This window comes from Bacillus sp. FJAT-26390, assembly GCF_001682865.1.
Taxonomy (GTDB): Bacteria; Bacillota; Bacilli; order Paenibacillales; family Paenibacillaceae; genus Pristimantibacillus.
This window is the reverse complement of the sequence record NZ_MAQX01000011.1, coordinates 1-55586: the sequence shown is the minus strand read 5'-3', so window position 1 is coordinate 55586 and position 55586 is coordinate 1. Positions and strand designations below refer to the sequence as shown.

The window sequence follows — 55586 nt, the reverse complement described above, 5'->3', positions numbered from 1 at the left end:
TTTCATTCGCTGAAAGCAAAGGAGTGAGCGAATGATGGATTTACAATTCAAACCGTCGAAGCAGCCTGCAAAGAAATCACATTTGCCTACCATTATCATCATCGGTATTTGTGTCGTGCTCAATGTGTTCGTCTTGGTATATCTATTTTTGCCGCAGCTAACCAATGTTGCAACGAAACGAATCGTTCTTAATATGAAGATATCTGAATTCAAAGGCGCAGAGCAGCAATTTACGACGACCGAGCAGGTAACTGCCGAGCAAAAAGAAGCGTTATTGTCCGAGCTGCCTGCTGCGAGCTTAGGCTCCAAGGAATTAACGACCATCTATGAGCTTGCTAAGGATTCCAAGCTTGAATTCGTTTCTTTTTTGAAGAAAGAGCCGGAAACGGGCCAAACGAATCAAACAAAGGATCCCAATATACAGACTGATTCCTTTGATGTTAAAGTGGTTGGCCATCTGGATCATATGCTGTTTTATTTGAACAATTTGCAAAACCATAAGCCGATAATCGGAGCGCCAACATGGAAGCTGACATGGCTTGAGCCTGATAACGTAGCGTCAACTTATCCTTTTTTGTTCAACAATCCGAATATGGACAAAACCAAACCGGTGTACGAGTTGTCGATTACGTTCGAGCTTTATACGATGCCGCAATTAGCAGAAGCCTTTCAGCTAGAGAAACCTTCTAAAGTAGGCGACACGGATGCGATGAGCAAGCTTCGTGCGAAATACCCAAGTTTGAAATTAAGCGAAGCAAGATGAACGCAGCAGGTTGAATATGGTAAAATAACGAAGCGCTTGCTCCAGGCTGGATGCAGGACGCTTCTTTTTTTGTTCGGTCTGTGATCATGTTCATAGATCCTTCATGCAACCAAATGCCGATTGTCATACTATTGTCATAGGAAGTCGATTGGCGGCGGTTGTTAGGTTTGATGAAAAAGGGCATAATGGAAACATAGGAAAATACATAGAAATGGGGAACGGGAATGTCTTATAACGACCGTTTCATACGGGCTTGCCGGAAGGAACACGTAGATCAAATACCTGTATGGTACATGCGACAAGCAGGAAGATACGATCCTGATTACCGCAAAATAAAAGAAAAATATTCATTGCTTGAAATCTGCAAGCAGCCGGAATTGGCGGCGGAAGTTACGATGATGCCGATTCGTAAGCTGGGCGTGGACGCCGCTATTTTATATTCGGACATTATGAATCCTGTCGCTTCGATCGGCATCGATTTTGATATCGTTGCGAATATCGGCCCGGTTATCGCGAATCCGATCCGTACTGCTGCTGACGTTGAACGTCTGAAGCCTATTGACGTGGAAGGCGATCTTGGCCATGTTATCGAAACGATTCGTATACTAGACCGTGAGCTAGAGGTTCCGCTTATTACGTTTGCGGGTGCGCCATTCACGATTGCGAGCTATTTAATTGAAGGAAGACCTTCAAAAAACTATTTGCGGACGAAAGAAATGATGTACAGCGAGCCTGAGCTATGGCATGAGCTGATGCGCAAGCTTGGCGATATGGTCATTACTTATTTGCGTGCGCATATGGCTGCTGGCGGCAAGGCATTTCAATTGTTTGACAGCTGGGTGGGCGCATTGACGCCTGCCGATTTCCGTAAATTCGTGCTGCCTACAATCGAGCGGATTTTTGCGGAGCTTTCGGATTTGCCGCAGCCGAAAATCTATTTTCCAGGCGTAAGCTCCGGTGAACTGCTGCCTGAGCTGCATCAAGTGAAAGCGAATGTGATCGGTCTTGATTGGCGTGTATCGATCGCGGAAGGCCGCCGCAGACTGGATAACGGATTTGGCGTGCAAGGCAATCTGGACCCTACGATTTTGACAGCGCCGATTAGCGTTATTGAAGAGTATGCGAAAGAAATTATCGATAGCGGCATTGAGGAGCCAGGCTTTATTTTCAACCTGGGCCATGGCTTGTTCCCAGAAGCATCAATAGAGAAGCTGGCTGAGTTGACCACATTTGTTCAATCTTACTCAAGGAAAGCAATCGCGGCACGCAGCCAAAAGGAGGCAAGTCATGTCTGAGCATAAAGCGAAACAAATCGGCGTACTCGTTATGTCCTATGGAACGCCGGAGTCCATGGATGACGTGGAAACGTATTACACGCATATCAGACGCGGCAACGCTCCAACGCCTGAGCTGCTTGCCGAGCTCAAAGGCCGTTATGAAGCGATCGTGGGCGGGGTTTTCCCGCTGCGTGAAAATACGAACGGACAAGTAGCCGGTCTTCAGGACAAGCTGGAGCAGCTCGCACCAGGCGTGTTCGCTTGTTACCAGGGCTTAAAGCATGCAAAGCCGTATATTGAAGACGGCGTGGAGCAAATGGCGAAAGACGGCATTACACGGGCAGTAGGCATCGTGCTGGCGCCACATTTCTCGACGATGAGCGTAGGCAGCTACATGAAGCGTGCAGAAGAGAAAGCGAAGGAGCTAGGCATTGCGATGACTTTCGTCAAGCAGTACCATATGCATCCGAAGCTGCTTCAAGCGCTAACGGACCGTGTAGCTGCTGGGCTAGACAGACTTGCCGCCGCTACGGATGGGGAAGAAAAGGTGAAGGTGCTATTCAGCGCCCACAGCTTGCCCGTGAAGATTCGTGAGCTTGGCGATCCTTACGAGCAGCAATTGCTTGAAACTTCAGCAGCGGTAGCGAAAGCGGCTAATGTGAAGGATTGGCAGTTTACTTGGCAAAGCGCGGGCCGGACAAGGGAGCCTTGGCTCGGACCGGATATTTTGGAAACATTGCCGGTGCTTGCAGAGGAAGGCGTCAAAGCGGTACTCGTAGCTCCAGTGGGCTTCGTGTCCGATCACTTAGAAGTATTGTATGACCTTGATATTGAAGCGCAGGCCGCTGCAAAGCAGCTTGACATGACTCTAGATCGAATTGCGATGCTTAATCGCGATCCATTATATATGGAAACATTGGCAGAATCGGTCATCGAGGCTTTGGACAGCCAAGGGAAGGAATGAATGAGATGCGGAGAATCGGAAACCCTGATCGAATTGTCATTATTGGCGGAGGGATCAGCGGACTGAGCTCCGCTTTTTATTTGCAGCGGGAAGCGGAGCGGCAAGGCAAGGAGATAGAAATAACCATCGTAGACGGTGCTCCTGCCTTTGGCGGAAAAATTAATACGCTGCAGCGTGACGGGTTCGTCATCGAGAAAGGGCCGGATTCTTTTTTGGCGCGCAAGCTGGCCATTATTGATCTGGCAACGGAGTTAGGGCTTGAGGACGAGCTGACGGCTACTAATCCGGGAGCGAAAAAAACGTATATTTTGCATGAGCGCAAGCTGTTCCCGATGCCGCAAGGCCTCGTACTCGGTATCCCTACAGAGATCGGGCCTTTCGTCAAGACGGGCTTATTGTCATGGGGCGGCAAGCTGCGCGCATTGCAGGATTTGGTGCTGCCAGTTCGCAAAGAACAGAGCGACGAGTCGCTTGGCGGTTTCCTGGAGAGACGGGTTGGCAATCAAGTGATGCGCCGAATCGCCGAGCCGCTGCTTGCGGGCATTTATGCAGGTGATTTGAAAAAGCTGAGCTTGCAGGCAACCTTTCCGCAGTTTGCGGCAGCGGAGCGCAAGCACGGCAGCCTTATTCGCGGCATGATGTTTAACCGCAAGGCTGGTGCGGCTGCGGGCGCACTGCCTGCCGCAGCGAAGGGAGGCACTTTCCTGACGTTTAAAGGCGGCTTGTCCACGCTCATTAAGGCACTAGACAAAGCGTTAAGCGGCGCGCAAAGACGACTGGGCACGAAGGTGACGGAAATAAGACGAAATGACGGATACCGCTCATCCGAGCAGAGTGAAGAGGCTCGTTATGAGGTTGTGCTGGATAGCGGAGAGAGGCTGCCGGCTGATCGAATAGTGATGACCGCCCCTGCCTATGACGCAGCGGAGCTGCTTGAGCCGTTGACGGATTGCCGCGAGCTGCGGGCGATTAATTATGTATCGGTAGCCAATGTGGTGCTGGCGTTCAATAAATCGACGTTCGGCCTTGATTTTGACGGATCAGGATTCGTGGTGCCTCGCTCGGAGGGGCTTCATATAACGGCATGCACCTGGACATCGAACAAATGGCTGCACACAAGCCCAAGCGATAAAGTGCTGCTGCGCTGCTATGTTGGCCGGTCTGGACAAGAGGAAAGCGTGAAATTGCCAGATGCTCAGCTGATAAAAGCGGTACGGCGCGATATCGAAGAAACGATGGGCATTAAAGCGGAGCCTGAGTTTGTGGAAATTACGAGACTTCCGCGCTCGATGCCGCAATATCCGGTGGGACATCTATCGAATATGAAGCAGCTTCGGGAACGTTTTGAACGAGATTTGCCTGGCGTTTGGATTACGGGCGCTGCATTTGACGGCGTGGGACTTCCGGATTGCATACGGCAAGGCAAGGAAGCTGCGCAAGCTATTTTAAAATAAGATACGCGATTTTGTTTCCCCATGGAAGGTGGAACCTTGCTATAATGGAAGAGTCTGACGATTGACGGACTACTAACTTTATCGTAGAGGAGCCATCTTCCATGCACGTATCACGGTCCGAAACGCATCAGCAGGACAAGCTTAAACGAAAAAAAAGGCTTAGAAGACTCTTAATCGTTAATTTCACGCTTCTTGGTGTCATCATAGTTGTGCTAGGCGCATGGCTTGCCGCAGCGAATTCAGATAAGCTTTCAAATCTGTTCGATTTTGCCGGGAGTGGCAAGAAGGAGCAAGTTGAGGCGGCGAAGCCTAGCTCGGATGGAGCCGACAAGGGTGGTAAACCCGCCGATGAGGCGGTAACTCCAGCGGATGAAACGAATGACGGAAGCGATGATGGCAGTACCAATGCAGCGCCTGATAATGAAAATGACGAAACCGCTGTTTTACCGGAATCATCCCCAGCAAGTGATGAGGAACGAATCAGCCTCTCCTTCGTCGGTGACCTCTTGATCGCTGATTATGTGAGCGCGATCACGGCACGCGAGGGTTATGATTTTTTGTATAAGCCTGCTCTACTATACTTAAGCGAGCCGGATCTTACGGCTGGCAATTTAGAATTTCCTGTCACAACTAGAGGCATTCCGGTCGAAGGCACGCCTTATGTGTTCAAAGGCTCGCCGGATGTGCTGCCGTCGATACGCGATGCGGGCTTCGATGTGATGAGCCTTGCCAATAATCATGCGCTTGACCAAGGTATTGAGGGCATGCAAGATACGATGAAGCATTTGGATGATGCAGGAATATCGCATATGGGTGCGGGCAATAACGATACAGAGGCGTATGCTCCCGTTATCAAAGAGGTGCGGGGCATTAAGGTAGCTTATGTCGGCATTAGTAAAGTGATACCTTTTGGTTCATGGAAAGCGGATAAAAACACGCCTGGTTTAGCCGAGAGCTACGATATTAACCGTGCAACTGCCGCTATTAAGAAAGCGAAGGAGCAGGCGGATATCGTTGTCGTGATGGTACACTGGGGCAAAGAGCGCGTGGATCAGCCGGAGCCATATCAGAAGGATTATGGGAGGCAATATATTGATGCAGGAGCGGATCTTGTCATCGGAAGCCATCCGCATGTGCTGCAAGGCTTTGAAATGTATAAAGGCAAATGGATTGCATACAGTTTAGGAAACTTTATTTTTAGTTCGTATCCAAAGGAAACGGCGGGTGAGACTGGGGTACTGGATGCGCTGTGCACAAAAAGCGGCGATTGCGAGATGACCTTCCATCCGATGTTTACGGTGAATGCGCAGCCGACACCGCTTGAAGCGGAAGCTGGGAAAGCGCTGCTCGATCGTTTATCTTCCATTTCTTTTGGCGTGAAGCTTGAAGCGGATGGCAGGATTGTTTCTAAATAAATGGATACTCGTTGAAAGGATGACCGCTTAATGAGAAATCCGTGCGTAGCGCACCGAGGCTGGTCTAGCCGCGCGCCGGAAAATACGATGGCTGCTATTAGGCTTGCGATTGCTGATCCCGATGTAGAATGGATAGAGATTGACGTTCATCTGTCGAAGGACCATATCCCCGTAGTCATCCATGATTACACGCTTCGCAGAACGACGAACGGCAAAGGCGATGTAAAAAGCAAAACCGCTGCAGAGATTACATCTCTGGATGCGGGCAATTGGTTTTCGCAAAAGTATCAAGGGGAACGGGTTCCAACGCTCGATCAGGTGCTTAAGGAAGCGGTCGGTTATTGCAAGCTTAATATTGAACTGAAGACGGATGGCGTCCGGTATCCGTTGATTGAGGAAAAGGTGCTGGAATGCATACAAGCCTACAATGCGGAGAAGGAAGTTGTCATCACCTCTTTTCATGAAGGGGCGTTGTACCGCATCCGCAAGCTCTCCAGCCAAATACGTACCGGACTTATAATTGACGGCTGGCGCAATACGCTGCCGAAGGAGCTTAAGGAGCTAGGCTCAGATTTTCTTTCCATCGGTTATTCGCGTTTAAACAAGGAACGTATAGCCATGCTGAAGAGCGCTGGCATTCAGGTAATGGCTTGGACGATCAACGAGAAGCGGGCCATTCGGAAGGCTGCTGAACTTGATCCTGATTTGATGATTTGCACCAACTATCCGGAGCGCTGGCACGAGGCACGTTTGAAGAGTGTGAATAGATAGAGGGATAGCTCATACTTCGGTTGATGCAAAAGCAGGAGGTTGCTCGTTAGATGGTTGGATTGTTGGACGAATGGTGGTTAAGACTGCTTGCCGGTTTAATCGGAAGCGGTCTTATTGCTGCAGCTGCTTACCGTGCGCGCTCATTGTCCGCTTCGGGCGCTTGGTCGGCGATCATAATGGGAACCGGCTTCGTCACGCTGGGCGAGCCGGTTTGGTTCGGTTTATTGATCGGTTTTTTTGTGTCTTCGACGTTATGGTCGAAGTGGAAGCGGAAGCATCGTGCCAAGGCATCGGCAGAAGCGAAATACGAGAAGACCGGCCGCCGCGATGCGGGGCAAGTATGGGCTAACGGCGGCGTGGGCTTGCTCCTATGCGCCGCCAATGCGCTGTGGCCGGATCAAGGCTGGCTATTCGCGTACATCGGCGTGATGGCTGCCGTGAACGCGGATACTTGGGCCACCGAGATCGGGGCCTTAAGCAAGACGGCGCCGCGATCGGTGACGAGCGGCAAGCCGGTAGTTGCTGGAACGAGCGGCGGAGTCACGCCGCTCGGCAGCGCAGCAGCGCTCGCAGGCGCCGTGTTCATCGGCGCCGTTGCCGCGCTGCTGCTGGCGGCCCCGCAGCCTGCAGAGGCTGCTGCGGGTACGCCTGGCGGCGGGCTGGCGGCGGCATACATCGCCGCCGCGGCCGCCGCCGGCCTGGCCGGTGCCTTCGCCGACTCCTTGCTCGGCGCAACGGGCCAGGCCATGTATCGCTGCCGGGTATGCGGCAGCGAAACCGAGCGCGCCGTGCATTGCGGCAGCGCGGCGGAGAAAGTGCGCGGCTTCGCCTGGCTGAACAACGACAGGGTGAACCTGCTGTCGTCGCTGTTTGCAGGCGCGCTTGCATGGGCCATCGGTCAACTGCTTCTATGACCGTGGCGAATAACCTTTCATTCTAAGACTGCCCGAGATGATGTCTCATCCGAGGCAGTCTTTTTTTATGCTACAGCAATTGCTCCAATTGAACTTGCAGCTCCTCGGTAATCGAAACCATCGGCAGGCGCAGCGTATCAGACGAGATGATCCCTTGCCTTGCAAGCATCCATTTTAAAGGCGACGGATTGGATTCTTGGAATAGTTTTTGGATTAAGGGAGTCAGGGAATCAAATAGCTGTTTAGCTCTAAGGTAATTCGCGCTGCTGCCGCTGCTCGCAAGCCGAATGACTTCGATAAACGCGTCCGTCTGCACATTCGCTGAAGCGAGGATTCCGCCAGAGGCACCAAGCGCCAGCATTTCAAGCAAATAAATATCCTCCCCGCACAGAATAGGTTTCGCAACGCGGCTTTTCAATTCCGTAATGAGCTGAGTCCCGCCGGAGCTGTCTTTTAAACCGATTACCCCTTCTATATCCAAAATTTTTCGCATCGTATCAGCGGTTAGCCGAATTCCGGTACGGGCAGGCACCTCATAAGCAATGACGGGCACGCCGACTTGCGCAACCCTCCGAAAGTGTTCAACGATCCCTTCCTGCGATGGGCGGCTGTAATAGGGCGTCACGACGAGAACGGCATCAGCGCCTAGTTGTCCTGCCGCTTCTGTCCGTTTGACGGTAGAGAGAGTATGATTCGTGCCTGTACCGATGATAAGCGGCATCTGTTTGTTGGCGCCATTCAGGCTTTCTTTTGTGACATATGCGAGCGATTCCACCTCCTCCCATGAGACGGCAGGCGATTCTCCTGTAGTCCCGTTAATGATTAACCCTTGGATTTCATGTGCGCATAACATTTGTAAATATCGGCGATACGAATCCAAGTCCAGCTCCTCGTTCGTGTTGAATGGTGTAATAACCGGCACAAAAATACCTTTTAAATCTGCTTCCTTTAACATCGTCTTACCTCCTAGTGATCGTTGTGACTTTACTTTAGCATGGCATTTCGTATCAATGTTATCTATAATAATTGATGTGGAGTATCAATAATAATGATGAGGCGGCGAAAAATATGGAGTTGGTTTATTTTCAAACGTTCCGCGAGGTCGCCTTGCGCCAAAGCTTTACAAGGGCGGCCGAGGAGCTTGGTTATGCGCAGTCAAGCGTTACGACGCAGATCCAAAAGCTGGAGCGGGCATATGGTGTCCAGCTGTTTGAACGGTTTGGCAGAGGCCTTCGGCTTACCTCGGCGGGTGAAGAGCTGCTGAAGATAGCCGTTCAAATGCTCGAACTCTATCAGCAATCCAAAGAAAGGTTGACGGAGCAAGGCGGGGGAGCCATCTCGATCGGGACGATTGATTCCTTGGCTTCTTATTATCTGCCGCCTTTAATCCAGCAAATTCGGCATAAATATGCCGATCTTGCCATTCGGCTTCAACCCGACCGAGAGTCCGTTATCGTCAATAAAGTGAAGGAAGGCGAAATGGACATCGGGCTCCTATTGGAAAACAAACCTTCCGATCCAGCGCTCACCTGGATTACGATTAAAGAAGAGCCTCTCGTTCTGATTGCTAGTCCAAATCACCCTTTGACGAAGCTAGGAGAAGTAGCGCTTGCCCATTTAAATGGGGCGGAGTGGATTATGGCGGAAGCGAGCTGTAATTATCGCATGATGCTGGAGAAGGTACTGCGGGCAAATGGGATAACGTATCGAATCGGCTTGGAGCTCGGTAACCCGGAAGCGATAAAAAGATGCGTGATGGCTGGCTCAGGAATCGCTCTTTTGCCTAAAATGGCCGTTGAAGAAGAGATTAGGCGGGGAGAACTGGCAGATCTTTTTTTCCGACATGCGGACATCCGTTTGGATTTGCAGTTAGTATTTCACCCTAAGAAGTGGATGTCTCATTCGCTGCTTGCGTTTATTGAGATGTTGAAGATGACGGCGGGGTAATGCAAGCGGTCGGCTAGCCTTCTAAAACCTATTGATCGTACAAAGCATATGCATATCTTTTCAACTGTGAAAATTTTGATGGCATAAGGATAGACCGGTATATGGCCAATAAGCCACCTAAACGCTAAAAGCCTTGTAGGTCGAATTTACTTACAAATTTTTCATATTGAGCCTTTTTTACTATTTTTAAATTTACAATATTAGTATATTATTGAAAATGAAGTATACTTCAAAAACTTATTGGGAGGTAGTTTACTTAATGTTAAGTCGTTTCAAAAAGAAAATGATTGCTTCAGTATTAGCCTTTTCGTTATTGATAGGTGCACTAATTGCACCTGCTGCTGCTTTTGCAGCAAATTCAAAAACCGGACCAGTTGTGGCTACTCAGGTCACAGTTGTGTCTGGATCTAATGCTGCAGGAGGATATCAAACAAATAATCTCATCTCGAATGTTATTAAAAAGGCAATTACTGCTGCATTACGTTATGGAGGCTCCTACCTTGGAAAGATACTTGAAAAATTAAGCCCCTCAGCAGGAAAATTCGTAACTAAATATTCTACAAAAATTGCAGATTTTCTTGACTCTATTACGAACTGGCAGGAAAATATTATTGCAACAGGACTCGTTGCGATTGGAATACCTCCTGCAGAAGCATACGAAATTGCTAAAGTCGTTGTTTGGCTTGCTGGAATATAAGCCCTTATAGTGTTTCTAAATCTTAACCTTGACCTGTTATAACTAAAACCAGTGATTTGTATTATTTTTTATATCGCTTAACATATGATGTAAAATAGTGGTATTATTAATGATGAATTACAAGGCGCTGGTTTTAGTTAGGTCATTGATTTATATCATAATAACTTTCACGAATGCTTGATAACCCTATTACTTCTTTATATCAGGTGGTAAAACGATATGAATCCAAACTACTTACTATTACTTTCGTTACTACTTCTATTATTCATGAGTATGAACATTCTCATAAGATATATTGCACGTAGAGATCAAGAAGAAATACCTCCATTAAGCGTAAGAATATGGTTGGTTCCAACCCTCTCAATATTTATTGTTTTCCCAATTATAGGATTTGCGTATTTGTATGGATTGTTTTTTAAGTACTTTGCAGAAACAGGCGGATTGCTTGAATTCAGCAAAACAGGAGGAGTTTTTACTTTTTCTTTAGTTGTTATGCTAGGGTTCATTTTTTTTGAAACTTTAGTGCATCCCATTATTTTTGCTTTTTTTAGGTATAAGCTGAAAAAAGAAATGTCGATATATACAAAGCAAGTGGTTAGTATTGTGATTGACAGTCTAATCATTTATTTTTTTGCCAACACCGTTTTTGGTGTTTATATTAAAGATTTTTATGCTGCTATTTCTATCTCTGTGTTCTACCATATTATTCAATGGATATTTATTGGGATCTATAAGTGTTACAAAAGATTTTATGGATCTAGACATTTATAATCCTGATTTTATTATAGTTCATAAGATTAACGATAATTGTGAGAACCAGTTGTTTTCTTATACAAATATTCAACAATTGAGAAGAGACTATAAAACGTCGCTGTGGGTGTAGCTCTTTTCACTTGTTTTATTTGTTCATCCAATAGATATTCAACATTCACGGCATCATAATAAGATAGAAACTATTCATTTAAAAGGAGAAATTCAAATGACAAAGGTAACCTACCAAAACGATGATATATCCGGTTCGCAATTTGTTGAGGTGAAAGCGGAGGCATTGCATTTTGACAATGTAAGCTTGGCAGGGACACAAATAAAAAATGCTAATCTAAGCGGCGTGGTTTTTCACGATGTGAACATGTCGGGAACGAGCATTTCAGATGCTAACCTAACGGAGACCAAAATCAAAGATGCGAATCTAAGTCATTTGAAGATTGATCATGTCCATTTATTTGGCGCTGAATTTCAAAATGTAGTGCTTCCCAAGCCAGGTGATGGGAATTACGATGCGGAAGAAAAGTATAAACCAATTAGCTTTCAAAATTCCGATCTCAGAAATATTCGGTTGCAAAATTGTAATTTAACGAATATGGAAATTAGTGATTGTGATATTACAGGCGTAACGATTAACGGATACTCTCTCGAGGAGTTAATCAAAAATATCAAAATTTAAACAACATAATAAAAAAGCCCGATCAACGGAGCGTATTTTATACGTATAATCATTCTCTACTATTGCCAATAGATTACCAAGAGCTTATGTTAATTAAATCATGGAATGAAAGCGAGTGATTATAGTGGGAGCCATTCAATCCGCGTACGAAGCAGTAATTTTCGAGGTACGCATTTAAAGGACCTTGCTCTGCCTGGAAAATATGAGGCAATTATTGTTCCGGCTGGATCATTTCTGCTAATCGAGAACCGTGAAGAAGCAATCGAGGTTTTAAAACGATTTTATGATCATCTGGAAGTTGGCGGCAGGCTTATTTTGGACTTGTTCTTGCCGGATAACGACTACAATAGCTCGGATCTAGGGAAGTGGAGCGCTTCTGCAATCAATCACTTGCCAAATGGCGTAACGGTGAGCTCGTTCAAACGGAATTGCAGCGTTTTGCATTGCGGTGGTATGGGGTGGAAGAATTTAAGTGCATGCTGGAAAACGTAGGTTTTGTATATGTATCGATTTCCGCTGATTTCGAGTATGGAAAACGACCAAGCCACGCCAAAGAGAAGTTCGTGTATGAGGCATCCAGAAAATAAATCGATCTAACGAGACAAATTGCGACTAAAGAAGTAGAGAATGGCTACTGCATTGTACGGACGCTCTCTTTAACAAAATCCTTTATGATAGGTAAATAAAGGATTGGAGGCGATAGCTGATGGAGATCAGAGAAACGGGTATTATTCTTTTTTGCGAGGATTATGAATCCGTATTGGCGTTTTATTCTGAAAAGCTGGGGATGAAGGTGCGTCAGCGCAGTAAGGAGTTAGCTATTCTTGATTTTGGAGGCAGTTATCTGATGCTTGAAGAAGAGGGATTTGCCTCCGATAAAGAAAAAAAAGATCGCAAAACCCGACGGTCATCCGGTTCAACGTAAACAACTTTGATTCATCCGTATCAGAGCTAATGGCACGTGGAGTGCAGGTTAAGGTAGAGAGCTTCGATTGGGGTACGATCGGCATCGTTATTGACCCCGAAGGAAACCGGATTGAATTAAAGGATTAGGCGGTAGGAAGGCAATATTGAAGGGGCAGCTGAAAGGCTTGCTCCTTTTTTTTGATGGTTAAAAGCGATCATGTTTAAACGATGCAATGTTCATTTTTAGCGGCATCCATGTGCTTGGACGGTGTGTTAATATAGGTGCAATTCAGTGTTTTCGGAGGTGGAAGATGGACGTAAGAGAGCTTATCCCTGAGCACAAAAGCGATTTTGAAAGAATAGAAAAATTAAAAAATAGGGACATAGAAAGCATTCGCCCGATCATTCCAGAATTGATGCAATGGCTTCAAGATAGTAACTGGCCAATAGCATTTGATGTAAGAGAAATCTTGCTGCCGTTTAATAAAGATCTGCTGCCGCATATTAGATACGTATTGAACACAAGCGATGGGGAATGGAAATACTTCCTGCTTACAGACTTTGTAAGTCAGCTGCCTAAAGAAACAATAGCAGAGTTAGAACATGAGTTAATCCAGATCACTAGTAATCCAAGCGAATCTGATAAATATAGCGAGGTAGATGAGGCTGCTCAACATATTTTGAATAGCCTGTATGGATGATTATAATCCTGGAGGGAGCCATAAAATGCCATACCCATTTGATCCCATAACGAAGTTCATATTTCTAGAAACCGAGATTGAACAGGCGGATCTTATTCTTGTGCCTGGGGGAAGCCAACCTCAATTAATGGAAAAAGCTGCGCAATTATATCACCAAGGGTTGGCGCCGCTAATCCTTCCATCGGGAGGGGCGACAAAAAACGTAGATACAACCGAATGGGATTTTTTAAACGAAATTGGATTGTCGCTAGGTGTACCGCAAGAAGCGATCATGAAAGAGGATAAAGCTACCAATACATTTGAGAACGCAAGGTACTCGTGGGAGCTTATACAAGCGAATGGCATTCCAGCAAACAGAGTGATTTTAGCTTGTAAGGCGGGGCACGCATGCCGGGCACTTCTTACCTATAAAACGGTTTTCCCAAAGGAAACGCAGTTTTTTATTGCCCCCGTTATTGATAAGACAGGCATCAGTAAGGATAATTGGTTTTTAACAGAAGAGGGCATAAGAAGGAACATGACGGAAGTCGAAAAGATAGGTAAATACTTTGCCCATCATATTCCGAATTGGGTGAACATTCATTAATGCGATATGAAATTGCAAAAAATGTAGCTAATCAATCTAATGCAATACGACTGAATGGAATGTTTGAGGTCAATACTCTTCAGGTAGAAGCCATGAGAGAGTTCTTTAAACAATTAAGAATCCAGACTAGTTAACATGTAGAAGCGGGAAAAGGTGAAACCAGCTAATATCGCGAAAGAAGTAAACGAGGAATAATATTTTAAGGAGGGCTACTGTGGGACACGATTTGAGTGGAATGAAAACAGCTAAAGGAATCAATATGCTGGAGCAGGTTCGCCTCATCTGCAAGGAGCTGCCTGAGGTCGTAGATTTAATAGATGGGCACGGACATAATACGTTTAAGGTGAAAGACAAGTCGTTTATCATGATGAGCGACTATGGGATTACCTTCAAGTCAGATTTAGAGACGCAGGAGATATTACTGCAGGAGGAGCGATTTTTTAAACCAGCTTATATCGGTCATCGCGGCTGGGTGTCCATAAGCGATCCGCAAGATTGGGAAGAGATGGGCGTCCTGCTTAAAGAAGCTTATTTGCGTGCCGCGCCTAAGCGTCTGGTGAAGCAATTTGTCGATGCTGAATGAGGCGGTTATATGAAAATAACGTTAAAACAAGTATCGATACTTCGATACTTCAAAAATCCATTCCGTCTTTTCTTATGGAGATATAAGCAAAGTAATTACAGATACACTTATTGATTCAGATTTTGAAGGACAAACGAAGCATTTTACCTCTAAAAATGATATAGCGAACGAGTGCCTTCGTATACTAGATAAGAACGATATCGTGTTAGTAAAAGGGTCACGTGGTTTGAAGCTGGAAGAGGTTTGCATGCTTTTGAATCAATGACCAACTTGGCAGCGCCAACAACCTAGCATTTCCCATTTCCAAATCCCATGCTATAATTAGGATGATATTGGAAGCAGCTTAGCTGAGAATAGTGGAGAAGAGAAAGGTGAGATGAGGAGCATGGCTCAAGTAAAGATGTATGGCTTAAAGGAAAGTCTGAATCCCATTAAACAAAAATTGTCGGAAGTCGTTCATTCCTGTGTAGTTGAAGCTTTTAAATTTCCAGCGGATAAGAAGTTTCATCGTTTTTTTCCTATGGACAAAGAAGATTTTCATTTCGCCCCGGGGCGGACGGATGCTTATACCATTATTGAAATAAGCATTTTTGAAGGTCGTTCGGCGGATTCGAAAAAACTGTTGATTCGGTTGCTTTTCGAGAGCCTGAATAACCATTTTCATATTTCACCGGAGGATTTAGAAATTACCATTTTTGAGACTCCCAAATCGAATTGGGGTATTCGCGGTTTGCCTGGAGATGAGTTGAAACTTAATTATAAGGTTAATGTATAGAGAGTTGTTTTTAAGGTGACCAACTTTGGTTGCCTTTTATTATGCGCTGAGGAAGAGGTGGCTAACGTGGCAACAGGTGTTTTGCTTTATCCGCTTTTTAGTGAGTATGAGTTAACGGTAGCGCTGTCTGTTTTAAAGCAAGGAAATCATCCGATCACGACAATCGGAATAACGGATCGCCCGATACAAGGAGAATCCGATTTAACCTGCGTAGCAGATAAGACGATTTACAATGTGGATGCTTCGACGATAGACAGTTTATTGCTGCCGGGCTGCATGGATATTTCAACGCTCTTTGAAAATGCGGATGTAATTCGATTTTTGCAAAAGTTTACGGAGAAGGATCTTGTCATCGCCTCGATTTCAAGCTCTCCCTATTTATTGGCGAAGGCCGGCCTATTAAAGGGCAAAAGGTATACGATAGGCATGCTCCCAGAGCATCGGGCCCAAACAGGAGTGTTTGACGAGGAGCTTTATAGCGAGGAGCTTGTTGTTCAAGACGGCAATCTCCTTACAGCAAGAGGAAGGGGCTTTATTGAGTTCGGGCTCAGGCTGGGTGACATGTTAAAGCTAACGTATGATCCTAGATGGTATGCGAGTGATAGTTGAGAGTCGTCTAGTATTCTATGAAAAAGGAATTCAGGAGGATTGAAAATGAGACAAGTCATACTCTCAAATGGAGATGAGTTAGAAGTCGAATGCTTAAGCTGCGCAGTTACTTCCGGCTTAGTTCAACCAGCAGGTGGCGTCATTTATGAGGATGAGTTATTTCATGCCCATCAGGATGTGGCTTATCCGATCCCTGGATTAGTTATTTTGGCATCAAAGCGGCATTTCTATTGTATGGATGAGCTAACGGAGGAGGAATCTAGTCGATATATTCAGCTGATAAGGAGGATACGTGAAGTTCAAAGAAATGAGCTAAAAATAGATCATGTGTATTACTTTTACAATGAAGACACTACGCATCATTTTCATTTGTGGATGGTTCCGCGTTATGAGTGGATGAAGCATTTTGGGCAATCGGTTGAATCATTAAGGCCTGCGCTTCGGCATGCGAGAACCGAGATGAACAATGAGGATAACAACAATTATGTGATCAAAAGCATAGAAAAGCTAAGAAAAGGATTGTTATGAGTTGACGATTGAAACGGCTGCCGCGGAGCAGCCGTTTTCATTTTATCGAGACTTGTTTTAGCGCAAAATATAGCCGCCGTCAGGAAATAAAGTGCTGCCCGTTGTATACCCGTTAGTCATCAGGTAGATGGTCGTATGCGCGGCCTCGCTGGCATGGCCGATTCTGCCTAGCAAATTTATTTTCGCATATTCGTCATAGGATTGATCCCGGACCTCCTGCTCTGCTCCTTCCCAGTTGAAGGAGGTATTTATGGTGCCAGGGGAGATGACGTTGACCCGGATTGGGGCGAGCTCTACGGCAAGCGCTTTGCCGAGACTTTCGATAGCCCCGTTGCAAGCGGCGTATGAGGCTCCATCCGCTAGAGGACGCTGGCCAAAAGCGCCTGACATGAGCACGATCGAGCCTTTGGCGTTTAGATAAGGAGCCGCGTACTTCACAGCATGATATTGCGGCCAAAATTTCGCGTTAAAGCAGCTATGCGCAACGTCTGCGCTGGATGTAATCGGCCCTCTGACATAGGAAGCGCCTGGCGTAAAGAGATGGTCAAAGTTCCCAACCCTTTCGAAAAAGGACTTGAGCGCAACCTCATCTTTGTTATCCAACGAATGGGTTTCTACGGAATCGTATCCTAAAATTTGTTTGGCTTTGTCTAATTTCTCTTCGGAGCGGCCGCCGAGGATGACATATGCTCCTTGTTCTACCGCTTGTTTAGCAGTCGCAAGCCCGATGCCTGAGCTTCCGCCGATGATAACGATACGTTGATTTTTTAAAGTTATAGACATAGTTAATGCTCTCCTTTTTTACGGGCCAGTGAATTTGAAAGTTCTGTTTTTTATTATTGGATAAAAAAATAGAACTGCCAAGTACGCACTTCATTCGTACTTGGTACGAAAATTCGTACTGATGGGCAGCTTAAGGGAAGGTTAGTTCGCACGATCGCTCGTGCAAAAGGAGACTGTCTCAGCTATGATGATAGGAGAGGTGAGAGAGGAAATGGATTGGAAAGAGAGAGAACCAAGGTTAAGAGGAGTCCTTACCACTCTACATATGATAGGCGGGAAGTGGAAGCCGCTTATTTTATTTATATTGTTAATAGACGGGACCAAACGTTTTGGCGAGCTTAAACGGTTGATCCCGGAAGTGTCACAGGGAACGCTTGCCAAGCAGCTGCGCGAGCTGGAGGATGACAAGCTGATTAACCGTGTTATTTATCAAGAAATTCCGCCCCGGGTGGAGTACAGCATTTCCGAGCATGGCAAAACGCTGACCGCTGTTCTCGACAGCATGTGCGGCTGGGGGAGAGGACATTTGGCGTATGTGGATACGAAGGATGACGAGCCTAAGCTTTAAACTTTGCGTTAAATTCCGCTTGGCTGCCTTTGAACACATTTATGTCTACATAAGCATCGATCCCCTCGACTCTACCGCGATTGCAATACTGCCAAAGCAACCAATCCCGTTTTTTTTTCAGGGCGGGGTATTTCAAAATATCGCGAATCCAAATTTCGTAATCTTCAAATCCGCTCGCAACATAGGTATTGTAAGTGTCATACGTGACATACAAAATCGGCTTTTTCTGATAGGCTGCTTCAAGCTTGCCACTCATTGCCTTCAATTCATGCTGAATGACAGCAACATCATGCGTCAGCGCGATTTCGATATCGATTACGGGAGGAAGGCTGGCAGCCTCTTGCGACACCATGCTTATAAAATGGTCCGCTTGCTGCTCCCCGGTGCTTCGCGCCGAGAAGAAGTGGTAAGCGCCGACTAACATTCCGTTTGTTTTGGCACGGTTCCAGTTTTGCTCGAACGTGTCATCCGTATAATCATTGCCTTCTGTTGCTTTCATGTAAACAAATTGATACTTGTCCTTTGCTGCAACGGTCTTCCAGTCGATATCGCCTTGATAATGGGACACATCGAGCCCTTTGACCTTATACTTCATCGCAAATATACTATTATGCCAAATGATGCCCTTGTACTCGAGCACGCCAATAATGAGCGCAAGCCCGATTAGAATAGCCATTACTTTTACTGCTTTCATATAGCCTCCTAGAGGGAAAATGTTTATGTTGGGTGCAGGCAAGTGTGTAAGCTGGCTCTGGCGGCGGAAGTCGCGTTTGTGGCTTTTGGCAGCAAGATTACCGGGAAAGAGCTCCTGTTCATTCCGTTCTATCCGCAAAGGGCACGAGGAAACGCACCTCCCACAACGCAAAACGAGCCTCAGAAGTGATTCTAGAGGCTCGTTTTCTATTGCATATAGGTTTGTTCAGCTGCATTTCATTGCATTACTTCGTCAGCTGCTCCATCTGGCCAATAAGCTCCTCGAACACGCTCATCGCTTGCTCGATCGGCTCAGGCGATGACATGTCAACGCCTGCTTTCTTCAGGATATTGATGGAGAAGTCGCTGCCTCCGCTCTTCAGGAAGCCGAGGTAACGCTCAACCGCAGGCTGGCCTTCCTCCAAAATTTGTTTGGAGAAGCTCGTTGCCGCCGAGAAGCCCGTTGCATATTTGTACACGTAGAAGCTGTTGTAAAAATGGGGGATACGTGCCCATTCCATTTCGATATCTTTATCGATGACCATGCCCGGCCCGTAATACTGGACGTTCAGGTCATAGTAGATTTTGCTGAGATCCTGCGGTGTCAGCGAATCGCCGGCCTCGGAGCGCTCATGGATGATCTTCTCGAACTCCGCAAACATCGTTTGGCGGAATACGGTCGTGCGGAACTGATCCGCGTAATAGGTGAGCAAATACATTTTTTCCTTCGCATCCGTCGATTTGCCAAGCAGGTAATCCATCAGCAAAGCTTCATTCAGCGTAGAAGCGACCTCAGCTAGGAAGATCGTATATTGCGCATCCCGGTAATTTTGGTTCGTGTCCGAGTAATGGGAATGAAGCGCATGGCCCATTTCGTGCGTCAAGGTGAACATGCTGTTCAAGTTGTCCTTGTGGTTAAGCAGCACATACGGATGCGTTCCAAAGGCTCCCCAGCTATAAGCGCCGCTGCGTTTGCCTTCATTTTCGTAAACGTCGATCCAGCCTTTGTCAAAGCCTTCTTGCAGCACTTGCAAATAATCCTCGCCAAGCGGCTTTAAGCTTTCGCTAACCGTTTTCTTAGCTTCCTCGTACGTAATGTCCATCTTGAACTCGTCGACGAGCGGTGCGAACAAGTCGTACATATGCAGCTCATCTAGGCCAAGAAGTTTCTTACGAAGGTCCATGTAGCGGTGCATGAGCGGGAGATGCTTATGGATCGTATTGATCAGGTTCGTGTAGACCTCCTGCGGAATGTTATCCCCATAGAGGGACATATCGAGCACGGAGTCGTATTTGCGAGCCTTCGCATAAAATATGTTTTTGGTTACGTTGGAGGTCAACGTAGAAGCGAGCGTGTTTTTCAGCTTGCCGTACGTATCGTATACCGCTTTGAACGCTTCGCGGCGCACATCTTGATTTTTGCTCTCCAGAAACTGTATGTAACGGCCATGCGTCAATTCAACTTCTTCGCCGTCTTCGTTTTTAACTTTAGGGAACTTTAAGTCCGCATTGTTAAGCATGTTGAAGATTGTACCTGGAGCGGAGCTCATATTGCCGACCTGAGCGAGCAGCGCTTCTTCGTTTTTCGTTAAAATATGTGCCTTTTGGCGGCGCATTTCTTCGAGCGTGTGGCGGAATTTAGCTACCGACTCATCCGCAATGATCGCTTCCAGCTTATCATCCGGCAAGCTCAGCACTTCAGGCGTAATGAAGGAGAGCGCCTCGCCGGATTCAACGCTAATTTTTTTCGATTTCTCGGACAAGGCTTGATAGGTTGGTTCTGCTGTATCTTCGTGATGCTTCATATTCGCATATACATAAAGCCGTTCCACATGCATCGAGAGCTCATCCTCAAGCTCAAAACACGCTTTAAGCTGAGCCACATCGGCAAGCTTGCCTTGGTATTCAGGGAGTTTTTTGATCAATGCCTTTGCTTCTGCAAATTCCTTGTCCCATGCCGCTTGGCTTTCAAATAAATCCTCTAGCTTCCAGCGAGTCTCAGGCGCGGATTCTGAACGTTTTGGTACGTGATTCATCGAATTCCTCCTTGGTATGGATAAGGTTGGTGAGGCATGCTTGCCAGGTGCTGCAGCATCATTGGAAGCTGCTGCGCCCGGCACAAGGCTTAAAGCCAGCAGCAGGGGGAGCCATTTCATCCAGTTATCACCTCAAGACACAGTTTGTGTTTACTATGTCCGTACGTGATTTTGAATATTCAGCACCCTGCAGGCTAAGCTGCACCCATCGTAAAAAAGGCATAAACAATTAGAAAAAACGCAAACGCAATGAACGCGATGGATACAAGCGCAAGTCCGCGTCGCAGACCGGCGGGCAAGGATTCACGTTTCATAATGACGATTGCTCCGAGCGAGAAGGCTGCAATAATAAAAATAATCGAAGCAGTTGGATCCATCTGTTGGTAAAGCCTCCTGACAAGAAGCTGGCATGAAGAGCAGCTTCATCATTTTACCTATGCAGCGATCAGTAACGATATGTTCGCCGCATAGGGTAAATTTTCCTGCCGCATTTCAATAATAGCGGGTGTTAAACTTCTTTCAAAGCTTGCATAATGGCAGCTAATTCTTCTTCGCGACCGACAAAGTCGGAAGCGCGGTACCGATTTTGCGCCCAATGCATCATTTCTGGCCTGCTGATGAAGGTATGAGTGTCTTCTCCCCATTGATCGGAAATTTCCCGAACGATAAGCGTTTTTCCTTGTACTTCAACCGTCAGCATATTGTATTTGTCGGTCTTGTAAATTTCGTGTTTTTTGAACATGCTTTTTTTCACCCTTTTTAGTAGTTAATTATGGTATTGTTATCATCATAGCCATTATGGAGGCTGTAATCAATACGACAGCGCAAGAAGAAAGCCCAGATGAGACGAGAATGGTTAAGATTTGATGAGGTTTTATGAGATGAGACGAGATGAGGAGAGCTGAGCGAATGAGTAAACAAGGCTACGAGCAAATTGGTGTCGCCATGACGTGCAGAAGCTTCGACGAGTATGTGAGAATGTTCGGCTTGCAGCAGTCAGACTTGGAGAGAGGACCGATTCTGGATGTTGCGGCAGGAGGCTCCTCGTATACGGCGGAGGCAAACGCAAGAGGGTATTCGGCATTTGCGGTAGATCCGCGTTATGGAACAGGAATTGAAGAGTGGATCAAAGAGGCTAAGCAGGAGATCGAAACGTCAACTGCCAAGCTTGCCAAAGCGCAGGATCATTTTGACTGGAGCTATTATGGCTCGCTTGAACAGCACCGTGCCGGCCGCGAGGCATCTATCCTGCGATTTGCCGCACATGTGAAGGACCCGCTTGCAGCCAGTCACTATAAATATGGCATGCTGCCTGAGCTGCCGTTTTCCGATGACCAATTCTCACTTGTGCTTTGCAGCCATTTTATGTTTTTGTATGCAGATCAATTCGGATATGAATTTCACATAAAAGCGATTTTAGAACTGATGCGCATATGCAAGCCGGGAGGCCAAATCCGCATTTATCCGCTGATTGCGCTTAATTGGGAGCCATATCCTAAGCTTGAGCAGCTTATGGGGCTCATTTCACAACATGGAGGCAGGGCAGAAATGCTTCCTTCTCAACTTCCTTTTATTCCCAAATCTAGTCATTACTTGAATATTTTCGCGTAATTGCTTTTTGTTTTTTGGATAGATATAATAATTTTACTCGCCATTACATAAAGGCGGTAATATTTAGGAGGTTGTTTGAATGAAAGGGACAGTTAAATGGTTTAATGCGGAGAAAGGCTACGGCTTTATCCAAACAGAAGGTGGCGAGGATGTATTCGTTCATTTCTCTGCGATTCAAAGCGACGGTTTCAAATCTTTAGATGAAGGGCAAGCGGTCGAATTCGACATTACTGAGGGCAACCGCGGGGCTCAAGCGGCCAACGTCACTAAACTATAGTAAAATGTGCGAATGAATGATTAAAGAAGGCTCCCTGGCAGCAGGGAGCCTTTTCCAGCGATATTTGATTAAAAGTTGCCAGTAAAATGATACTTGGCGGGCGGTGATAAGCGATGGATGATAACGTTATCGATGAAATTTTAAAGCAATATCCCATTCGCGTTACTTCAATCTCATTTATTCGGCATAACGAAAATATGACCTATAAAGTGACGGATGAGGCAGCTGGGATAACCTATTTATTGCGAATCCATAAAGCGATAACTTCCAGTATGAGCGGACTTCAGCATACCTGTGAGGGGCTGGACGCAGAGATGGCTTTTTTGCAAACATTGCACGAGAGCAAGGATGCGGTTGTTTTGACGCAGACTCCTGTTCGCAATAATTCAGGGGATTGGGTTACGTGCAAGACGGTTGACGGTGAAGTCGTTCATAGCACGCTTCTGCAATGGATTAACGGCAGGGACCTGCAGCAGGACGAATCGCTCTCGAGGCACCAGATTACTCATTTTGGGGAACAAGTCGGCAGTCTGCATCAATTCGCCAAAAGCACAAGCATGAGCTTGAACAAGGTTCGGCCGGCGTATGCCGGTATCACGCAAAATGAGTTGATGCTGAAGAGGCTTAAGCATGGCGTTTCAATGGGTATATTTTCGGAAATTGACTATGCAGCATTAAATCGATTTTTTGAGGTTTTTAATGCCAGTTTAGAGACGTATCCTCAGACCGCCAATTGTTGGGGTATCATTCATGCTGACATTAACAAAGGAAACCTGCTTTTAACTCCAAACGGGATCGCCCTTATTGATTTCTGCTTATTCGGCTACGGTTATTATCTCTATGATGTCGCTGGAAGCGTTCTGAGCCTAAAGCCGGAAGAGCGAGATTATTTTTTGGCAGGGTATTTGGGTCATACAGCAGCTTTATCGGCTCAGGATATGAAACGGCTGGAAGGATTTATGATGGTTGCTATCCTTGGTTATTACGCTTTTCATCTGGAAAATGAAGATAGGCATAGTTGGATGAGGGAGAGAATGCCGCTCTTTTGCCAAAAGTATTGCCTGCCCTTTGTAGGGAACCAAAGCATTTTTTATACCTTTTAAGGTGACGCCATTAAACCGATCTTAATCATTAGAGCTAACCGAGCTATTTTTACATCAAAAGTTGGCTTGGCGCTGCAGCCGTTTGCGCTTGCTTTCATTGACCAAGACCTACCTGCGGTGATAAACTGTTGCTTGGAAACTTTGTCAGGGGAGCGAGCATAATGAAATTTAAATTGTTCAAAGACCGTAAAGGTAAGGCCGATCAGGCTAAAAATAACAAGTTCGTTAAGCTCGGACGTGAAATCTACGTTCAAGCGCGCAGAGGCGGCCCAAACCCGGATGCTAACTTTGGTCTGAAAACGGCGATTGCCAACGCAAGGGCAGAGCAAATGCCGAACGATAATATCGAACGCGCAATCAAGAAGGCTGCTGGCGCTGGAGATGGCGTTGAGTACGAGGATATCATGTATGAAGGCTACGGTCCGGGCGGCGTAGCTATTATGGTTAAATGCTTGACGGATAATCGCAATCGTACCGCTGCTGACGTACGTTCCGCGTTCAACAAACGCGGCGGCAATATGGGCGAGAGCGGCTGCGTAGGCTATATGTTCGATCATAAAGGTTTGCTTGTTGTGGACCGCGAAGCTCACGAGACAGACGAGGATTCCATGATGATGATTGCGCTTGAAGCAGGCGCAGAGGATGTTGTCGTAAATGATGACAGCTTTGAAATTTTGACTCATCCGCATGAGTTCGAGCAGGTAAAAAACGCGCTGGAGAAGGATGGCTATACGTTCGTAAACGCCGGCGTTCGCTGGCTGCCGCAAAATATCGTCAAAGTAGAAGGCGAGAATGCGGACAAGCTGCTTAAGATGATGGATGCATTCGAGGACAATGACGATGTTCAGGACGTTTATTCTAACTTTGAAATTGCGGAATAAGATGGTTTTGAGCTAAATGCAACAGGGCTGCTCCCAGCGTGTTCAATACACGTCTTAAGGAAGCAGCCCTGTTTTGATCTATTTGGCGATTATCGTTCTGACCGGCTAAAATAATAACGGGCAAGAAAGGCCGCCGCTGCGACGATCGCGAAGCCTGCACCCATGCGGAAGAAGGTTTCGCGGCCAAAATGCTCGTAAACATAACCGCCGAACATCCCGCTGATCACGCCGGCTAACCCCGTCCAGACGACAGCGTATACCGCTTGCCCGGAAGCGCGGTACTCATCGGGAATAAGATGCGAGAGGTAACGAAGAGCGGTGGAGAAATAAATGCCGAACGAGATGCTGTGCATCGCTTGCGTAGCGATAACCCAGCGCGGATCTTGAATGTCGCTGAGCAGCCATAGCCTTACCGCATACATAATGGATGCGATCATCAGCAGCGGGAGCTCTTTAAACTTGTGCCCGTATTTGCCGAGCAGGAACAATATCGGAATCTCACTCAAAGCGGATACGAGCCATGCAAGCCCGACAAGCGAGTCGCTGGCGCCCATATGGCGCATCGTAACGGCAAGAAAACCTTCGTACATCCGGTGAGGAATGGATATCGTCAAAATAATTAAGAAGAAGAGCAGCACATCGCGCTGCCGCAGCAGCTTGAAGAAACCGGAGAAGTCGATCTTGCGGGCGCTGCCTTGATAATCCTTGATTCTAGTCGTTAAAATAAGCGTGATCGCTATCGTGCAAAGGGCAAGCGGAAGCGTCCACTTCGAGCCGATTTCCTTTAAAATGAGTCCGAATGTATAAGCGGTTACCGCAAAGCCTAACGATCCGAAAATCCGTATCAGCGCATATGGCGTCCCGGTGTATTGACTGGATAATAGCAGCAAGCTGTCGCTAAGCGGATTTATTGGTGTCTGAAAAAAATAAAAGCCCATCATAACCAGGCATACCAGCGCAAAATTTTCGATTGGAAATAGAAGCGATATCATAACAAGCTGGCCAAACAAGAGAAGCATGAGCAGCTTTTTGATCGTTCGGTACTTATCGCTTGCTAGGCCGAGAATGATGTTGGCGAAGATCGATATAAATGGTCCGGTCGAATAAATGATGCCGATTTGCTGCTCCGAAAAACCTCTATCCAGAAAATACAAAGGGATAAAGGAGACGACCATCGCTGCCGTAGAATAGGCGGAGAAGCTGTAGATGCGCAGCGATAAAGTCTCCTTGCGAGCTGTCGAAGATCGCTCTGTTTTGGCAATATCTGGTGTATCCATCGTTGAATGCTCACCCCATCTGTGTCTAAAACAATATGGTTATCAGTATAGCACGGATTACCAATCGTACCAATGAGATTTGAAGCTGGATTATTATGATTCGAAATGGTACATTTAGAGGTGGAGGTTCACAATGGATGCTTATCGTTTTGACTGGAATGAACGGCTTCGGATCCGTATTCCCGTGCTGGAAATGGAATGGGAGCAGTATGAAACTGCTGTGCAGCTTACGATCGTTGAGCAGTGGGAACTTATTCGCGGAATGATTCCTGATCGCGTCATGGAGTTTGAACAGCTCATTAACGTAAAGCAAGCTCAGCTGTTTGAAGAAGATAGCTTCGAGCGATCCTGTATACTAAACTATGAAATTGCCGATTATGCAAGTAGGATTAACGATCTTCATATTTGGTACCGCATCGATCAGCAATTAGAATCACGCCGACATTCATGAATATGTCTTGAGGAGGAGTGCGTCGTGAGATTGACGACTTTATCAGGCAAACGAGTGCCACAGAGTCCACTTAAGCTCATGCACCGTGTTTATAAGTATGTGCTGCCAGCTGTGGACCGAGAGCTCGCGCAGCTCCGTCTTCTCGCGCAGCGAATACCCGATTTGGAGCTTCGAACACAAGCTCTTAGCAGCATGGATAGCAAGAAGTTTCATTGCCAAGGCGGCGGCGTATATGCTGCTGCGAATTTAGAGCGCAGGGATGTGCTCATTCCGCTCATCGTTGCCTTGCAGACGATAAGCGACTACTTGGACAATCTTTGCGATCGCAGCACCTCACTTGATCCGGATGATTTTCGATTATTGCATCAATCGATGCTGGATGCCGTCAATCCCGAAGCGAAGCTTCAGGATTATTATGCATTTCGTAGTGAAAAAGACGATGGCGGTTATTTGCACCACCTTGTTCGCACCTGTCAGCTGCAAATATCGCAGCTGCCGTCTTATAGGAGCGTGCAGTCGCATGTGACCGAGCTGGTAGGCTTGTATGGAGATTTGCAGGTGTACAAGCACATTCATAAGGATTTGCGCGAGGGACATTTGCTCGCATGGTGGGAGCTGCATCGCAGCAGCTATCCGCATTTGCAATGGAATGAGTTCGCTGCGGCGACAGGCTCAACGCTCGGCATGTTCATGCTGTTTTTGGCGGCGAGTCAACATCAGCTATCCGAACAGGATGCTGCAGCAGTCAAGAAGATTTACTTTCCGCATGTATGCGGTCTCCATATTTTACTTGATTATTTAATCGATCAGGAAGAGGATCATGCAGGCGGAGATCTTAACTTTTGCAATTATTACGATAATGAAGGTCTGCTTGTTGAGCGCCTCGGAACCATCGTGAACCGCGCGCGTGAGGATGTGAAGCAGCTTCCTGCTTCCCGTTTTCATCGTTTGATTATTGAAGGGCTATTAGCTCTCTATTTATCAGACCCGAAGGTCCGTCATCAGGCGGATGTTAGAGATGTATCAAGGAGGCTAATGAAGAACAGTCCGTTAACGCGTCTGTTTTTCCTTATAAACAGCATCTGGATTCGGAAGCAACAGGCTTAACTATAAATGAAAAATGTGGAGGAATGGAACATGTCTGCAGTCAAATCAATCGCAGTACTGACAAGCGGAGGAGATTCGCAAGGAATGAACGCAGCCGTTCGTGCTGTCGTAAGAAGCGCACTATTTTACGGTTTGGATGTGTATGGGGTACAACGCGGTTATCAAGGGCTTATTAACGATGATTTGCGACCAATGGATTTGAGAAGCGTTGGCGATATTATCCAGCGCGGCGGCACGATTTTGCAAACGGCAAGATGCAAGGAGTTTGTCACGGCAGAAGGCCAGCAGCGCGGAGCTGAAGTGCTTCGTGCAAGAGGAATCGACGGCTTGGTCGTTATCGGCGGAGACGGCTCGTATCAAGGCGCTAACAAGCTTAGCAAGCTAGGCATCAAAACGATGGGTCTTCCCGGCACGATCGACAACGATATCCCGTTCACGGATATTACGATCGGCTTTGATACTGCTGTTAGCATCGTAGTGGATGCGATTAATAAAATCCGCGATACGATGTCCTCGCATGAGCGTTCATCAATCGTAGAGGTTATGGGCCGTCACTGCGGAGATATCGCGCTTCATGCGGGCCTTGCAAGCGGTGCGGAAACTATTCTTGTGCCAGAGGTTCCATTCGAGCTTACAGAGGTTGCTGAGCGCATGAAAACGAATTTTGCCAAAGGGAAGCGCCACAGTATTATCGTGGTCGCAGAAGGAGCAGGCAAAGGCGAGGATGTCGCACAGCAAATTACGTCTCACTGCGGAATCGAACCGCGTGTAACGGTGCTTGGTCACATTCAGCGCGGCGGCACGCCTACGGCAATCGATCGGATTTTGGCAAGCCGTCTTGGCGACTTTGCGGTTAGACAGCTAATGGCTGGCGATTCAGGCAAAGCTGTCGGCGTAGTGCGCGGTGAGCTTGTTACAACAGATATCGATACCGTGGTAAATACGAAGAAGCCTTTTGACATGACGATGTACGATTTGGCGCTTCGTTTATCCCAATAACACAAACGAGAGGTGCAGATGATCATTGCTTTGATCGCTCAACTCAACCATCATAAACATCAAAAAAAATCCACCAACGCTTTCAAAGCGCGGGTGGATTTTTTGGTATATAGGCGGCCGTTTTATTTGTACGTAACGCCCGGTGAATATTTATTGCCTGCATTCCAGAGGAGATACTCCTTAACGCCGTTATCCTGCAGCGCTTTGATCTGAGCTTCTACCTCGGCTTTGCCATATTTCATAAAGTGGCCGCTGCCGAGCCAGCTAGCCGTGAAATCTTGAATCCACGGACGAATGATCGGCTTTAAATCCTTGATCGGGTCCAGCTTCTTGTGCGTGTCGAGCATAGCGCCCTTAATGGTTTCGTATGGGCTTTTGTCAGGGTCCTTCTGTTTAAACCAACCGGTGCTGTAATGGCTTGGGTAAATCATCGGTGAAATAACATGCACGTCATTGGATATTTTCACAAAGTCCTGACCGATTCCTTCGGCGGCTGGGACGGATGCTGCATATCCGAAAATATCAACCGAGACGCGAACGCCAAGCGGTTCAAGCTGCTCGCGCGCGTATTTCACGAAGCCGGCAACCGCGTCAACCCGGCTTTGATCCGTTTTGCTAAAGGTGAATGAAGCCGCTTTATTCTCGAAGCCCTCGGGAAACCGCACATAATCAAACTGGATTTCCTTAAAGCCCAGCTTAGCCGCTTCCTTGGCTACGGCGATGTTATAATCCCAAACCTCCTTGCGGTAAGGATTGACGAAGCTTTCGCCGCGCCCGTTCTTCCATATCGTTCCGTCCTGGTGGAGGAAGGAGAGCTCAGGCTGCTTGCGGGCAAGCACGGTATCCTTGAACACGACTAATCGGGCAATCGGATAAATATTATGTTTTTTTAGGGTCAACATCAAATCGTTAATATCTCTGATATATTTCTTGGATGCGCCAATCTCTTGCAGCTCTGGTGTCGTTGTAGGATATGTAATGTATCCGTTATCGTCTTTAATATCGATGACCATACTGTTCAATTCGGTGTCGTCCAGCAGCTTTAATAAGGATTCCATACGTGCGCCGCCGGCGCTGTGGGCCGTAACATAAATACCTCTTATCGGCGGAGTAGATGGCTGCGGATCTTTTTTGATTGAGCCGGCTCCGGATGTCCCAGGGTTTTTGCTCCCAATCAACGTCGAATCCGGTTGAATAATGGTTTGACCAGCTGCGGAATTTAGATATGCAATTGCAAGCTGCTTGGCGGTAGAACTCTCTTCTCCGCTACCTGTGAGCAAGCTGTACAGCAGCAGTAAAGTTGAAATGATGATGTCCATTTTGCTCTCTCCCCGTTAGCTATTCTGTTCAAATTATAAAGCAGATGGCATGCTGGGTCATTAACTTTTTTGAAGGAATACCAAAGTATATGTGACAATTATGAAAGAAAGGTTAATTTTATTCGTGTAAATAAAGGGAGGGAATCTGATGTTTTTGCAGCGGATTTTAGCAGTTGAAAAACAAAAAGCCAGTCGATTAGATCTCGACTGGCGCATAAATAATCCGTGTGTCCCGCATTGTCATTGTAACAAAGCTTCTCTCTGCTGATTGCAAATGCTGTGCTGTACAATTTCCATTGCGTCCGCGGGTTCTAGCAGGGCTAGGCCGTCACGCAGCACGATGCTGATGTCCAATTCACGTGCAGTAAGAAAAGGACTAAGCTCTGGGGCAAGCTTCTCTACAATTTGAGACAATTTGACCGTTTCCATATCCATTGAGCATCACCCTTTCATATCGAATGTTTAGGGGAAATCATATGGCAAGAAACCAAAGCTACGGGATACAAACATTATATCAGGATCATTTTCAAAAACATAGGGATACGGCGTAAAATCCATTCCTGCGTATATGGACTAGTCCTTTGGCTTGGAGAAGTCCCCAAGCACGCCCACCGTTTCGACGATGTTAATGAAGGCATGCGGGTCGATCGTGGTAATGGTTTTGCTTAATTCAGCTATTTCGTATTTCGTTCTTACAGTCATCAGCATATCGCGTTCGGCCGAGGAATATGCGCCGCGTGTTTTTATAATCGTAATGCCGCGCGGGTGCAAGAGCAGCTTCGCAAGCAGCTCATCGGTTTTGGTCGTGATAATGAAGGCTGTTAATTTAATATGCCTCACATGAATGAGATCTACTAATTTTCCAGCGGAAAAAATCGCGACAAGCGAGTACAGGGCGGAGTCCCAGTTGCTTGTGAATAAAACGAGCAGGGCGATGACAACGCCATTTAGGATGAAAATAATCATCCCAACAGGCAAATCCCGCTTGCGCGTAACGATTGAGGCGACGATATCGAAGCCGCCGGAAGAGCCTCCATACCGGAGCGCCAGGCCGCTTCCGAACCCGATAATAATGCCTCCAAAGACAGCGCCAAGCACGATATCATCGACGATCTGGACAATAGGAAGAAGCTGGAGGAACAGGGTAGACGCAATAACGGTGTAGATGCTCCAAATAATAAACCGGTGGCCGACCACGAACCAGCCCCATAGCAGAACCGGTAAGTTAAGGATAAAATAAAGCCAGCCGATGTTACCGCCGGATATGTAGCCGATCATCATGGAAATGCCGGAGATGCCGCCGGCTAACAGCTGATGCGGGATAAGGAAAAGGTTGAAGCCAATCGCGATAAGGAAGGCTCCTGCCGTCATTACCGGCACGGTATAAAGGTAACGCAGGGAGTGCGGATTCAAGGCAATCGCTCCAATGCAACCAACGTATCTGATTGTTCAATTTTGACATGCTTAGTATGGCTTTAATTGCTTCGCTGGTATTCATGAATGATTGTGTGCTATAATGATTTGGATATTCTTAAGTAGGCTGCAGATAAAAGGAGTTTGAGAAAAGTTTGAAAACATTTGCTGAATTTGGCTTGGAACCAAAAGTGTTACAAGCAATTACCGAACTTGGATTCGAGGAATCTACCCCGATTCAAGACAAAGCGATCCCTATTGCTATGGCAGGGCAAGATCTTATTGGCCAAGCACAAACGGGTACAGGAAAGACAGCGGCATTCGGAATTCCGCTCATTAACAAAATTCCGACAAGCGAGGAACGCATTGTCGCATTAATAATGACGCCAACCCGTGAACTCGCTATTCAAGTGGCTGACGAGATCGGGAAGTTAACTCGATACAAAGGTCTTCGCTCGCTGCCGATTTATGGTGGACAAGAAATTGGTCGTCAAATCCGTGCATTGAAGAAGAAACCTCAAATTATTATCGGTACGCCTGGTCGTTTGCTTGACCACATCAACCGCAAGACGATCCGTCTTGAAGATGTGCAAACGGTCATCTTGGATGAAGCGGATGAAATGCTCGACATGGGCTTCATGGATGACATCCAATCCATCCTGAAGCAAGTGCCTGAAGAGCGTCACACGATGCTGTTCTCCGCTACTATGCCGGCTAACATTCAGAAGCTTGCACAGCAATTTCTGAAAAACCCAGAGCATGTTTCGGTTATCCCGAAACAAATCACTGCACCGCTTATCGAGCAATCTTACATTGAAGTGCATGAGCGCCAGAAGTTCGAAGCGCTTAGCCGTTTGCTTGATATGGAATCCCCTGAGCTTGCAATCATCTTCGGCCGTACAAAACGCCGGGTTGATGAGCTAAGCGAAGCGCTTCAAAAGCGTGGTTATACAGCTGATGGATTGCATGGCGATTTGTCACAAAACCAACGGGATAGCGTAATGCGCAAATTCCGTGACGGCAGCATCGATGTATTGGTAGCAACTGACGTTGCTGCACGTGGTCTTGATGTATCGGGCGTTACGCATGTTATCAACTTTGACCTTCCGCAAGATCCTGAAAGCTACGTTCACCGTATCGGTCGTACGGGCCGTGCAGGTAAAGAAGGTACAGCTTGGTCATTCGTAACACCGCGCGAGACAGATCATTTGCATTTCATCGAGAAAGTTACGCGCCAAAAAATGAACCGCAAGCCGCTTCCAAGCATTGCAGAAGCGATTGAAGGCAAACAACGCGTAACGGCTGAGCGCCTTCTTGAAGTCGTTCAAAACGAAGAGTTCTCGGAATACAAAGCGATTTCCATTCAATTGCTTGAGCAATATGATTCCGTACACCTTCTTTCCGCAGCAATCAAATTGCTGACAGGCGAGAAGAAAAACGTGGAAATCGAATTGACGCCTGAAGATCCGCTTCGCGCTAAGAAACGCAAACCGGATATTCGCTCTAACGGTCGTCCATTCAACCGCAGCGGTTCGTCTTCTTCATACGGCGGCAATCGCAGCGGCGGTACTGGCGGCAGCGGCGGAGGCTATCGCGGTCGCGATGACAGACGCAGCAGCGGTGGTAGCAGCAGCACTGGCGGCAGCTCGCGCGGTGGCTACGAGTCCCGTGGCGGCAGCAGCAGCGGCGGTTACGGCGGCAAGAGAAGCAGCGAAGGACGCACTGAGAACCGTCGTCCAAAAAGCTCTTCCGATGGCTACGTTAACAACTAATTAATCTTTACCCATGTATTTTCCAAAAAAAAACCGAGGAAGTCCGTGTCCCTAACGGGCATCCGGACGTCCTCGGTTCTTTTATTGTTAGTCTATTGTTTGGCTTAGTCAGCACTAATTAACTAAGAACAACATTTAGAATCAACATAACGAGATTGTTACCTGTAGAGGTGAATCAACCGTGCTTGCGATATACTCAGGCATCCTCTTTTTGAACTTCATATATAGCTCTGCTATATATCCTTGTGAATAGGTTTAAGCCGTTTAGACGCTAGCCTAGGAAGCGGAAATTGGGCGGTTACATGTCACTATGCAAGTCAGTCTGGTGGGAGTAATCTTACTTTTCTGGAGGCAGATCCGATGGAACCAAGAGGGCTAATGGGTGGGTTTTACCGAATTTCCGAATGGATTATGCGGTTATCGGTTATCAATGTATTATGGTTGGTCTGTTCAGTTCCATTCGTTTTCTTCGCGTGGGGATTGGTTTTGTCACAGGATGTCAATCAAGTGTATTCCGCTCTTATTGCAATGGCGGTCGTTGCGCCGTTTACCTTGTTTCCAGCTACTGCAGCCATGTTTGCGGTTGCCCGCAAATGGGTAATGGGTGAAGGCGATGTGCCGTTGTTCAAAACTTTTTTCCGCGGCTACAAAGAAAATTATAAGCAAAGTATGCTTGGCGGTATTATTTATACGATACTGCTGGCGATTATGATTGTTGATTTTATCGTATATCGTGAGCAATTGAATTTGCTTTCGTACATTTTTATTGCTTTTCTCGTTTTGCTAGTCGTATCGCTATTTAATTTTTTCTCCATGCTTGTCCATTATCATATGAAAACGTTTCAATTGTTGAAAAACGCTGTCCTCATTACGATCGGCAAACCTTTCCGTTCGCTTTCAACAGCGATAATGAGCGGGGCAGTTATGTATTTCAGCACGAAGTTCACGTTTCTTATTCCTTTCTTTATGGGCAGCATTATCGCTTATTTGGCATTCTGGAACTTCCACTTGATTTATCAGAAGCTGCAAGACCAAGCGGAGAAAGCGCGTCTTGCCGAGGAAGAAGAAGCGGAGAATGCTGCTGAGCTTGACCGGATCGATCTCGTTAAAGATGATTCGAACGGGTCCAGTAAATAACAGCCGAACAAAGTTTACTTTTTCTTTTGTAAGGTCTATAATAGCAATACCTCCTGCGATGCTCGTTACGGCTTTACGCTGTTTTGAACCAATGGCTGTTTCACGGGAGACCAATATCGAAGTGTAGCTGACATGCCCCCGAAAGGGGATCTCAAAAGCGGTTCTGCGGTCACCCACCTGCGTAAGCGGGTTCAGAAACATGTGAGTCGGACGGCATAGGCGGGTTCTCATTTTCAAATGAAGAGCATTTGCTGGTTAAATCCAGTGATAGCTCTTTTTTCATGGGACAAATCATGGTATCATATAGAGTAATGTACATAGATGCCGGAGGGGGAGATCGTTGTTGTTGAAGCGGACCTTGATCGGGCTGCTGCGCAGTCATGAACAGACTGGTGACAAAGCCAAGGATCCAATGCTCAAATCTCATTTCTACAAGCTGTCCAAAGATAAGGCTTGGGAAGAAGTGATATCGACTCTTAAGAAAATGCAAGGTTATAAAGTGCTGCACGAGGTGCAATCCGTTGGTGAGATTGTGCTGGAGAAGCGCACGGCATTTGGAAGAACGATGGACATTACGGTTTCCGTTATAAGCGTTAATCCGCTACAATCGGCAGTCGACATTTATTCAGCATCCCGCGGGTCACTTGGGGATCTAGGTTCTAATTACAGAGTCATTCTGGATTTGTACCGTACACTCGATAAGAAGCTTGCAGCCTTTAAAGTTAATAATTAATACATAAACAAAGCGAGGAAGGATATCCTTCACTCGCTTTGTTTGCAGTTTGAGTATTTGTGAGCTTTATTAAGTACGTATTATACGAGCGCTTTGACAGCGTTGATCGCTTGCTCATAGTTCGGGTGCTCTGTCATTTCTGGCAGGTATTCCACATATTGAATCGTGTCATTTGCATCGATAACGAAGATCGAACGTTGATCAAGGCCAAGCTCTTTAATGTATACGCCATACGATTCGCCAAAGCTGTGCGCTTTGTAGTCAGATAGCAATACGACTTTGTCGATGCCTGCAGCTCCGCACCAGCGTGCTTGTGCGAAAGGAAGGTCAACGGATACAGTAAGTACAACAACGTTGTCGCCTAGGGAGCCGGCTTCTTCATTGAAACGGCGGGTTTGCGCGTCGCATACGCCTGTGTCGATTGAAGGCACAACGCTGATTAATTTTACTTTGCCAGCGTAATCATTAAGAGAAACATTTTCTACGAGCGATTTGTTGAGGCTGAAATCAGGAGCTTTGTCCCCTACTTTCAATTCTGGTCCAACTAATGTGATCGGATTGCCTTTGAAAGTGGCAGCTCCATTGCGTTCTTGTGTCATGTGTGAATTTCCTCCTCTAAATTAAATGGTCAATACCAAATTTATTATAATCGTTATGAAACGACCTTGTCCAATTGTTGGAGAGAAAAGGGGTTGATGATGTTATGATCTTCTTGCGGTATGAGAGCTTTCGTTCTTATTTAAAGCTTTATCCCGTTACGTCTGCTTTGATTGCTTTAAATATCATTTATTTTATCGTGATTGCTGTGAGTGGCGATCCTAATAGTATTGTACACGCGTATAAATTTGGTGCTTTTGCGACCAATGTGGAGTTTGATCCGTATGGTACGGATGAGCCGTGGCGTTATGTAACGTCGATATTCATGCATTCAGGCATTGAGCACTTGCTCTATAATATGTTTGCGCTGCTTGTGTTCGCACCGCCGTTGGAGCGTCTTCTTAACAGTGTCAGGTATGCTTTTTATTATTTGCTTTGCGGCATTGCCGGCAATGCGATGAGTGCTGTCGTAAATGTGATTGAAGGTGACCCTAATAGCCACATAGGTGTGGGAGCTTCAGGCGCGATCTACGGCATTTACGGCGCGTTTCTGTATATTTCCTTGTTCCGCAAGTCGCAGCTTGATGAGAGCTCGCGTAAAACGGTATATACGATTTTGATTTTTGGCGTTATTTATTCCTTCCTTGTGCCGCGGGTTGATCTGTGGGCGCATGTCGGAGGTGCACTAGCCGGCTTCCTTCTTTACCGAGTATTTGATCGATTGAAAACGCGCAGAAGAAGCGCGTAGAAAGAAAATTATGTATATACGGGAGAGAATCTAACCGGTATGGAACTTCGTCAGCTTTATTACTTCGTGAAAGTAGCAAAAAAAGAGCATGTCACACAGGCAGCTGAAGAGCTGCATGTGGCGCAGTCGGCAGTCAGCCGGCAGATCCACCAGCTTGAGGAAGAGCTAGGTGTAAAGTTATTCGTTCAAAAAGGAAGAAATTTGCAGCTTACGCCAGTCGGCCAGCTTTTTTTAAAGCGAGCTGAAGTTATTTTAGCTGATTTGGAACGTGCTGTAATTGAAATACATGAATTTCTGGACCCCGAGAAGGGCGAGATTAGGCTAGGTTTTCCGCATAGTCTTGGAATCTCCTTAATTCCCCAGGTTGTTGCGGCTTTCCGCAAGCATCATCCGAACGTAAAGTTCCGATTCAAGCAGGGGATGTATCCATCGCTGATCCGGGACATGATCAAGGGTGAGATCGATCTTGCGTTTATATCACCGTTTCCGGATGAGCATGATTTCGTGTGCGGGGAAGTGCTACTTACGGAAGAGCTCTATGCGATATTGCCTCCTGGCCACCGGTTGTCAAATTCGGAATCGATTAAGCTGAAGGAGCTGGAGAATGAGACGTTCGTTTTGTTCAGCGAAGGTTATTCATTGAGGCCGATCGTTTGGGAAGCGTGCCAAGCGGCAGGATTTACGCCGCAGATTGGCTTTGAAGGCGAAGAGACGGATACGATTCGCGGTTTGGTCGCTGCGGGAATGGGCGTCAGCTTGCTTCCTGAGATGGCGCTGCACTACACAGGACCTTTGCAGCCAACGAAGGTTCGCGTCACAGAGCCTCAAGTGACCCGTACAATCGGTCTCATTCGCCGTTCGAATGAGAAGCTGCCGCTCGTGGCTAAAGTGTTTCACGGCTTTTTGCTTCGTTATTTTCATGATGAGCTCAAACAGCCGAAGGTTTAAATAGAAAGAGGAGCTGTTCCGATCAGTCGATGTTGACTGATGGAACAGCTCCTCTTTTTATTGCCGATCCTTATTCTTGCCGGCTGCCGCCTACAAAAATTAAGATGTATCGAACGAGCTCGAGCAAGGATAGGAGCGCTGCCGCTACATAGGTTAAAGCTGCTGCATTAAGCACCTTTGCAACCCCGCGTTCTTCCTCATTCGTGATGAAGCCTTCTGCTACCATGATATCTCTTGCCCGGTTGCTTGCATTAAATTCGACTGGCAACGTAATGACTTGAAAGGCTACCGCGACCGAGAAGAATATGATGCCAAGACCGATCAAATTCAAAGCCGAGAAAAGAATGCCGGCGATGAATAAGAAAGGCGCTACGCCGGAGGCGAAGTTAACGACCGGGAAGATACGGTGACGCAGTACTAGCATCGGGTAATGCTCCGCATGCTGGATAGCGTGACCGACCTCGTGGCAGGCGACGGAAATGGCTGAGATTGAATTTTCATAATAAACGGGCTCCGATAAACGCACGACGCGGTGAATCGGGTCGTAGTGGTCTGTGAGAACGCCTCGTACAGGTTCGATCGGCACGTCATGCAAACCGTTGGAATCGAGCATCCGTCTTGCTGCTTGGTAACCGGTCAATCCGCTGTTCGCTTGCACGCTAGTCCATTTCTTAAAGGTTCCTTTGACTCGGAATTGTGCCCAAATCGTTAATATAAAAGCGAGTACGATCAAAATGTAGATAAACGTCATTGAGTCATTCCTCCATTATATTGATGAAATATAATCGCTACATGAGGGAGCTTTTGTTGATAAGAAGCATTAGAGCCTCGATACAAGCGGCGGTCTGCGGCATGAGGCGAGTGTAGAGATGGTTGGCTTGGCGTGGCTTGAGCTTCTTAATGACAGGCTCCAGCTCCTTTACTTCCCGCTCCAACTGGCTTAGATGATGCTGCAGGTCTGTCAGCTTGCGAGAGACTTGCTCCTCGGGTGTAATTTTGCTCCAGCTTTCAATTGTCGCTTTAATCTCATCTAACGTATATTTATCTTTTTTCATCTGTTCAATACGTTCTAATCGCTCCAAGGTTTCATCGGCATAGAGGCGATAGTTCTTGGCGGATCGTTCCGCGGGTTCTATTAAACCGATTGAAGTATAGTAATCAATGGTTCGAGGGCTGATTTGAGAAAGTTTAGCTAGTTCTCCGATACGATACATTTTCATATCCTCCATTCGTACAAAATATAAGAAAGTAAAATTCCGTTCATGCGCTAAACTTATATTTTACCCGAAACATGGCTCCGTGTCGCCATCACAATATGTGGTTCCTCTGTTATCTCTAATGATAATAGTAAAGTAACCATACAGTCAAACGTGTTACATGACCGTGTAATCAGGAACGGTAGAATCTACGTTTTGAAAGCGCAGTTATTTTATTTCTTCTATATATAGCTTATTTTTTGTATCTAATTTGATGCATCGCCGTTCCTACTAGGAGATCATTATTTACACAAGTAGGAATCTATGCCTATAAAATGTGAAAATGCGAAGAATAAGCATGTGCGATAGTGGATTTTAATGCGGATTTGTTCAAAATCTTAACGTTCGTGTTAGATTTCATGCCGAATGTTTGATTTTTTTTGTAAATTTGCAGAAAACGTATTGTCAAATTGAGCACTACTGACTATAATGACATTAAGTCTTTCCTCTCATGTAAGGAAACATAACACTTAGGGAGTGGTCGTAATGATTAAGAAAACGATGTTAGCTTTAGGAATCTTCACCTTATTGTTTCCGGTAATGGCGTTCGCAGAGGATCCTTCCGCCGCAACGTTGAACATGGGTCTGAACTCGCTTTGGGTTATGCTCGCATTCATTCTTGTTCTACTCATGCAAGGCGGATTTATTCTTCTTGAAACAGGTTCTACTCGGATGAAAAACGCGGGTCACGTTGCCGGCAAAACGATTTTCACAACTGGCCTAGCTGCACTTATTTATTGGGCATTCGGTTACGGCATTGCATTCGGCGGAGATAGTGGCGTAAGCGCCTTGTTCGGATGGGGCAACTTCTTCTTCGATCCAGCTGTATCAGCTGGAGAAGGCGACAGCTTGCCAAGCACGGTATTCTTCTTGTTCCAACTCGCTTTTGCAGCTGTATCGCTTTCCATCGCATGGGGCGGTTTCGCAGAGAGAGCTAAGCTTTCCTCTTATATCGTATTTACCGTATTCTTTATCGCAATCATCTATCCGGTAGTTGCTCACTGGATCTGGGGCGGCGGCTGGCTTGCTGAAGACGGAGCGCAAGACTTTGCAGGCTCGACGGTCGTTCACTTAACGGGTGCACTTGCAGCATTCGCAGCAACTGTATTACTTAAACCGCGTATCGGTAAATTTAACAAAGACGGTTCCGCAAATGAAATTTTGGGACATAACCAAGTTTTCACTGCACTTTCCGTATTGCTTCTATGGGTTGGCTGGTTCGGATTTAACGCAGGCAGCACGGTAGCTATCGGCGACGGTTTCTTCGGATTTGTAGCCTTCAACACGATGCTTGGAGCAGGCGCAGGAGGCGTGGCGGCACTTCTTATTTCATGGGCAGTTACAGGCAAAGCGGATATTACTGCAATGCTTAACGGTACGCTTGCTGGTCTAGTTGCAATTACAGCATCATGCGCATTCGTTGACCCTTGGGCAGCCGTTGTTATTGGTCTGGTTGCAGGCGTGCTCGTATTCTACAGCGTGAAGTTTTTCGAAAAAATCAAAGTAGACGATCCGATTTACGCATTGTCCGTTCACGGCGCGGCTGGTGTATGGGGTACGCTTGCTAACGGTATCTTCGCTACACAAGCGCTTGCTGACAAAGTTGGCGTAGGTACAGGCGGTTTGATCGACACAGGCAGCTGGAAACAGCTTTGGGTACAATTTGAATCCGTTGTAGTCGTTGGCGCTTTCGTTCTTGCAGCTTCGTTCCTTATCCTTGGCGTGATGAAACTTATCATGGGCTTCCGCGTTACGGAAGAGCAAGAAATTATCGGTCTTGACCTCAGCGAGCATGGCGCTTATGGTTATCCTGAGCAAATGAAAAAAGCAGGTCAAAACATTCAAGGATAATGGATAGGTCATGATGGACTGACCGAAGGGAGAGGGCGTCGCATGAGTGATCCGGTGCGATTGCAGCTGCTCAAACAGATTGGTTCAGCCGATCATGTGGAAGGGCTGCGAAGCTTGCGGGATCAAGTACACGAGCAGATGGAAGCTCTTCTCCCTACGCGTCCGGTCGAACAATTTAATGAACAATTGAATGAGGTGCACGACGCGGTTATTCATCGCTCGGTTGTCCTCGCAGAAGCGGAAATGGCACGGTTGGGGAAGGGTTCTCCCCCCGTGCCTTACGCATATTTATTGTTCGGCAGCGGAGGCAGGAAAGAGCAGACATTGTCAAGCGATCAAGACAGCGGAGTTGTCTATCAAGATCCAGTGGCTGATCCGGCGGAAGTGAAAAACTATTTTAAAGAGCTTTGCGAGCTTGTCGTATTTCATCTGCAAAAGGTAGGGTATCCGCCATGCGAGGGGAATGTGTTAAGCAGCAACCCCGATTGGTGCTTATCCTTAACGGAATGGGGCGCTAAGCTGAATCATTGGTTTGAGGAGCCGGCTTGGGAAGCTGTTCGGTATTTGCTTATCATTGCGGATGGCAGATGCATTTATGGCGACAGCCGGCTGCTTGATGAATTAAAGGACTTATTTTTTACCGATATGCTGAACCATCAGATTATTATTCAGCGCATGCTGGATAATACGATGCGCCACAAGGTGCTGCTAGGTTTTTTTGGCCAATTGCTAAAGGAGCAGTACGGAGAAGACGCAGGCAGCCTCGATATTAAATATGGCGCTTATATTCCGATGGTAAATGCGATTAGGCTGTTGGCTGTTCAGGTTGGTATCCGGGAAACGTCGACGCTGGAGCGAATCAAAATGCTTGTCAAAGCGGGTAAGATGTCCAAAGAGGATGCTGCCGTGTATGACCAAGCGTTTCGGATTTTTCTGAGACTCCGGTTAATGACGACCGAACAGAATGACGATGGCTTATATGCCAATAACGGCAAGCTTTCGAGCCGTAAGCTGACGAAGGAAATGACGGATGAATTAAAAAGCGGCCTGCGATTAGGCAAGAAGCTGCAGCGTGCGGTATTCAAGCAAACAATGGGCAGGCTTACGTAAGGCGGTGGAGAAATGAAAGAGCAAAAAGGCGTCGGTCGCATGTGGAACCTATACAAAATGGGAGGATTTACGCCTGCCATCGCTTCTATGTTAGGCTCGCAAAATGCGCAGCAAATGGCGTTTATTCGCAACGTCAATAAAGAGCAGCGCAAGCAATCCATGTTCGACATGCCGCTGCGAGAGCTTGAGGTTGTCATATTTGATCTTGAAACAACGGGCTTCTATCCAACAAATGGGGACGAGATCATTTCTTTCGGAGCAGTGTTGCTGCGGAACGGCGAAATTGTGGAAAATGAATCGTTCTACAGCCTCGTAAATCCTAAGCGGAGAATTCCGAAGGCGATAATCGAATTAACCGGCATTACAAATGAAATGGTACAGGATGCGCCTGATTTGATGCAGGTGCTACATGATTTTATGGAGTTTGTCGGCAGGCGTCTGCTTATTGCACATGCTTCCGGTCATGACAAGCAATTTTTAAACGCTGCGCTTTGGCGAACATCGAAGGTGAATTTAAACCATAGGGTGCTGGATACGATGATGGTAGCAAAGTGGCTGGAGCCGAACCTTGAAGGATACAGTCTCGACGAGCTGCTTGAGAGCTGCTGTATCCCCATAACGGAACGGCATCATGCGCTGCAAGATTCAATTATGACCGCCAAGCTGTGGCAAAACTATTTGGCAAGAATTTTGGAGCGGAACATTACGACGCTTGGCGATCTTTATGCTTATCTAAGCAAACACTAGGTGCAGCGGTAGGAATGTCCCTTGTGAGAGGCGATAGGGCTTAACCTGAGGGGCTGCGCTGTTTTGCAAGGACACAATCCAATAGGAAAGCTCGGATGCGGGCAGGAAACCTTCAGAGTCGCTAGAAGACGGAATGGCTTCTGTTCGCGGATGCGAGTGAAATAAGCCGACAAGCGTTTGTCGGTTTTTTTGCATGTCATAAAAGGCCGCCGTCCACTCTGCCGGATCAAAGGCGAACGAGCGGGTAGGATCGATATGTATATTTTTTATCGGAATAATCGTATCAATCAATTGGAAGGTTGCATCATCAGGCCGATCAGCCAAGGGCGAGGCGTTTGATTCGCTGCTTACAACGATACCGCATGCTTCTAAAGGCTTGGCATCCAAACAAATTTGGATAAGCTGCTCATATGCCGATTTGGTAATATAACCCTTCGATTGTTGTGCTGTCATAATAACGCCTCCTTATTCGGAATGGATAAGGTAAGTATAACGGATTAAACAATGGTGCGCTAACATTTGTGGGCAAAGGCGCAGGCAGGCCAATATCTGGTTCGGGGTATGAACAGCACCGCGTTAACCGACAATAAGTTTAGTACTTGGATGAAACGATTTAGCTGTATAACTGGATAATCGTGACGAATTTATGGCTAATGTGCCCAGCGCCTTGAGCTTCCATACGGCGCATGATACCATGAAGCCATACCAAAAGAATGATATTGCGAGAGAAGGAAGGTTCTGCATGAAACGCGTTATAGCGCTTTTTACGATTGCATTCGTGTTTGCCGGTCTAGCTGTTTTTCAATATAAAAATGATGATTCAAAGTCGGTTACGATGGCGGCTCCGGCCGAAGGGTTTAAACCGAAGGCGGGATTTGAGGCGACAGCCTTCAAGCTTCCGGCGCTTGACGAGAAATCGTACGAGGTAGGCGGAAAGCAAGGCAAGCTATCGTTTGTCAACTTCTGGGCTTCCTGGTGCGGTCCTTGCGAGCTGGAAGCGCCGGATCTTCAGCGGCTTCATGAGCAGTATGGAGATGCAATTCAGCTAATTGGGGTAAATGCAACGAAGTACGATAAAGAACGCGCGGCTAGAGATTTTGTAAATGAGCATGAGTTTACGTTTCCGATATTAATGGACCGGGTTGGCGATGTGACGAAGCAGTATAAAGTGGATACGTTTCCGACAACGTTTCTAATCGATAGCGAAGGCGTCATAAGAGAGCGGATCAATGGCGTCATCCCTTACGAAGAATGGGAACGCTTGATCGAGAAGTGGATGTAATAAACAAATAGAAGGGCTGCCCGTTCGTCACTCAATGACGAGCTGGCAGCCCTTTTTGCTTAATGATTCACGAGTCCGATTCGATCTAGCGGATCAACATGCGCGCTATCTACTTTAACCATGCCAAGCAGGGCATAACGGATGCTGTCCACGAGCGCTTCCCAGCTTGCTTCGATAACGTTGCTGGACACGCCGACCGTGCTCCATGTGTTATCCAGTCCAGTCGATTCAATAAGAACGCGAACCTTAGCGGCTGTAGCGTCCTTCTCGTCGATTACACGGACTTTATAATCGGAGAGATGGATATTTTCAATCTTCGGATAAAACTGCACCAGCGCCTTGCGCAAGGCGTTATCGAGGGCGTTGACCGGACCGTTGCCTTCAGCAGCCGTATAAACCTGCTGTCCGCCGACGTTGATTTTGACGATGGCTTCGGAAATCATCTGGCCGTTCGTTTTTTCTACGAGCATCTTGAACGATTCGACCTTGAAAACTTCCTTGACCTCGCCGCCGAATGCTTCGCGAAGCAGAAGCTCCATTGAAGCGTCGGCACCTTCAAATTGATACCCTTGATGCTCAAGCTCTTTGATCTGATCCATGATGAGCTTCGTTTTATCGTTGTTCGCCGTAACATCAAGACCAAGTTCCTTAGCCTTAGAAATAATGTTGCTTTGGCCTGCAAGCTCGGAGACGAGAATGCGCTGTTTGTTTCCTACAAGCTCTGGCTGAATATGCTCGTAGGTTTTGGAATCCTTCATGATCGCGGACACATGGATGCCGCCTTTGTGAGCGAACGCGGCATTGCCGACATAAGCTTGGCCAACCGGCATGTGGACATTCGCGATTTCACTGACATAACGTGCCGTACCCGTAAGCGCGCGAAGCTTGTCTTCCGGCAGCACATCGTAGTTCATCTTAATTTGTAGGTTCGGAATGATTGAGCATAGGTTTGCGTTGCCGCACCGCTCGCCGTATCCGTTAATCGTTCCTTGCACCTGGCGTGCGCCAGCTCCGACAGCAGCGAGCGAGTTCGCAACGGCAAGCTCGCAATCGTTATGAGTATGGATGCCGATCGGCGTCGTTAGCACCTGCTTTACGCGGGTTACGATTTCATGGATTTCATTCGGAAGCGTACCGCCGTTCGTATCGCAAAGAACGAGCCAGTTCGCACCGGCGTCCTGCGCTTTCTTCAGAACGGAGATCGCGTATTCCGGGTTGTTCTTGTAGCCGTCAAAAAAGTGCTCCGCATCAAACAACGCTTCCATCTCGTTCTGTTTCAGAAATGCGATGGAATCATAAATCATCGACAGGTTTTCTTCAAGCGTCGTTTGCAGGGCGGTATGTACATGGAAGTCCCATGACTTTCCTACAAGCGTAGCCGCTGGCACGCCGGATTCAGCGATGCGGACAAGGCTCGCATCCTGCTCGGCTAGGCTGTTTTTACGGCGCGTGCTGCCGAAAGCGGTAATTTTGGCATTCAGATTAAATGCTTTGATCCGTTGGAAAAATTCAATATCCTTGCTGTTGCTTCCCGGATTGCCGCCTTCAATATAATGGACGCCCAACGCGTCGAGCTTCTGGGCAATTTTTAACTTGTCATCCGCCGACAGGCTGATCCCTTCACCTTGTGTACCGTCACGCAGCGTCGTATCAAATATGGAAATGTTTGTTGTCATTAACGGGACGCCTCCTTCACTGATAGCCTTTTCAAATCATAATTTAGTATTATAACACTTGTCGCAATGAAAGTAGAGAGGTTAGCACTATTTTTTGTCCGCTTTTCTATGGTTCGTTGACTTGACCCTATTGCAATTGTATGCTGATGATGATTAAGCTTATGTGGGCAATTTGCTTCGAATAGGCGGTGCTTTGCGTCATGATGAAAAATGTGAATGAGCATTATCCGGCTAAAGGCCGCGTGATCATTCATTTGGATATGAATGCCTTCTATTGCTCCGTGCATGAAGCCGAGGAGCCTGAGAAGTATAAGAACAAACCGACGGCGGTGTCTGGCAGCGTGGAACAGCGCAAGGGGATTCTCGTGACTGCCTCGTATGCGGCAAGGCGCAAAGGGATTAAGACGGGCATGACCGTTAGACAGGCACTTAAATTATGTCCCGAGCTTATATTAATAAAGCCGGATTTTAATTTATACCGCAAATACTCACACGGTTTTATGGCGATTGCCAGGCAATACACGCCGCTCGTTGAGGCAGTTTCCATCGATGAGTGCTACATGGATATTACGGGATCCAAGATGTTCGGCTCGCCTCTGGAAATCGCCGAGGCGCTTCAACAGCGGATTATGTCCGAGTGGTCGCTTCCATGCTCAATTGGTTTAGCTCCGAACAAGCTGCTGGCGAAGATGGCGTCAGACATGAAGAAGCCAAATGGGTTAACCGTGCTGCGCATACGAGATGTGAAAAGCGTGCTGTGGGATAAATCATGCGATACCTTGTTCGGAATCGGGAAGAAGACGGCCGAGAAGCTGGCGAAGCTGAACATCCGTACAATCGGTCAGCTGGCTGCAACGGATGAAATGATGCTGAATAAACATTTTGGCGTAGTCGGATCTTGGATGAAATCGGCTGCGCACGGACTGGACTACTCCGAGGTTAATCCGAATAGGGAGCGCAATAAATCAATTGGACACACGACGACGCTTCCAAGCGACATTACCGCTCGCGAGGACGTTTACCGGGTGATGCTGAATTTGGCCGATCAAACCGGACGCAGGCTGCGGAGGCAGAAGATGGTTGCGACTACCGTCCAGATTACGATCCGCAAGCCGGATATGACGACGATCGCCCGCTCCCATACGCTTGCCGCGCCTTCGCAAAACGCAGAGGATTTCTATAGAGAAGCGTGCAGGCTTTATGATCGGCATTGGAAGGCCGGCGAACCGATTCGCTTGCTTGGCATTACGCTCCAAAACCTGACGCTGCTTGATGAAACCGCCCTGCAGCTTGATTTATTCAGCTATAAGCAGCAGCCCCGCAAGGAGGCGCTAACGCAGGCGATGGATAGGCTCCGCGACAAGTACGGAGAGGATGCTGTTTTAACCGCCGGCATGCTTGGTGACGACCCGTCAACCTTAATTAGGAATAAACGAATTCGCGGTACATCCTTGCAAAAGGACGATAGTTTGTTATATATTGATGAGTGAAGCTTGACTGTATAGAGACGAGATTATACCGTATTATTTATTTGGGAGGGAATTTCCATGGGTAAGTTTACTTGGGTAGAAAAAGATACGTGCATCGCTTGTGGAGCTTGCGGAGCTACCGCTCCTGACATTTATGATTATGATGACGAAGGTCTTGCAGAAGTTATTTATAAAGCAGATGGAAACACTGGCAATACCGAGATTCCTGAAGATTTATTTGACGATTTGCAGGATGCAGCTGACGGCTGTCCTACAGATTCGATCAAAATTGCAGACGTACCGTTCAATTACTAATCTATAGGAATCAATGAAAAAAGCTCCTCTTCGCCGGCGCAAGCTGCGGAGAGGAGCTTTTTGTTTGCCGAGTGCAAACTAAAAAGCAAAGCGGGGATACAATTGGGCAAGCTTCCTGCCGATAAAGAGGGTAAACCATTTATTGGGGGGTTAGGGATGGAGTCTCCAGAGGATCTATTTTATTTGAAGCAATTTGTGAAGCAGCACCCTGACAACAAGATGGGGTGGTATCTATTAGGAAAGCAGTATTTGCTCGCGGGCAAGGAAGGCAAAGCAAACTACTGCTTTCTGCAGGCCGGCGAGGTTTACGATGCATTCGAGGATGAAAGCCATCCCCTATCGGAAAATCAACTGCTGCTGCTAAAAGCATGGGATAAGCGGCAAAAGAAAAAAAAGCTCGCAACGAGAGCGGCATTGTTAGCGGGTTTATTATTGCTTATCGCAGTGCTAGTGCCTGCCAACGGGGCTGTTTTTAAGGAGAACGCAGCAACGCCCGTATCCGGCGAGGAGGCGGAAGCGCATTCGGTAGGTGTCGTATTTGTGCCGCTGAAGGACCGGCAGCCTGCGGGCAGCGCCATGAATGCTCTTGTTAGCGCTGCGGATGAAGCGCCGAAGCTGACGATAGCGGCACGCCTGGAGGAAGAAGCTGGCTGGCGCAAATGGACAGGAAATACGAAGCTGCTAATGGCCATCCAGAAGGATAGCGAGAGCAGCAAGCTGCAGGTGTCGATGTTTGATCGTCAAACCTGCTTGTGTGAGCCATCCGAGGCGGCCGCAGCTGCTTCGCAGTACAAGGATTGGAGCAAGGAGCAGGAAACGCACTGGACGCTCTCCAGCGCGATTTACCACTATGAGCGCAAAAACAAAAGATGGCCGGAAAAGCTGGATGATCTGATTCGCCCTTATCCGAATAATGTGCTTGCAGGCGAGCGCGGAGGAATGAGAGCTATGTTCGCAGATGTGGTGACGAGACTGAACGCCGCGCAAGCGCGCAAAAATAGTCAACCTTCCGCGCAAGGCCAGGACGGAGAGCAGAAGGAATCCGATAACAAAGCGGAGCAGCAAGCTGCTGTTAGCCCGATTGTAGGCACAAACGGGATACTGGACAAGGCATGGAGCCAGCCGCTTGAAATTATAGTAGACAAGGCGTCGCATCGCCTTGCCGTCGTTCAAGGGGATATTATTGTACGGAGTTATAAAGTAGGGCTAGGCGGGGAAGAGACGCCCGAGGGCAGCTTCTACATAAGCGAAAAGGTGAAAAATCCGAATGGCCGCGACGATGGCAATTTTGGCAGCAGGGGCATGACGTTGTCGAACACGCTGTATGCCATTCATGGCACCGATGAGCCTAACAGCATCGGGAAGGACGAGTCGCTTGGCTGCGTTCGCATGGGCAAGGCGGACGTTGAGGAGCTGTTCGATATGGTGCCGCTCGGAACGGTCGTCAAAATAAAAAACGGGACGCTCCCGTCCAAGGTGCAGCAGCCAGCCGAACGCTTTAAGCTGGAGCCGCGCCAGAACGAAACCAATCCCGCGAAGGTGTATAAATGGTTGACGTAAGATGTCTTACGAAGTAAACACGAGAAGCAGTGCAACCGCAATGACGACAACGCCAACGATTGAGCTGATCCAGATTAGTGCTTTTTTATTTACTTCGTCTTTCGGTTTGGCTTTTATCGTAGCCGGCTTTCTTTTTGGTGAACTCATCGACAATCAACCTCTCTATTACATAATTAAAAAGAATATAAACTTATTGTAATCGTTTTCTAGACAAGCCGCAATATAACGGATGCTTGCACCTTGCGTGCAGGCTCTTTTCTTTTTGCCGTAAAAACGATAAACTGTCAGGTAGAACATACATCTGAGATCGGAGTGAGTAAGTTGCTTTATTCTTCAATTTTAAAGCCTATTTTCTTTCAAATGGACCCTGAGAAGGCCCATCATCTCGTCATTGACGGCTTAGCCGCAGGCGGAGTTGTGCCTGGTCTTAATGGGCTGATGCATGCCATGTACGGCGTAGCAGAGTCGCCGGAGCTTGCAACAGATTTATTCGGAATCCATTTCCCGCATCCGGTCGGACTGGCGGCTGGATTAGACAAAAACGGCAAAGCGGCTGACGGATTCTCAAGCATAGGCTTTGGATTTGCTGAGGTCGGGACCGTAACGCCAAAGGGACAAGCCGGCAATGAACAGCCGCGATTGTTTCGCCTCCCGCCAGACGAAGCGCTCATCAACCGGATGGGCTTCAATAATGACGGAACGGCCGCGATGGCAGAGAAGCTGTCACGACGCAAAATAAACCGGATTCCAATCGCGGTTAACATCGGCAAAAACAAAACGACTCCAAACGAGCTTGCTTATGAGGATTATCAGACCTGCATTCGCGATTTGTATACATATGGTGATTTCTTTGTCGTCAACATCAGCTCGCCGAACACGCCGGATTTGCGTGATTTGCAGCATGGGGAAGAGCTTAGAAACCTACTTAGCGCTGTGAAAAAGGAAATGAACACACAGGCGGCGAAACTAGGAAAGAAAGCTAAGCCCGTGCTTGTCAAAATTGCTCCGGACATGACGAATGAGCAGCTTGAGTTAACCGTTGCTACTATAATGGAAAGCGGCGTGTCGGGCATCATCGCTACCAACACAACATTGTCGCGGACAGGACTTCAGCATGCCAATGCGGGAGAGGCGGGCGGGCTTAGCGGCAAACCGCTGCGCGATCGTTCAACCGAGGTCATTCGCGCCGTTTATCGACAGACTGGCGGGCAGCTGCCGATTATTGGATCCGGCGGCATTTTTACCGCTCAAGATGCATACGATAAAATCCGCGCAGGAGCTTCCCTGGTAGAAATTTACACGGCTCTTATCTACAAAGGACCAGGCGTATTGCGAGAATTAACGAGCGGCTTGAAGGAATGTTTACGCAAGGACGGCTACCGCAATATTGCAGAAGCAGTTGGGGCAGATCACGTTTAAGAACAGGAGGCGGCCGGATGGACGGTAGAGACTGGAATCTTTTTTTACAGCCTTATGAACAAGCGGTTGAAGAACTTAAAGTGAAGTTTAAGACGATGCGGGTAGAACTGAAGATAAGAGAAGCCTACGCACCGATAGAATTCGTCACCGGCCGGGTTAAGCGAATATCTAGCATTTTGGAAAAAGCAAGGCGCCTGAATGTCCCCTCGGATCAATTGGATACGGGAATTGAGGACATTGCAGGAATACGCATCATGTGTCAGTTTGTGGATGATATCCATCGCGTAGCCAGCCTCATTCGAACGCGCAAGGATCTCTCACTCGTTTACGAGAAGGATTATATTACAAACTTTAAAGACAGCGGCTACCGCAGTTACCATATGATCGTAGAATATCCGGTACAAACCGCGCTAGGCTACAAAATCGTGCTCGCAGAAATTCAAATCCGCACGTTGGCGATGAATTTCTGGGCTACGATCGAGCATTCTTTAAATTACAAGTTTAAAGAGAGCTTGCCGGAGGATGTGCGTGATCGGCTGAAGAAAGCGGCTGAGGCCGCATCGCAGCTCGATACCGAGATGACAAGTATACGCAAAGAGATATTGGATGCGCAGACTGAATTCGAGGAGCAATCCAATGTCGTCTCGAAGGTGCTGAACGGCATACAGGATCTTTACTTCTATCACCGGGTGCGTGAAGCTGCGCAGTTCCAAATGAAGTTTAATGAGAAGTTTGAGAAGGAAGATTATCATGAGCTTAATCAGCTGTCGCTCGAAATTCAAGCGGCAATCGGAAAAGCGAAAAAAGCGAACCAAAGCTAACATGATAATCGAGCATAAACGGATAATTGTGGAAAAATAGGTGTCTAAGTGGCGAAAATGCTGCTGAGACGCCTTTTTTGTCGGCTGCCAAAATAAGAAAGGCTGTCCAAAAAGGTCTGAATTGACCCAATTGGACAGCCTCTGCCTCATTTGCTTCGGGATTTGGCAAGACTATTCGCTTGATTTTTTGGGTTTGTACAAAACGTCTATCGCTTTGCTTATCTCATCAGCGGTCTTGCCTTGCTTGCTTAAGGCGATGACTTCCTCCATCTCTTTCTTGCAGATGCCGCAGCTGGTGCTGTGATTCGTCCAAGTTACGCCGCCCTCATCGGCAGGATGCTCGGCGACGTAGCAGCGCAGGAGCGAGTCATGCGGCGTTTCAACCGCCAGCCCGTCCGAGCAGCCGCAATAGCAAGTGACGCCGCTCATGATGTCTGCGTGGTCATGGACCGCTTTGTATAGCTCGCTCGTATGCGGGGTATAGTCTGAGAGAAAGCCTGGCAGCTCGTCATACGATGCTGTCGTTTGCCAGGTTTCGGAGCCATGTTGATGCTCAGCGCCGGCCTTGTCATCTTTCGCGAGGCCGCATGCGGTGAGCAATGTAATGAATGCGAATGCTAGAAGCAGGGCATACATGGTACCGCGAATACGTGAGCTTTTTTGCTCCTCGGCGATCTGTTCATCCGTAAGGCGCTGGCGCTTCATCATTTCGCCTCCGCCCCCGAATGTTTGTTGAAGAATGCTTTGTAATCGTCTAAGGAATAGCCGGTTGTGCCTTGCTCGGCAAGGCCGCCCTCTAACCGGTCAACTTCGACGCCGTCTTTGAAATAGGCTAGCGTAGGCGTATATTCCACTTTGTATTTGTTAAAGTATGTCGGAAATTCACGTAGGTTGAATTGCGGCAGATCAACGCCAAGCTCGTCTGCAAGCGGCATAAGCTTTGGTGTCGTTGCTCGGCAATGCGGGCAGTCGGAAGCGAACAGATAAACGAAGAAATCTTCCTTATCGGCAACCTTCTTGTCCAATACGGCCGGTAATATGATATTCTGATAGTTAGGATCGTCAAGCTGCTTGCGTGTTTCCGGGTTTAATTGGTTGACAGGCTTGCCATACAATGGGTTATCCTTGCCGCTGTTGTTTAGTACGAAGATAAAGCCGAATAAAATAACGACGATTCCGATGTACACATAAATCATTTTTACTTTCTTTTTCTTTTTCATGAATGTGGCTACCTCCGAAACGAGTTTAGGTTGGACAACCTTTTTTCCTATAAGTGCATGTCCTAACTTTAATATATTATATAACAAAGCTATGTGCGTATGTAAGAGCAAGGACATCGATGATAATTGGCAGGAGGAAATGAGCATGATCGGCAATCTGCCGCGTAATTTCACGAAAAAAATGGAAAAGCTGTTAGGTGATGAATATGACAAATTTATGTCATCTTATGATGCCCCAAGAGTATATGGTCTAAGAATCAATCGTTTGAAGCTTGGCGTAGAACAGTGGAAAAAGCTATCTCCCATGGGCGAGGCGGCAAGACGGATTCCTTGGGCAGAGGATGGTCTGTATTACAAGGAAGGCGAGCGCCCCGGCAAGCATCCGCACTACCATGCGGGCCTTTATTATATCCAAGAGCCGAGCGCGATGGCACCGGTTGAATTGCTTGACGTGCAGCCTGGACATCGCGTGCTGGACTTATGTGCCGCGCCTGGCGGGAAATCGACGCAAATAGCAGGCAAGCTGCAAGGCAGCGGCGTGCTGGTCGCCAATGACAATGCTAGGGAGCGGACGAAGGCGCTGGCGAAAAATATCGAGCTTGCCGGCGTCCGCAATGCGGTTGTGCTGAATGAGGAGCCAGCGGCTATCGCCGCTGTTTTTCCAGCATGGTTCGACCGCATCCTTGTTGATGCACCTTGCTCGGGAGAGGGCATGTTCCGCAAGGATGATTCAATGATTGCGGAATGGGAGAAGCATTCAATCGAGCGATGCTCGGTTATGCAGCGTGATATTTTGCGCCATGCCGCAGCGATGCTTGCGCCCGGCGGGCGAATCGTCTATTCGACCTGCACCTTCTCGCCGGAGGAGAACGAGCGGCAAATCGCCTTATTTCTTGCGGAGCATGCTGATTTCAACGTAGAAGCTGTTCCTTTGGACTATGGCTGGTCAGCGGGAAGAGCGGATTTGGCGGCTGAGACGGCACAATTAAGCGATGAACGGCTGCAAACGATTCAAGGGACGGTAAGGCTATGGCCGCATCGCATCGAAGGAGAAGGTCATTACGCGGCTGTGTTAAGACGCAGCGGCGAGAGAGTAGTTGAGCAAGCCGATAATACGGCATTGGCAGCGGCGCCGCAGAGCAGATCTGCATCAAAGCCTGCAGGCGGCAGCTTAAAGCGCGAGACGCCGAACGCTAGCGGGAAGCGGGACGAGAAGAAGCCAAGCCACCGGGATGAACGGCGCGCAGGCAAACGCCAGACGAGAAATGACTGGGCAAACGCAGCCATGGAGCGTCCAGCGCAGAAGGGAACCGTGCGAGGAGGCCGTGACGGCTCCGAGGCGAATGCGGAGGAAATAAATCCGGTTTTGCTTTGGTATCAATATGCAGAGCAGTTTGCAATTGGCGCTCTAAGCTGGCCAGGACATGTGGTTGCATATGGCTCTCGCGTATATATTCAGCCAGCAGGGCTGCCTTCGCTTGATGGCTTGCGCGTCGCAAGGGCGGGCTGGTATGTCGGTGAAGCCGTTCGAGGACGGTTTGAGCCTTCGCATCCGCTTGCGATGGGATTAACGCGCGATGCGGCTGTGCGTTCGGTGAATTGGAGCTCGAACGATGAGCAAACGATTCGTTTTCTCAAAGGGGAAACGTTGTTTGTAGAGGAATCGGAAATTCAAGTGCATGAGGGTGCCTCGGCGAAAGGTTATCTATTGGTTTGCACGGATGGATATCCGATCGGGTGGGGGAAATATGCCGGGGGCATGATCAAAAACGAACTGCCTGCAGGATGGAGATGGATGTAAAATGAGCAAACGGATTCGTATCGATAAGCTGCTTGCCCATATGGGGCTCGGGACACGCAGCGAAATAAAAAAAGCGGTAAAGCTAGGCAAGGTTGCCGTTGATGGCAGATTGGTGAAGGATAGCGGCCTCATCGTAGACCCAGAGACGAATGTGGTTACTTTTGACGGAGACCCTGTCGTTTATAAGGATGTCGTATATTTCATGCTGAATAAGCCCGATGGCGTCATATCGGCGACGGAGGACAGCCGCGAGCGTACCGTTATTGATTTGCTGGAGCCGCAGGATCGGCTGCGCGAGCCTTTCCCTGTGGGGCGATTGGACAAGGATACGGTGGGCTTGCTGCTGTTAACGAATGACGGCCAGCTCGCACATGAGCTCTTGTCGCCGAAGAAGCATGTAACGAAGACGTATGAAGCGCTTGTGCAGGGAGATGTCGGGGAATCGGATAAACAGCAGTTCGCAAGCGGAGTCACCTTGGATGACGGGTATGTTACGATGCCGGCAGACCTTCACATACTAGGGAGCGAGCAGCAGGAAGAAGAGACCATCTCGCGCATATCCCTAACGATTATGGAAGGTAAGTTTCACCAAGTGAAAAGAATGTTTGAAGCGGTAGGCAAGAAGGTCGTATACTTGAAAAGAGTATCGATGGGTCCGCTAAAGCTTGATGAATCCCTTCTTGAAGGCTCTTATCGGGAGCTGTCCGAGGAGGAAGTCGAGCTGCTTCGCACGCATAGACGAGCGGCGGAATAGTTCTTATTGGGAAGGCAACAAGCTTTAAAATATAGATGCAGATAGACAAAAAAAAGAGAGATTTGGAATAGGAGTGGGAGTATGAGCTTGCAATATGATTTGATTGCATTGGATGTGGACGGCACGCTGCTGACGGATGACCATGTGCTGACAACGTCTATCCGTGAGACTGTGCACGAGGCTGCTAGCCGCGGCGCACAAATCGTGTTATGTACAGGTCGCGGCCCTTCAGGAGCGCTTCCCGTCATGGAGGAGCTTGGCCTTGGCGGTACGATCATTACCCATAACGGCGCGGTTACGATTAATTCCGATGACCGTTCTGTCGTGCACCAATTTGAAATGGCTTCGGACCACCTGCTAAGCTTTGTGAATTATTGCCGTGATCAAGCGATCCATTTTGATTTGAACACTGCGTTCGAAATGATGGTTGAGAGCATGACGCCCGAGGTAGAGGCGATGTATGGCAAGTTTGAAGCTAAGCCGTCCATACAAGATTTTCGTTTGGGCTTGCCCGGCGGGCTTGTGAAGTTTACCGTTTTTGGCAGCAAGGATCAGATGGATTCCGTACAAGCAGAATGGGCGGGCTGGCCTAAGCATCTTCATTCGATACGCAGCGGCGATTTTTTCATCGACGTTCATCATGCCGAGGCGAACAAAGGAAGAGCGCTGCAGCAGCTTGCGGAAATTCGGGGCGTTGACCGAAGCCGCATTTTGGCAATTGGCAATTATTATAATGATATTACGATGCTGCAATTTGCGGGCATGGGCATAGCGATGGGCAATTCCCCTGAGGAAGTGAAACTCGCGGCTAATGCGGTCGCCCGCTCGAACGCCGAGGATGGCGTAGCGAGAGCGCTGCGCGAATTCGCTTGGAGCTAATAATAAAAAAACCGCCAGAGCGAAGTNCAATCGGCGACTGGTTCTTTAGTTTCGTTTGAATACGAATTGCGTTATAGTAAGTGATGTAGTCTCGAACGGTCTGTTCAACGATTGCAGTCGTTGTATGGGTCAACCCTTCGAGGTAGAACGTTTCAGACTTTAGTGTGGAATGAAACGATTCAATGGGGGCATTATCAGCGGGCGTTCCCTTGCGGGACATGCTCATGGTAATGCCTTTTCCTTTTACAACTTCTTGATACCCCTGCGACGTGTAGACGCTGCCCTGATCGCTATGGAGGATCGCACCTGGCACAGCTGGCAATTGATTGAGTGTATCCAGAACAAAGGCCGTGTATTGCGTATCTGATAGACGGCTAGCTACGATCTCTCCATTATATAAATCGAGGATGCTCGATAGGTACATCATTTTTCCGCCGAATGGTAAATACGTAATATCCGTGACGAGTTTATGAATAGGTGCTTCAGCTTGAAATTGCCGCTTTAACAGGTACTCAGCTACATAAGCAGGCTGCCCTGTATGCTTTCGTTTCTTTACTCTGACTCGACATTGAAGCTGCTCACCTTGCATGATTCGTTGTACGCTGCCTTTATTACAGTTCCGAGGTAAACTCAGGTCCT

Annotated in this window: 65 protein-coding genes and 1 other RNA gene (1 of these 66 running past the window's edge); 47 read left to right on the top strand and 19 right to left on the bottom strand. The window is 47.5% G+C overall.

Translation table 11 applies throughout. The features are described 5' to 3' along the window. The 8 genes from A7975_RS11940 to A7975_RS11905 form a co-directional block, all read left to right on the top strand. A protein-coding gene (locus A7975_RS11940; protein WP_065385242.1) for a PilN domain-containing protein crosses the window boundary here: on the top strand, nt 1–35 show its 3' end. It extends 532 nt beyond the left edge of the window; only the last 35 of its 567 coding nucleotides appear in the window; its start codon lies beyond the left edge, outside the window; the stop codon is at nt 33–35. Then, nucleotides 32–763 carry a hypothetical protein gene (locus A7975_RS11935; protein WP_141680280.1) on the top strand — a complete coding sequence of 244 codons (732 nt, stop codon included), beginning with the start codon at nt 32–34 and terminating at the stop codon, nt 761–763. The genes A7975_RS11940 and A7975_RS11935 overlap by 4 nt, the downstream gene beginning before the upstream one ends. Before the next feature lie 224 nt (nt 764–987). Further along, on the top strand, nt 988–2058 hold the full coding sequence (gene hemE / locus A7975_RS11930) for a uroporphyrinogen decarboxylase (RefSeq protein ID WP_053376937.1): 1071 nt from the start codon (nt 988–990) through the stop codon (nt 2056–2058). Further along, nucleotides 2051–3004, top strand: coding sequence for a ferrochelatase (gene hemH, locus A7975_RS11925; protein ID WP_053376936.1), 954 nt, complete (start codon nt 2051–2053; stop codon nt 3002–3004). The genes hemE and hemH overlap by 8 nt, the downstream gene beginning before the upstream one ends. Nucleotides 3005–3009: 5 nt before the next feature. Further along, on the top strand, nt 3010–4458 hold the full coding sequence (hemG, locus tag A7975_RS11920) for a protoporphyrinogen oxidase (protein ID WP_141680279.1): 1449 nt from the start codon (nt 3010–3012) through the stop codon (nt 4456–4458). A gap of 101 nt (nt 4459–4559) precedes the next feature. Continuing rightward, entirely contained in the window at nt 4560–5873 is a 1314-nt protein-coding gene (locus A7975_RS11915) for a CapA family protein (RefSeq protein ID WP_065385239.1), read from the top strand. Between the two features lie 30 nt (nt 5874–5903). Next, nucleotides 5904–6644 carry a glycerophosphodiester phosphodiesterase gene (locus tag A7975_RS11910; protein WP_065385238.1) on the top strand — a complete coding sequence of 247 codons (741 nt, stop codon included), beginning with the start codon at nt 5904–5906 and terminating at the stop codon, nt 6642–6644. A gap of 50 nt (nt 6645–6694) precedes the next feature. Further along, a complete protein-coding gene (locus tag A7975_RS11905) occupies nt 6695–7558 on the top strand; it encodes a DUF92 domain-containing protein (RefSeq protein ID WP_065385237.1) in 864 nt (287 codons plus the stop codon). A 70-nt stretch (nt 7559–7628) separates the two neighbouring features. On the opposite strand, the gene dapA is transcribed toward A7975_RS11905, so the two are convergent. Continuing rightward, a complete protein-coding gene (gene dapA / locus A7975_RS11900) occupies nt 7629–8513 on the bottom strand; it encodes a 4-hydroxy-tetrahydrodipicolinate synthase (RefSeq protein WP_065385236.1) in 885 nt (294 codons plus the stop codon). A 113-nt stretch (nt 8514–8626) separates the two neighbouring features. Between dapA and A7975_RS11895 the strand changes: the two genes are divergently transcribed. From A7975_RS11895 to A7975_RS11840, 13 genes are all read left to right on the top strand, one after another. After that, nucleotides 8627–9505: a LysR family transcriptional regulator gene (locus tag A7975_RS11895; protein WP_065385235.1), complete on the top strand. Its 879-nt coding sequence runs from the start codon at nt 8627–8629 to the stop codon at nt 9503–9505. A 259-nt stretch (nt 9506–9764) separates the two neighbouring features. Then, nucleotides 9765–10202: a hypothetical protein gene (locus tag A7975_RS11890; protein ID WP_053376929.1), complete on the top strand. Its 438-nt coding sequence runs from the start codon at nt 9765–9767 to the stop codon at nt 10200–10202. A 219-nt stretch (nt 10203–10421) separates the two neighbouring features. Beyond that, nucleotides 10422–10973: a hypothetical protein gene (locus A7975_RS11885; RefSeq protein ID WP_065385234.1), complete on the top strand. Its 552-nt coding sequence runs from the start codon at nt 10422–10424 to the stop codon at nt 10971–10973. Between the two features lie 208 nt (nt 10974–11181). Continuing rightward, nucleotides 11182–11646: a pentapeptide repeat-containing protein gene (locus tag A7975_RS11880; RefSeq protein WP_141680278.1), complete on the top strand. Its 465-nt coding sequence runs from the start codon at nt 11182–11184 to the stop codon at nt 11644–11646. Nucleotides 11647–11751: 105 nt separating this feature from the next. Then, entirely contained in the window at nt 11752–12138 is a 387-nt protein-coding gene (locus A7975_RS34470) for an SAM-dependent methyltransferase (RefSeq protein WP_065385232.1), read from the top strand. A gap of 214 nt (nt 12139–12352) precedes the next feature. Further along, nucleotides 12353–12571 carry a VOC family protein gene (locus tag A7975_RS11870; RefSeq protein WP_065385231.1) on the top strand — a complete coding sequence of 73 codons (219 nt, stop codon included), beginning with the start codon at nt 12353–12355 and terminating at the stop codon, nt 12569–12571. Nucleotides 12572–12600: 29 nt separating this feature from the next. Next, complete coding sequence (locus A7975_RS35400; protein ID WP_369688918.1) at nt 12601–12699, top strand: VOC family protein; 99 nt, start codon at nt 12601–12603, stop codon at nt 12697–12699. A 164-nt stretch (nt 12700–12863) separates the two neighbouring features. Then, the gene (locus tag A7975_RS11865; RefSeq protein WP_065385230.1) at nt 12864–13253 is read left to right on the top strand and encodes a DUF5071 domain-containing protein; all 390 of its coding nucleotides are present in this window, start codon (nt 12864–12866) and stop codon (nt 13251–13253) included. Next, on the top strand, nt 13246–13839 hold the full coding sequence (locus tag A7975_RS11860; RefSeq protein WP_369688917.1) for a YdcF family protein: 594 nt from the start codon (nt 13246–13248) through the stop codon (nt 13837–13839). Before A7975_RS11865 ends, A7975_RS11860 begins: the two co-directional genes overlap by 8 nt. A 214-nt stretch (nt 13840–14053) precedes the next feature. Further along, nucleotides 14054–14422, top strand: a complete 369-nt coding sequence (locus tag A7975_RS11855) for an MmcQ/YjbR family DNA-binding protein (protein ID WP_255314264.1) — start codon at nt 14054–14056, stop codon at nt 14420–14422. A 385-nt stretch (nt 14423–14807) separates the two neighbouring features. Further along, nucleotides 14808–15197 carry a tautomerase family protein gene (locus tag A7975_RS11850; RefSeq protein ID WP_053377884.1) on the top strand — a complete coding sequence of 130 codons (390 nt, stop codon included), beginning with the start codon at nt 14808–14810 and terminating at the stop codon, nt 15195–15197. 66 nt (nt 15198–15263) lie between these two features. Then, the gene (locus A7975_RS11845) at nt 15264–15806 is read left to right on the top strand and encodes a DJ-1/PfpI family protein (RefSeq protein WP_053376923.1); all 543 of its coding nucleotides are present in this window, start codon (nt 15264–15266) and stop codon (nt 15804–15806) included. A gap of 45 nt (nt 15807–15851) precedes the next feature. Continuing rightward, on the top strand, nt 15852–16334 hold the full coding sequence (locus A7975_RS11840; protein ID WP_053376922.1) for an HIT family protein: 483 nt from the start codon (nt 15852–15854) through the stop codon (nt 16332–16334). A 57-nt stretch (nt 16335–16391) separates the two neighbouring features. Here the strand turns inward: A7975_RS11840 and A7975_RS11835 are convergent, their stop codons facing one another. Then, on the bottom strand, nt 16392–17117 hold the full coding sequence (locus A7975_RS11835; protein ID WP_053376921.1) for an SDR family oxidoreductase: 726 nt from the start codon (nt 17115–17117) through the stop codon (nt 16392–16394). A gap of 187 nt (nt 17118–17304) precedes the next feature. On the opposite strand from A7975_RS11835, the gene A7975_RS11830 reads away from it, so the two are divergent. Then, on the top strand, nt 17305–17685 hold the full coding sequence (locus A7975_RS11830; protein WP_269433179.1) for a winged helix-turn-helix transcriptional regulator: 381 nt from the start codon (nt 17305–17307) through the stop codon (nt 17683–17685). Here A7975_RS11830 and A7975_RS11825 read toward each other — a convergent pair. From A7975_RS11825 to A7975_RS11810, 4 genes are all read right to left on the bottom strand, one after another. After that, a complete protein-coding gene (locus A7975_RS11825) occupies nt 17675–18379 on the bottom strand; it encodes a GH25 family lysozyme (protein ID WP_053376920.1) in 705 nt (234 codons plus the stop codon). The two genes, A7975_RS11830 and A7975_RS11825, sit on opposite strands and share 11 nt — an antisense overlap. 244 nt (nt 18380–18623) lie before the next feature. Continuing rightward, nucleotides 18624–20414 carry an oligoendopeptidase F gene (gene pepF / locus A7975_RS11820; protein ID WP_053376919.1) on the bottom strand — a complete coding sequence of 597 codons (1791 nt, stop codon included), beginning with the start codon at nt 20412–20414 and terminating at the stop codon, nt 18624–18626. Nucleotides 20415–20608: 194 nt separating this feature from the next. Next, entirely contained in the window at nt 20609–20791 is a 183-nt protein-coding gene (locus tag A7975_RS11815; RefSeq protein WP_053376918.1) for a hypothetical protein, read from the bottom strand. 131 nt (nt 20792–20922) lie between these two features. Further along, a complete protein-coding gene (locus A7975_RS11810; RefSeq protein WP_065385227.1) occupies nt 20923–21156 on the bottom strand; it encodes a hypothetical protein in 234 nt (77 codons plus the stop codon). Nucleotides 21157–21323: 167 nt separating this feature from the next. On the opposite strand from A7975_RS11810, the gene A7975_RS11805 reads away from it, so the two are divergent. The 4 genes from A7975_RS11805 to A7975_RS11790 all read left to right on the top strand — a co-directional run bounded on the left by A7975_RS11805 (nt 21324) and on the right by A7975_RS11790 (nt 24286). Next, nucleotides 21324–22025: a class I SAM-dependent methyltransferase gene (locus A7975_RS11805; RefSeq protein ID WP_065385226.1), complete on the top strand. Its 702-nt coding sequence runs from the start codon at nt 21324–21326 to the stop codon at nt 22023–22025. 79 nt (nt 22026–22104) lie between these two features. Beyond that, nucleotides 22105–22302, top strand: coding sequence for a cold shock domain-containing protein (locus A7975_RS11800; RefSeq protein WP_053376915.1), 198 nt, complete (start codon nt 22105–22107; stop codon nt 22300–22302). 113 nt (nt 22303–22415) lie between these two features. Next, complete coding sequence (locus A7975_RS11795) at nt 22416–23405, top strand: phosphotransferase enzyme family protein (protein WP_065385225.1); 990 nt, start codon at nt 22416–22418, stop codon at nt 23403–23405. A gap of 161 nt (nt 23406–23566) precedes the next feature. Next, entirely contained in the window at nt 23567–24286 is a 720-nt protein-coding gene (locus A7975_RS11790) for a YebC/PmpR family DNA-binding transcriptional regulator (RefSeq protein ID WP_053376913.1), read from the top strand. A gap of 89 nt (nt 24287–24375) precedes the next feature. Here A7975_RS11790 and A7975_RS11785 read toward each other — a convergent pair whose 3' ends face one another. Beyond that, nucleotides 24376–25563 (bottom strand): MFS transporter, encoded by a 1188-nt coding sequence (locus A7975_RS11785; RefSeq protein ID WP_053376912.1) that lies wholly within the window; start codon nt 25561–25563, stop codon nt 24376–24378. Nucleotides 25564–25696: 133 nt separating this feature from the next. Here A7975_RS11785 and A7975_RS11780 point away from each other — a divergent pair, with 133 nt between their 5' ends. The 3 genes from A7975_RS11780 to pfkA all read left to right on the top strand — a co-directional run bounded on the left by A7975_RS11780 (nt 25697) and on the right by pfkA (nt 28120). Then, nucleotides 25697–26014, top strand: a complete 318-nt coding sequence (locus tag A7975_RS11780) for a hypothetical protein (RefSeq protein ID WP_053376911.1) — start codon at nt 25697–25699, stop codon at nt 26012–26014. A 78-nt stretch (nt 26015–26092) separates the two neighbouring features. Beyond that, entirely contained in the window at nt 26093–27121 is a 1029-nt protein-coding gene (locus A7975_RS11775) for a tetraprenyl-beta-curcumene synthase family protein (RefSeq protein WP_065385869.1), read from the top strand. 30 nt (nt 27122–27151) lie between these two features. After that, nucleotides 27152–28120, top strand: coding sequence for a 6-phosphofructokinase (gene pfkA / locus A7975_RS11770; RefSeq protein WP_053376910.1), 969 nt, complete (start codon nt 27152–27154; stop codon nt 28118–28120). A 122-nt stretch (nt 28121–28242) separates the two neighbouring features. Here pfkA and A7975_RS11765 read toward each other — a convergent pair whose 3' ends face one another. From A7975_RS11765 to A7975_RS11755, 3 genes are all read right to left on the bottom strand, one after another. Next, nucleotides 28243–29439, bottom strand: coding sequence for a putative glycoside hydrolase (locus tag A7975_RS11765; protein WP_065385224.1), 1197 nt, complete (start codon nt 29437–29439; stop codon nt 28243–28245). Between the two features lie 240 nt (nt 29440–29679). After that, nucleotides 29680–29874, bottom strand: a complete 195-nt coding sequence (locus A7975_RS11760) for a hypothetical protein (RefSeq protein ID WP_053376908.1) — start codon at nt 29872–29874, stop codon at nt 29680–29682. 138 nt (nt 29875–30012) lie between these two features. Continuing rightward, nucleotides 30013–30810, bottom strand: coding sequence for a YitT family protein (locus A7975_RS11755; RefSeq protein ID WP_053377881.1), 798 nt, complete (start codon nt 30808–30810; stop codon nt 30013–30015). A gap of 197 nt (nt 30811–31007) precedes the next feature. On the opposite strand from A7975_RS11755, the gene cshA reads away from it, so the two are divergent. The 4 genes from cshA (at nt 31008) to A7975_RS11735 (ending at nt 34494) form a co-directional block, all read left to right on the top strand. Then, nucleotides 31008–32624 carry a degradosome RNA helicase CshA gene (gene cshA / locus A7975_RS11750; RefSeq protein WP_053376907.1) on the top strand — a complete coding sequence of 539 codons (1617 nt, stop codon included), beginning with the start codon at nt 31008–31010 and terminating at the stop codon, nt 32622–32624. 360 nt (nt 32625–32984) lie between these two features. Then, nucleotides 32985–33761 carry a YesL family protein gene (locus A7975_RS11745; protein ID WP_053376906.1) on the top strand — a complete coding sequence of 259 codons (777 nt, stop codon included), beginning with the start codon at nt 32985–32987 and terminating at the stop codon, nt 33759–33761. Nucleotides 33762–33808: 47 nt separating this feature from the next. Then, nucleotides 33809–33991: non-coding RNA, 6S RNA (ssrS, locus tag A7975_RS11740), on the top strand. Between the two features lie 113 nt (nt 33992–34104). After that, complete coding sequence (locus A7975_RS11735) at nt 34105–34494, top strand: DUF1499 domain-containing protein (RefSeq protein WP_082198158.1); 390 nt, start codon at nt 34105–34107, stop codon at nt 34492–34494. Between the two features lie 80 nt (nt 34495–34574). Here A7975_RS11735 and tpx read toward each other — a convergent pair whose 3' ends face one another. After that, entirely contained in the window at nt 34575–35093 is a 519-nt protein-coding gene (gene tpx / locus A7975_RS11730) for a thiol peroxidase (protein ID WP_053376904.1), read from the bottom strand. 104 nt (nt 35094–35197) lie between these two features. On the opposite strand from tpx, the gene A7975_RS11725 reads away from it, so the two are divergent. Both A7975_RS11725 and gltC read left to right on the top strand, forming a co-directional pair. Continuing rightward, entirely contained in the window at nt 35198–35839 is a 642-nt protein-coding gene (locus A7975_RS11725; RefSeq protein ID WP_065385223.1) for a rhomboid family intramembrane serine protease, read from the top strand. Nucleotides 35840–35878: 39 nt separating this feature from the next. Then, nucleotides 35879–36787 (top strand): glutamate biosynthesis transcriptional regulator GltC, encoded by a 909-nt coding sequence (gene gltC / locus A7975_RS11720; RefSeq protein ID WP_065385222.1) that lies wholly within the window; start codon nt 35879–35881, stop codon nt 36785–36787. Between the two features lie 70 nt (nt 36788–36857). On the opposite strand, the gene A7975_RS11715 is transcribed toward gltC, so the two are convergent. Beyond that, a complete protein-coding gene (locus A7975_RS11715) occupies nt 36858–37538 on the bottom strand; it encodes a zinc metallopeptidase (protein ID WP_053376901.1) in 681 nt (226 codons plus the stop codon). A gap of 37 nt (nt 37539–37575) precedes the next feature. Further along, complete coding sequence (locus tag A7975_RS11710) at nt 37576–38007, bottom strand: MerR family transcriptional regulator (RefSeq protein WP_053376900.1); 432 nt, start codon at nt 38005–38007, stop codon at nt 37576–37578. A 522-nt stretch (nt 38008–38529) separates the two neighbouring features. On the opposite strand from A7975_RS11710, the gene A7975_RS11705 reads away from it, so the two are divergent. From A7975_RS11705 to A7975_RS11695, 3 genes are read left to right on the top strand one after another with little or no spacing between them, the layout of a single operon-like run. Continuing rightward, complete coding sequence (locus A7975_RS11705) at nt 38530–39894, top strand: ammonium transporter (protein WP_053376899.1); 1365 nt, start codon at nt 38530–38532, stop codon at nt 39892–39894. 42 nt (nt 39895–39936) lie between these two features. After that, on the top strand, nt 39937–41004 hold the full coding sequence (locus A7975_RS11700) for a DUF294 nucleotidyltransferase-like domain-containing protein (RefSeq protein WP_065385221.1): 1068 nt from the start codon (nt 39937–39939) through the stop codon (nt 41002–41004). A gap of 12 nt (nt 41005–41016) precedes the next feature. Continuing rightward, complete coding sequence (locus tag A7975_RS11695) at nt 41017–41751, top strand: 3'-5' exonuclease (RefSeq protein ID WP_065385220.1); 735 nt, start codon at nt 41017–41019, stop codon at nt 41749–41751. On the opposite strand, the gene A7975_RS11690 is transcribed toward A7975_RS11695, so the two are convergent. Further along, entirely contained in the window at nt 41737–42204 is a 468-nt protein-coding gene (locus A7975_RS11690) for a M67 family metallopeptidase (protein WP_065385219.1), read from the bottom strand. The two genes, A7975_RS11695 and A7975_RS11690, sit on opposite strands and share 15 nt — an antisense overlap. A gap of 289 nt (nt 42205–42493) precedes the next feature. Here A7975_RS11690 and A7975_RS11685 point away from each other — a divergent pair, with 289 nt between their 5' ends. Beyond that, on the top strand, nt 42494–43033 hold the full coding sequence (locus tag A7975_RS11685; RefSeq protein ID WP_053376895.1) for a TlpA family protein disulfide reductase: 540 nt from the start codon (nt 42494–42496) through the stop codon (nt 43031–43033). 59 nt (nt 43034–43092) lie between these two features. Here A7975_RS11685 and cimA read toward each other — a convergent pair whose 3' ends face one another. Further along, nucleotides 43093–44709, bottom strand: a complete 1617-nt coding sequence (gene cimA / locus A7975_RS11680) for a citramalate synthase (protein ID WP_053376894.1) — start codon at nt 44707–44709, stop codon at nt 43093–43095. A gap of 203 nt (nt 44710–44912) precedes the next feature. Here cimA and A7975_RS11675 point away from each other — a divergent pair, with 203 nt between their 5' ends. The 3 genes from A7975_RS11675 (at nt 44913) to A7975_RS11665 (ending at nt 48053) form a co-directional block, all read left to right on the top strand. Beyond that, complete coding sequence (locus A7975_RS11675) at nt 44913–46199, top strand: DNA polymerase IV (RefSeq protein ID WP_065385868.1); 1287 nt, start codon at nt 44913–44915, stop codon at nt 46197–46199. Between the two features lie 57 nt (nt 46200–46256). Beyond that, entirely contained in the window at nt 46257–46493 is a 237-nt protein-coding gene (locus tag A7975_RS11670) for a ferredoxin (protein ID WP_053376893.1), read from the top strand. A 156-nt stretch (nt 46494–46649) separates the two neighbouring features. After that, a complete protein-coding gene (locus tag A7975_RS11665; protein ID WP_065385867.1) occupies nt 46650–48053 on the top strand; it encodes a L,D-transpeptidase in 1404 nt (467 codons plus the stop codon). Nucleotides 48054–48059: 6 nt separating this feature from the next. Here the strand turns inward: A7975_RS11665 and A7975_RS34125 are convergent, their stop codons facing one another. After that, nucleotides 48060–48200 carry a hypothetical protein gene (locus A7975_RS34125; RefSeq protein WP_176707719.1) on the bottom strand — a complete coding sequence of 47 codons (141 nt, stop codon included), beginning with the start codon at nt 48198–48200 and terminating at the stop codon, nt 48060–48062. A gap of 174 nt (nt 48201–48374) precedes the next feature. Between A7975_RS34125 and A7975_RS11660 the strand changes: the two genes are divergently transcribed. Then, on the top strand, nt 48375–49472 hold the full coding sequence (locus A7975_RS11660) for a quinone-dependent dihydroorotate dehydrogenase (RefSeq protein ID WP_065385218.1): 1098 nt from the start codon (nt 48375–48377) through the stop codon (nt 49470–49472). A 17-nt stretch (nt 49473–49489) separates the two neighbouring features. Beyond that, complete coding sequence (gene yjbM, locus A7975_RS11655; protein ID WP_053376890.1) at nt 49490–50293, top strand: GTP diphosphokinase; 804 nt, start codon at nt 49490–49492, stop codon at nt 50291–50293. Nucleotides 50294–50464: 171 nt separating this feature from the next. Here yjbM and A7975_RS11650 read toward each other — a convergent pair whose 3' ends face one another. Then, nucleotides 50465–51001, bottom strand: a complete 537-nt coding sequence (locus A7975_RS11650) for a PCYCGC motif-containing (lipo)protein (protein WP_082198156.1) — start codon at nt 50999–51001, stop codon at nt 50465–50467. Next, nucleotides 50998–51513, bottom strand: coding sequence for a thioredoxin family protein (locus tag A7975_RS11645; RefSeq protein ID WP_065385217.1), 516 nt, complete (start codon nt 51511–51513; stop codon nt 50998–51000). Before A7975_RS11645 ends, A7975_RS11650 begins: the two co-directional genes overlap by 4 nt. 145 nt (nt 51514–51658) lie before the next feature. On the opposite strand from A7975_RS11645, the gene A7975_RS11640 reads away from it, so the two are divergent. The 3 genes from A7975_RS11640 to A7975_RS11630 all read left to right on the top strand — a co-directional run bounded on the left by A7975_RS11640 (nt 51659) and on the right by A7975_RS11630 (nt 54947). Further along, a complete protein-coding gene (locus A7975_RS11640) occupies nt 51659–53314 on the top strand; it encodes an RsmB/NOP family class I SAM-dependent RNA methyltransferase (protein ID WP_065385216.1) in 1656 nt (551 codons plus the stop codon). A 1-nt stretch (nt 53315) separates the two neighbouring features. Next, the gene (locus tag A7975_RS11635) at nt 53316–54068 is read left to right on the top strand and encodes a pseudouridine synthase (RefSeq protein WP_053376886.1); all 753 of its coding nucleotides are present in this window, start codon (nt 53316–53318) and stop codon (nt 54066–54068) included. Between the two features lie 81 nt (nt 54069–54149). Continuing rightward, the gene (locus tag A7975_RS11630) at nt 54150–54947 is read left to right on the top strand and encodes a Cof-type HAD-IIB family hydrolase (RefSeq protein ID WP_176707718.1); all 798 of its coding nucleotides are present in this window, start codon (nt 54150–54152) and stop codon (nt 54945–54947) included. 27 nt (nt 54948–54974) lie between these two features. Here the strand turns inward: A7975_RS11630 and A7975_RS11625 are convergent. Further along, the coding region (locus A7975_RS11625) for an IS3 family transposase (protein ID WP_255314305.1) at nt 54975–55586 on the bottom strand (612 nt) is incomplete at both ends.

Coding starts and splice junctions, on each gene's coding strand:
- A7975_RS11690 (WP_065385219.1), bottom strand. CDS start 42,204: ATGACAGCACAACAATCGAAGGGTTATATTACCAAATCGGCATATGAG.
- A7975_RS11715 (WP_053376901.1), bottom strand. CDS start 37,538: ATGACGTTTATCTACATTTTGATCGTACTCGCTTTTATATTAACGATT.
- pfkA (WP_053376910.1), top strand. CDS start 27,152: ATGTCTGCAGTCAAATCAATCGCAGTACTGACAAGCGGAGGAGATTCG.
- A7975_RS11840 (WP_053376922.1), top strand. CDS start 15,852: ATGAGACAAGTCATACTCTCAAATGGAGATGAGTTAGAAGTCGAATGC.
- hemH (WP_053376936.1), top strand. CDS start 2,051: ATGTCTGAGCATAAAGCGAAACAAATCGGCGTACTCGTTATGTCCTAT.
- A7975_RS11780 (WP_053376911.1), top strand. CDS start 25,697: ATGGATGCTTATCGTTTTGACTGGAATGAACGGCTTCGGATCCGTATT.
- A7975_RS11760 (WP_053376908.1), bottom strand. CDS start 29,874: ATGGATATGGAAACGGTCAAATTGTCTCAAATTGTAGAGAAGCTTGCC.
- A7975_RS34125 (WP_176707719.1), bottom strand. CDS start 48,200: ATGAGTTCACCAAAAAGAAAGCCGGCTACGATAAAAGCCAAACCGAAA.
- A7975_RS11795 (WP_065385225.1), top strand. CDS start 22,416: ATGGATGATAACGTTATCGATGAAATTTTAAAGCAATATCCCATTCGC.
- A7975_RS11665 (WP_065385867.1), top strand. CDS start 46,650: ATGGAGTCTCCAGAGGATCTATTTTATTTGAAGCAATTTGTGAAGCAG.
- A7975_RS11815 (WP_053376918.1), bottom strand. CDS start 20,791: ATGGATCCAACTGCTTCGATTATTTTTATTATTGCAGCCTTCTCGCTC.
- A7975_RS11640 (WP_065385216.1), top strand. CDS start 51,659: ATGATCGGCAATCTGCCGCGTAATTTCACGAAAAAAATGGAAAAGCTG.
- A7975_RS11890 (WP_053376929.1), top strand. CDS start 9,765: ATGTTAAGTCGTTTCAAAAAGAAAATGATTGCTTCAGTATTAGCCTTT.
- yjbM (WP_053376890.1), top strand. CDS start 49,490: ATGGACGGTAGAGACTGGAATCTTTTTTTACAGCCTTATGAACAAGCG.
- A7975_RS11805 (WP_065385226.1), top strand. CDS start 21,324: ATGAGTAAACAAGGCTACGAGCAAATTGGTGTCGCCATGACGTGCAGA.
- A7975_RS11830 (WP_269433179.1), top strand. CDS start 17,305: ATGATAGGAGAGGTGAGAGAGGAAATGGATTGGAAAGAGAGAGAACCA.
- A7975_RS11650 (WP_082198156.1), bottom strand. CDS start 51,001: ATGATGAAGCGCCAGCGCCTTACGGATGAACAGATCGCCGAGGAGCAA.
- A7975_RS11910 (WP_065385238.1), top strand. CDS start 5,904: ATGAGAAATCCGTGCGTAGCGCACCGAGGCTGGTCTAGCCGCGCGCCG.
- A7975_RS11935 (WP_141680280.1), top strand. CDS start 32: ATGATGGATTTACAATTCAAACCGTCGAAGCAGCCTGCAAAGAAATCA.
- A7975_RS11645 (WP_065385217.1), bottom strand. CDS start 51,513: ATGAAAAAGAAAAAGAAAGTAAAAATGATTTATGTGTACATCGGAATC.
- A7975_RS11915 (WP_065385239.1), top strand. CDS start 4,560: ATGCACGTATCACGGTCCGAAACGCATCAGCAGGACAAGCTTAAACGA.
- A7975_RS11835 (WP_053376921.1), bottom strand. CDS start 17,117: ATGTCTATAACTTTAAAAAATCAACGTATCGTTATCATCGGCGGAAGC.
- A7975_RS11695 (WP_065385220.1), top strand. CDS start 41,017: ATGAAAGAGCAAAAAGGCGTCGGTCGCATGTGGAACCTATACAAAATG.
- A7975_RS11635 (WP_053376886.1), top strand. CDS start 53,316: ATGAGCAAACGGATTCGTATCGATAAGCTGCTTGCCCATATGGGGCTC.
- A7975_RS34470 (WP_065385232.1), top strand. CDS start 11,752: ATGAAAGCGAGTGATTATAGTGGGAGCCATTCAATCCGCGTACGAAGC.
- A7975_RS35400 (WP_369688918.1), top strand. CDS start 12,601: ATGGCACGTGGAGTGCAGGTTAAGGTAGAGAGCTTCGATTGGGGTACG.
- A7975_RS11905 (WP_065385237.1), top strand. CDS start 6,695: ATGGTTGGATTGTTGGACGAATGGTGGTTAAGACTGCTTGCCGGTTTA.
- A7975_RS11895 (WP_065385235.1), top strand. CDS start 8,627: ATGGAGTTGGTTTATTTTCAAACGTTCCGCGAGGTCGCCTTGCGCCAA.
- A7975_RS11800 (WP_053376915.1), top strand. CDS start 22,105: ATGAAAGGGACAGTTAAATGGTTTAATGCGGAGAAAGGCTACGGCTTT.
- A7975_RS11705 (WP_053376899.1), top strand. CDS start 38,530: ATGATTAAGAAAACGATGTTAGCTTTAGGAATCTTCACCTTATTGTTT.
- tpx (WP_053376904.1), bottom strand. CDS start 35,093: ATGACACAAGAACGCAATGGAGCTGCCACTTTCAAAGGCAATCCGATC.
- A7975_RS11725 (WP_065385223.1), top strand. CDS start 35,198: ATGATCTTCTTGCGGTATGAGAGCTTTCGTTCTTATTTAAAGCTTTAT.
- A7975_RS11670 (WP_053376893.1), top strand. CDS start 46,257: ATGGGTAAGTTTACTTGGGTAGAAAAAGATACGTGCATCGCTTGTGGA.
- pepF (WP_053376919.1), bottom strand. CDS start 20,414: ATGAATCACGTACCAAAACGTTCAGAATCCGCGCCTGAGACTCGCTGG.
- dapA (WP_065385236.1), bottom strand. CDS start 8,513: ATGTTAAAGGAAGCAGATTTAAAAGGTATTTTTGTGCCGGTTATTACA.
- hemG (WP_141680279.1), top strand. CDS start 3,010: ATGCGGAGAATCGGAAACCCTGATCGAATTGTCATTATTGGCGGAGGG.
- A7975_RS11775 (WP_065385869.1), top strand. CDS start 26,093: ATGCACCGTGTTTATAAGTATGTGCTGCCAGCTGTGGACCGAGAGCTC.
- A7975_RS11700 (WP_065385221.1), top strand. CDS start 39,937: ATGAGTGATCCGGTGCGATTGCAGCTGCTCAAACAGATTGGTTCAGCC.
- A7975_RS11755 (WP_053377881.1), bottom strand. CDS start 30,810: ATGACGGCAGGAGCCTTCCTTATCGCGATTGGCTTCAACCTTTTCCTT.
- A7975_RS11790 (WP_053376913.1), top strand. CDS start 23,567: ATGAAATTTAAATTGTTCAAAGACCGTAAAGGTAAGGCCGATCAGGCT.
- A7975_RS11675 (WP_065385868.1), top strand. CDS start 44,913: ATGAAAAATGTGAATGAGCATTATCCGGCTAAAGGCCGCGTGATCATT.
- A7975_RS11880 (WP_141680278.1), top strand. CDS start 11,182: ATGACAAAGGTAACCTACCAAAACGATGATATATCCGGTTCGCAATTT.
- A7975_RS11810 (WP_065385227.1), bottom strand. CDS start 21,156: ATGTTCAAAAAACACGAAATTTACAAGACCGACAAATACAATATGCTG.
- A7975_RS11745 (WP_053376906.1), top strand. CDS start 32,985: ATGGAACCAAGAGGGCTAATGGGTGGGTTTTACCGAATTTCCGAATGG.
- A7975_RS11710 (WP_053376900.1), bottom strand. CDS start 38,007: ATGAAAATGTATCGTATCGGAGAACTAGCTAAACTTTCTCAAATCAGC.
- A7975_RS11860 (WP_369688917.1), top strand. CDS start 13,246: ATGGATGATTATAATCCTGGAGGGAGCCATAAAATGCCATACCCATTT.
- A7975_RS11765 (WP_065385224.1), bottom strand. CDS start 29,439: ATGGACATCATCATTTCAACTTTACTGCTGCTGTACAGCTTGCTCACA.
- A7975_RS11865 (WP_065385230.1), top strand. CDS start 12,864: ATGGACGTAAGAGAGCTTATCCCTGAGCACAAAAGCGATTTTGAAAGA.
- gltC (WP_065385222.1), top strand. CDS start 35,879: ATGGAACTTCGTCAGCTTTATTACTTCGTGAAAGTAGCAAAAAAAGAG.
- A7975_RS11630 (WP_176707718.1), top strand. CDS start 54,150: ATGAGCTTGCAATATGATTTGATTGCATTGGATGTGGACGGCACGCTG.
- A7975_RS11850 (WP_053377884.1), top strand. CDS start 14,808: ATGGCTCAAGTAAAGATGTATGGCTTAAAGGAAAGTCTGAATCCCATT.
- A7975_RS11825 (WP_053376920.1), bottom strand. CDS start 18,379: ATGAAAGCAGTAAAAGTAATGGCTATTCTAATCGGGCTTGCGCTCATT.
- A7975_RS11785 (WP_053376912.1), bottom strand. CDS start 25,563: ATGGATACACCAGATATTGCCAAAACAGAGCGATCTTCGACAGCTCGC.
- cimA (WP_053376894.1), bottom strand. CDS start 44,709: ATGACAACAAACATTTCCATATTTGATACGACGCTGCGTGACGGTACA.
- A7975_RS11885 (WP_065385234.1), top strand. CDS start 10,422: ATGAATCCAAACTACTTACTATTACTTTCGTTACTACTTCTATTATTC.
- hemE (WP_053376937.1), top strand. CDS start 988: ATGTCTTATAACGACCGTTTCATACGGGCTTGCCGGAAGGAACACGTA.
- A7975_RS11685 (WP_053376895.1), top strand. CDS start 42,494: ATGAAACGCGTTATAGCGCTTTTTACGATTGCATTCGTGTTTGCCGGT.
- A7975_RS11870 (WP_065385231.1), top strand. CDS start 12,353: ATGGAGATCAGAGAAACGGGTATTATTCTTTTTTGCGAGGATTATGAA.